This is a genomic window from Flavobacteriales bacterium (assembly GCA_016124845.1).
Taxonomy (GTDB): Bacteria; Bacteroidota; Bacteroidia; order UBA10329; family UBA10329; genus UBA10329.
Window position 1 is genome coordinate 1 of the sequence record WGMW01000004.1, and the last position, 57058, is coordinate 57058.

The window sequence follows — 57058 nt, forward strand, 5'->3', positions numbered from 1 at the left end:
ACACTATGACACCGTTGAGGAACTGAAGGATGAGCTCCTACAATATCTCTTTTACTACAACGAAATGAGGCATCATCAAGGAATAAATGACATACCTCTTAACTTTAGAAAATCATTACCGAATTAGTTGACTTTTACAATGCGAAGGAGGTACGACCGAAGCAATCTCCTCGATGAGATTGCCACGCTTAGCTCGCAATGACGTGGAACTATTTGCCTTGCAACACAATCACAAACTCCCCTTTGATCGGATTGTTCTCGAAATGATTGATCACTTCTGGAATGGTTCCGCGAATGGTCTCTTCGTGGAGTTTGCTTATCTCCCGTGAAACGGAAACCAATCGTTCTTCACCTGCGGCTTCCAACAATTGTCCGAGTGTCTTCAAAAGGCGGTGCGGACTTTCGTACAGAACGCTTGTAACGTCCTTTTCCACCAACTCCGCAATTCGGGTCTGGCGCCCTTTTTTGTGAGGCAGAAATCCTTCGTAATGGAACTTCTCGCAGGGCAAACCGCTGTTGACCAACGCAGGAACGAATGCGGTCGCTCCTGGAAGTGTAATTACCTCAATTCCCTGTTTCACGGCTTCGCGAACGAGCAGAAAACCTGGATCAGAAATAGCAGGCGTTCCAGCATCGCTTATCAGCGCAATGTTCTTTCCTGTCTCCAACTCATTCACCCAACGGGAAACAACTTTGTGCTCATTATTGAGATGAAACGAACTCATCGGTGTTCCGATCTCGAAGTGTTTCATGAGCTTACCCGAAGTGCGTGTGTCCTCCGCCAAAATCTGATCAACCTCCTTCAAAATCTTGATGGCCCGGAAGGTCATGTCCTCCAAATTGCCGATAGGGGTGGGAACGATATAAAGCGTGCCCATCAGAACTTATCTACGAAATCGGTGAGCAAACGGAACACTTCCGGGAACTTGGTCAGCGGCAATGTTTCGGGTACGTCATACACATCATGATACGCCTTGATGCCGCCCATTGTATAAATGTACAGGCAGGGAACTCCCGCCTCCGAAAATGGGTAATGGTCCGAAATGGCGGCCTTGCCCCGCTTCTTGACCAACGGTAGATATTGGTGCTGTTCGTTCAACTCTTTCAGCCAATCGAATTCCTCTTCATGCACCGCACCGTTCACCACCGTAATGCCTTCATCGCCTGTTCCGAGAATATCCAAATTCACCAAAAAGCGGATGCTCGAAAGCGGAAAAACCGGGTGTTCCACGTAGTAGAACGAACCTTCCAACCCGATCTCCTCGCCAGCGAAAGCAATAAATGCCATCGAATAGCGCGGCTGATTCTCAGGCATTGCATAATACTTGGCCAAGTTGAGCAGCATGGTCACGCCACTTGCATTGTCATTCGCTCCGCGGAAAATGGCCTCCTTGCCCATTTTGCCCAAATGGTCGTAATGCGCGGTGAACACCAGAAAACTATCCGGGTATTCGCTGCCTTCCACGTAGGCGATCACATTCTGTGTGCGATGTCGCTTCTCCAAATGCGCCTCAACATGAAATGAGATCTCCTTCGCATCCTTTGGCCACTTGTTCTTTAGCACGGTTATCTGGGCCAGCGGTGCCTGTTGTTTCGCCACGCTCCACGTCAGTTTCTCTTCCGCAATGCGGACAATTCCTTTCGCGCCAGCCTTCTTCATTCCTTTCAGAACTGATGTCCGAATAGGCGGTGGCAAATTGCTCAAAAGACTGTCTGCCAGCACAACCACGCCTTTGTAGCTTGTCAAACTGTCAACCACTCTTCCCGAAGGCGCGATCTCTGGCAACTTCGATACATAGGTCAACTCATACTTTCCTTTGATGGATGGCGCATCCGCCTCCACAATGAATGCCTTGCCGACTTCCAGCGGCTGACCATCCACTTCCACCTCTACTTTTCCGGGAAACGTATTCACCGGAAAACTGAATTCCTGGTAGTAATTGTAATCCCACGCGTAGAGGTTATTGTGCTTGAACTCCTGCTCTATGTAGTACGCAGCCGCATTGTCGCCATCATCCACATAGCCGCGCCCGGCCATGTAATCCGAACACAGCTCGTTCAGCACCTCGTGGGCATACTCCATGTCTTGCGCATGGCCAACCAGGCCGAGCAACAGAAATGCAAAAAGGAATCGGATTTTCATTCGAGGCGCTAATTTACTCGAATTGCAAAGAGACAAACCCCATGCCGTGCTGACCATCATCATTTCACGCGCCAAATACTGATCCGTAACTTCGAGGTCTCAAAACGCAACGCATGCCCATTTATCATACACTTGGGAAAATCCCGCACAAGCGGCACACCGTTTTCCAGAACGAAAAAGGCGAGCATTACTATGAGCAGTTGTTCGGCACCATCGGGTTCGATGGTATGTCGAGTCTGCTCTATCACGTGCATCGGCCAACACAGGTGAAGAGTTTGAAAGAGCCTGTTTCGGTAAAGCCGAAAATTGCGGTTGAGAATAACATGCGTTCGCTGCGGTTGCATGGTTTCAAAACCACACCAGAGGATGATTATCTGAAAAGCCGGAAGACCATTCTGACCAATTCGGATGTAAGTATTGTGCTGGCCGCGCCTCGCAAAAGCATGAGCGATTATTTCTACAAGAATGCCGATGCCGATGAGATGATCTTCATCCACAAAGGCGCAGGCGTTCTACGAACGCTGGTCGGAAATCTGAAATTCGGTTATGGTGATTATCTGCTCGTTCCGCGTGGGATGATCTACCAGATCGAGTTCGACACGGAAGACAACCGCCTCTTTATTGTGGAAAGTCATCATCCGATGTACACGCCCAAGCGTTATCGTAATTGGTTCGGGCAGCTGCTGGAGCATTCCCCATTCTGCGAACGCGACATCCGCAGACCCGAAAACTTGGAGACGCATGACGAGAAAGGTGATTTCGTGATGAAGATCAAGAAGCAGGGAATGCTGCACGAACTGGTTTACGCCACGCATCCGTTCGATGTGGTTGGTTGGGATGGCTACAATTATCCGTACGCTTTCAGCATCCACGATTTTGAACCGATAACTGGCCGCGTACATCAGCCACCGCCCGTTCACCAAACGTTCGAAACAGGTGCTTTTGTGGTCTGCTCCTTTTGCCCGCGTTTGTACGATTATCATCCGCAGGCCATTCCTGCGCCCTACAACCACAGCAACATCGACAGTGATGAAGTGTTGTATTACGTGGATGGCGATTTCATGAGCCGCAATGACATTGGTCCGGGGCACATTTCATTGCATCCCGCAGGAATTCCACACGGACCGCATCCGGGTGCCATGGAACGTTCCATCGGACAAGTAAAAACGGATGAATTGGCCGTGATGGTTGACACCTTCAAGCCGTTGATGGTAACGGAAGAGGCGATGAAGATCGATGATGGGAAATACTGGAACAGTTGGATAGAATGAGATCATTAGCGAATCAGCAAATGGAAATTTATTGGCCACAGAAACACAGAAAGCACAGATTTCCACAGAGAAATTGTTCTGTGTAAATCTGTGTTTCTGTGGCTAAATCATGTCAATGAGATAGTTAGCGAATTAGCAAATGATTGAATGATGGAAAAATTGTGGATACAAGAACGAAACGAGTTGTTGAAACAGTGGTCGGAGCAGATGGTTTCTGAACCTGCTGTACCATACACTCAAAGTCGTCATTACCAAGATAATCCCATCCTCAAAAAATCGTTTGAATTTGCTCTTTCCATCATTGATTTTACCGAAGACCTCTTTGAGAAAAAGAAATTCGTCATTGGTCAGCAATTGCTAAAAAGTGGCACCTCCATCGGAGCCAACATTCGCGAAGCGCAAAATGCTGAAAGCAAAGCCGATTTCATTCACAAGATGAAAATCGCGCTGAAGGAAGCCGATGAGACGGATTATTGGTTATTGCTCTGTCAAGCGTCAAAGCACTATCCCGACACAACCGAATTATTGAATGAACTGAATGTCATCCTGAAAATATTGAATAGTATCGTTGCAACATCGAAACAGAACTTGAATGGCAAATGACCATCTCATTTGCTAATTTGCTAATCATCAAACTCGCTAATTATCATGTCAGAAGTAAAAAGTGTAGAGTACGGGTTAGAGAAAATCTTTGAAGGAGCACAGGATTTCCTTCCGCTTCTCGGTACCGATTACGTTGAATTTTATGTAGGAAACGCCAAGCAGGCCGCCCATTTTTATAAAACGGCTTTCGGGTTTCAGAGCCTTGCTTACGCAGGATTGGAAACGGGCGTGAGAGACCGGGCTTCCTATGTGCTGAAGCAAGACAAGATCAGATTGGTGCTGACCACCGCTTTGAACAGCGAATCTCCCATTGGGGAACACGTGAAAAAGCATGGCGATGGCGTGAAAGTGACGGCTTTATGGGTTGAGGATGCACGGGCTGCATTTAAGGAAACGACCAAGCGCGGTGCCAAGCCATACATGCAACCAACCGTTGAAAAGGATGAACACGGTGAAGTTGTCCGTGCGGGTATTTACACCTATGGAGAAACGGTTCACATGTTCGTGGAGCGCAAGAATTATAATGGCACATTCCTTCCTGGTTACAAAGAGTGGAAATCGGATTACAACCCCGCTCCAACTGGCCTGAAGTACATCGACCATATGGTCGGTAACGTTGGTTGGGGAGAAATGAACACATGGGTGAAATGGTACGAGGACGTGATGGGTTTTGTGAACTTCCTATCCTTCGATGACAAGCAAATTCATACCGAATACTCGGCTCTGATGAGTAAGGTGATGAGCAACGGGAATGGCCGAATCAAATTCCCGATCAACGAGCCCGCTGAAGGCAAGAAAAAATCTCAGATCGAAGAATACTTGGATTTCTACGAAAGCCCAGGCGTGCAGCACTTGGCATTAGCTACGGATGATATTCTTAAGACCGTGGCCGACCTCAGAAGTCGTGGCGTGGAGTTCCTTTCAACACCTCCAGAAGCGTATTATGATGAAATTCCGAAGCGTTTGGGCAAGCACATGGATATGATGAAGGAAGACATCAACGAATTGGCCAAACTCGGCATCATGATCGATGCGGATGAGGAAGGCTACCTGCTTCAGATATTCACCAAACCTGTGGAAGACCGACCAACGCTTTTCTATGAGATCATCCAGCGAATGGGTGCTCGCGGTTTCGGTGCAGGAAACTTTAAAGCATTGTTCGAAAGCATTGAGCGCGAGCAGGAATTGCGGGGAACTTTATAGCGGGTGAAACGCCTTATTGAATTATCTAAATCTTGTACGATTTACTATGCTTCCGTTTCTACGTTTTTATTCTCGATAGTTTGGTGGAAGCACAGCGTTGAAACTGCTATATGGTCCACTGTTGCAATTTGGCAGATACTACTTACCGTAGACTTAATGCCAAGGCTTGTCTTAAAAAAGTTGAAGTTTCAATGGCAATATGTATTGAAGGGTGCAATATGGCTTGGCCTCGCAGTTGTTTTAGTGTGGTTTAGTATAAAAGTGTCGCTGATGGTATTGGGTGTAAGCTCAATAATATCCACTTACGCGGTTTATATTACAAACAAAGCCAGAAATCAATGAATCATGTTGAAGCTAAGCAAAATCGATCTTTGGCGCTGTTTGATTTTGACGGCACCATTTCCAACAAGGACAGCTTTGTGGCTTTCATGAAATTCACGCATGGAAAACCCGTGTTTATGATGCGCATGGCCATGGGTTTTCTCACGTTTGCGGGTTGGAAATTGGGTCTGGTGAAAAGTCATTTTACGAAGGTGAAAGCACTTCGATCCTTCTACAGAGGTTGGACGGAAGAACGGATGGCCGATGCGCGCAAGCGATTTACAGCTGAGGTCATTCCAACCATTTTATTCCCGAAGGCAATCGAGAAGATCAACTGGCATAAGGAAAACGGTCATCGAATTATTGTGGTAACCGCAAGTTGCGATGCTTGGCTGAGCGATTGGGCACACGAAATGGGATTGGAAATCCTATGCACCGAAATGGAACTGGAAAACGGCATTTACACGGGCAATCTCTCTAAACCGAACTGCCGTGGCCGAGAAAAAGTGAACCGCATCAACCAACATCTGAATTTGGAAGATTATTCAGCGATCTACGCTTACGGCAACGATCATGGCGACAATCAGATGCTTTCGATTGCCACGCATCCGCACATGCGAGAGTTTGAGAAATAAGCCTTTACGATTACCTTGCTTTCATGGATCAATTCAAAGAGTTCTTCCGAAAGAATGATGTAAAAATTGGTGAAGGGAAGGATTTTGTCAGGATACCTCCGATTCACTATTCATCACTTCATAATGCTGTTCGTAGCTACTACGAGTCGTTCAGGACAAACCAAAGTATGATGCCATACATTTCAGACATCCACACTTGGTCGAGAGAAGCACACGCATTCAATTTTAAATCAACCGATGAAATCGTTCAGTCTATTTTAGGATTCCATCGATTCATCGAACTGTTATTGAAAGACATTCTTAGGCGGGTCAATCCATTTCTCGTTGTACGACTGGACCAGCATCCAAAGGACGTATTTGCTTTTCTTGACCAAACCGCAGACCCAGACACAATCAGAACTGTTGAATTTCAGGAAACACTAAGAAGGTTCAAACAGGCATTTTTACACTATGACTCAACATCTGAAGTTTACCAGAACGTGTTGAAACGATATAAATTCATCCTGTCAAAGGAGAATCAAGAAACGATTTCTGTCCTAACAGAATGGCGAAACCGAATTATGCACAACGGGAACACACTTCCAAACTTCATTTCATTCGAGTATTTGGTTTCGCAAAGATTGTTCCCAATGCTTCAAAGCCTTCTGAAGGCTGAAAAGGACATGTTGAAGAATTGGCGACCGTTGTACTTCGAAACCCATACCGGTCTTAACCTATTGGAGGAAATTCTTTCCGTAAGGTTTTCTTTTACGGACTTTTCAAATGAAACCAAGACCAAAACAATAATAAAGGCGCTACTAAAACTTGGCCATCTAAAGGAGTTGGGACGTGCCGCTGACAACCATGATTTTGGTAAGCGAAATGGTATTTCATACTATGAACCTCAATCTGGCAACCCGAATATCAGAACTGAACGATTTGTCGAATCAGAAACTCAGTTACCTGATTTCTTTAGTCGCCACAATTGTATTTGCTGTGGAGCGAAAACTTTAATCGTTTATCGGAGCATCGTTGAGCTTCCCGACCCAACAAAAGCCATCCCCATTAGCTGGTTGAAGTGTTATAATTGTGACTATTCGATTTCGCGAGGACATGTCGGAGACCCATTTGACTTTGGACTTTCCGAAAAGAGACTGTTCCCCGATTATTAAAACACCCTCTTCGGCTTCCCAGCCACAAAATCTTTCAGGTAATAGGGTTCAAAGTAGGCGACATCTTCAAACTGTTTGGCTGCAAACTTTCCTTCCGCCAAACCGATCATTCCTCTTGCACTTGGGTTGAAATCATCCAAGAAGATGGCATTCGGGTGGTTGATGAACTCTTTGCATTTGCCCGCGCCATCACCCAAAAACGCCACGTTGCCTTTTTCCAATTCTTCGGCAAAACTGGCTTCATCAATGATCTCTGCGGAAACAGGTTGAAGCTCTTTCAGCGAAGCATCGAACATTTGAGTGTAAACTTCCATCCTGCGCGCATCGATCATCGGACAGAAAAAGGAGATATCGGTCAGTTGTTCTGAAAATTCTGTCATTGCCCAATGAGTCATGGATTCCAACGAACCGACCGAAAGCAACGGAATTCCCAGCCCATAACACAACCCTTTTGCAGCAGAAACACCGATGCGCAAACCTGTGTAGGAACCAGGGCCTTTCGAGACGCAGACCGCATCCAGATCGGAAGGTTTCAAACCTGCCTTTTTGATGGTCTCATCGATAAAAACCACCAGTTTTTCGGAATGGGAATAGGTTTGATCGTGCGTCTCTTTCAGCGCAAGCGTTTCGCCATTGCGCGACACAGCGACCGAACATGTGAGCGTGGCACTTTCAATATGAAGAATGGTTGGCAAACCGCTTGGGTTTAGTCACCGAAGCCGCCTTCGCCTTCGTTGGATTTGTACAGTTCGTCTTTGGAAACGACCTCAACCTCATCGCCTGGCGCAAGTTTTTTGGAGATGGCACGGTAAGGAGCGGTCACCACACGGTCTCCGAGCTCAACACCCGAAACAACCTCAATGTACTCGTTGTCCTGAATGCCCGTTTTCACCTGCTTCACCACTACATCGTTCCCATCCACCACAAATACAAGTTCAATGGCATCTTCTTCCCGTGCAGGTTTATCTATCGCTTCTTCCTCTTCATCATCACCCTCATCCGATGGCGGACCTTTTCTGCGTTCACGTCTTTCTTCACGGTTTTCCACCTGCTTCTCCAGTTCAGACTTGGTGCGTGTGGTGACCGCCTGAATCGGTACACTCAACACATCTTTTACCTGTCGCGTTCTGATGTCGACCGTGGCGCTCATACCAGGGCGGAATGGCGACTGATCGGGCTGCTTCTCATTCACGAGATCCGAATAAGAAGTTCTTAGAATACGGACCTTTACTTCGAAATTGGTGATCTGATCGGTACCCGTTCCATCCGACTTGGCCGAATTGGCAATATTGGTCACAATGCCTTTGAACGTCTTGTCGAGATACGCATCCACCTCAATATCACAGGTGTCGTTGTAACCCACACGGATGATGTCGTTCTCATTTACTTCTACCACCACTTCCATTTCCGCGAGGTCGGCAATGGTCATGATCTCCGAACCTTGCATCTGAGAAGTTCCCACCACGCGCTCGCCCTTCTCGAAATTGAGTTTGGAAATGGTTCCATTTACAGGCGAGTAGATCTCCGTTCGCGTAAGGCTTTTCTGTGCTTCCTGTAGCGATGCTTCGGCACTTTTCACTTGGAAGCGACTGGCCTCCACGCTTTGCTGTGATGCTTCCACATCGCTTTGCGCCACGTTGTATTCGCTTAGCGAAGCATCATACTCCGATTGCGCCACCACCTTATCCTCAAACAACTGTTTTACCCGCTCATAATTGGCTTTGGAATTGGTCAATCGCGCTTCCGATTGCGCCAATCGAGATTGCGCATTTGCCAAGTTGGCACGACTTGTATTCAGAGCAGCTTCCAATCGCTCCACATTCGATTTCTGAATATCTGGATCGATCTTCACCAACAGCTGTCCTTCTTCCACGCGGTCGCCTTCCTTTACGGGAAGTTCCATGATCTCTCCCGAAACATCTGGACTGATCTTCACTTCCGATTCGGACTGGATCTTGCCGCTGGCAGAAACTGTTTCGGTGATGTCGCGCTTGGCAACTTCCTCCACGGCCACTTTTTCGGCAGATGAACTACCGACAAGACCTTTCTTCTTTAAGATGATGGCAACTACCAGCAGTGCCACAACGGCCACCGCCAGAACGATGAGAATTCGATTGTTTTTCATTTGGTCTGGTCAAAAGTAATCGGTTTGCCTTGGTAGAAATCCAACACCTTCATTTTGAAAATGTAGTCGTATTTCGCTCGCAGCAGTTCCGACCTTGTCCGTGTGAGGTTATTGGAAGCCGTATTGAAATCCAGCGCGTTCATCATGCCCACATCATAGCGCTGTTTGGCGTATTCGAATGCCTGTTCGGTGGCCTTCACGCTCTTGTCGCTGGCATCGAACTGACGCTTGGATGAACTGGCATCATTGTACGCCTGTTGTACCGAGGAATAGAGCTTGTTCTTCTCGTCCTGCAAAGAGAGCTCTGCATTGATGCGGCTCAACCGCGCCTTGCCCACCGAAGTGCGGCTGCGCAACCCATTGAAGATCGGAACACTAAGCGAGAATCCGATGTTCTCACCAAGGTTGTTCTGAAGCTGCTTTCCGTACGGATCGGAAACACCCGTAAAAGATTTGGCACTTGAATATCTCGTTCCCAGCGAAGCACTACCGCTTATTGTTGGTGTGTACGAAGCAAAAGCGATCTTCTCCCCTTTCTCGGCACTTCTCAATCTGGCCTCCTTTGCCTTGATCTTCGGCCAATTGTCCAACGCCTGATCGTAAATGATTCCAACCGTAACTGCATTCAGACCTGTTAAGGGCAGGTCCACCTCTGGCCGCTCAATTCGAAATGGCTCCGAAGCAGGCAGGTTCAGCATTTGTTTGAGTGTGAGAATGGACGTGTTGAGCGCATTCTCCGCATTGACCACCTGAAGTTCGTTGCTTGCCAACTGCGCTTCCACATCATAGACATTTCCCAGCGGCACCGAACCAGCATCCGCCATTTTCCTCGTACGCTCCAATTGCTCTTTTGTCACCTCCAACTGCTGGTAGGCCACATCCAAAAGCTCCTCGTTGAACATGATCTGCATGAAAGCCGTGGCAATGTTGAGGCTGATGTCGTTGCCCAGGCCATCCAGATCGTAACCTGCGGCCTGCAGATCCACCTGCGACTGCTTGAACGTGTTCAGCAGACGGAAACCGTTGAAGAGCGTAACGTTACTCTGCGCACCCCAACTGTTGTTGTTGATCTGCTGATTCACATACGTGTTGGTCACGAAGTCGATGTTCCGACCAAAGTTGATGTTGAAACTGGAACTGGCGTTGAGGTTCGGAAACATCATGGCCAACGCCTGCGACTTGTCCAAGCGGGCAGACTCCTGCTGTAATACCGACTGTTTGATCTGAATGTTGTGCTCGAACGCGTAACTGATGCAACGCTCCAATGTCCACTCATCCTGCGCCATGGTGCGGGAAGATGAGAAGAGGAAGAGCACGGTCAGCGTTAGAGCAATGGTTTTGAATGGATTCATACTCCCTGTTTTCACGCGCCAAAAGTAACCAAATGGGCTGGCCTTGGTCTGAACTTGCCAGTTATCGATCACAATTAATGTTAAGGTCAGATTGCTGCGTTTTGTTCAAAATGTGCAGGTTCGAACAGGCCGTTAACTTAACGTAATAGACCGTTTGGCAGCACCCGCGAGGGGTGGATAACAAACGTTTGCAGAATTGAAATTTGCTTATGTTTGCAGCGATTTTAAACCTACCAAAAGCAGATAATCATGTCTGATATTGCATCAAGAGTAAAAGCTATTATCGTAGATAAATTGGGTGTTGATGAGAACGAGGTGACACCAGAGGCAAGTTTCACAAACGACCTTGGGGCCGATTCGTTGGATACGGTTGAGCTGATCATGGAGTTTGAGAAGGAATTCAATATTGCCATTCCTGACGATCAGGCCGAGAACATCGGTACAGTCGGTGAGGCGATCAAATACATAGAGGAGAACGCCAAGTAGATCTCCCTTATTGGGATAAAGAACTTACCCGCTTCCCATCCGCCCGAGGCGGATTCGGGTAGCGGGTATTTAAGTTAATAGATGGAGCTTAAACGAGCGGTAATAACAGGTATGGGTGCGCTTACACCCGTTGGCAATACGCTGGATGCGTATTGGCAGAACCTGATCGCTGGGAAAAGTGGTGCCGCTCCCATCACGCATTTCGATGCCTCCAAGTTCAAAACGCAGTTTGCCTGCGAGGTGAAGAACTTCGATCCCGAAGAACACTTCGACCGTAAGGAAGCCCGCAAACTGGACCCGTTCGCGCAGTATGCGCTGGTAAGCGCCACAGAGGCGTGGGCAGATTCTGGGTTGGATGAGAACACGATCAACCACGACCGCGCGGGCGTTATCTGGGGTTCGGGCATCGGAGGCTTGAAGACCTTTTATGATGAATGCACCGAGTTTGCCGCAGGCGATGGTACGCCACGGTTCAACCCGTTCTTCATCCCGAAGATGATCGCGGACATTGCCGCAGGTCACATCTCCATGAAATGGAACTTGCGCGGTCCGAATTTCACCACGGTTTCGGCCTGCGCATCCTCCACCAATTCGCTGATCGATTCGTTCAATTACATCCGCTTGGGCAAAGCAGACATCTTCGTTACTGGAGGTTCGGAAGCGGCCGTAACACAAGCTGGTGTTGGCGGATTCAACGCCATGAAAGCGCTCTCGCAACGGAATGATTCGCCTGAAACAGCTTCGCGTCCGTTTGACCTTGACCGCGATGGTTTTGTTCTGGGAGAAGGTGCTGGCTCGCTCATCGTAGAAGAATTGGAGCATGCGCTTGCACGAGGTGCCAAGATCTATGCTGAGATTGTTGGTGGCGGCATGAGTGCCGATGCGCACCACATCACCGCTCCGCACCCAGAAGGTTTGGGCGCGATGAACGTGATGCGGGCTGCTTTGGAAGATGCGGGCATGAACGCAAGTGAGATTGATTACATCAACGTGCACGGAACAAGCACGCCATTGGGCGATATTGCTGAATCAAAAGCCATCATGGAAGTATTCGGTGAGCAGGCTTTCAACATGAACATCAGTTCCACCAAATCGATGACAGGGCACTTGCTTGGTGCAGCTGGTGCAATCGAGGCCATTGCTTCGGTGATGGCTGTGAAGAACGATATCGTTCCACCGACCATCAACCATTTTACAGATGACCCCGAGTTCAACCCGAAGTTGAATTTCACATTCAATAAGGCGCAAAAGCGAACCGTGAATGCTGCCCTCAGCAACACGTTCGGGTTTGGAGGCCACAACGCCTCGGTCATCGTCAAGAAGTTCGTTCAGTAATCATTCTCCGTTGATCAATTCTCTTCGCAGCTTTTTCGGTCGAGACAAGGAACTGACGAAATCGCTGCGCAATCTGCTTGGATTCACCCCAAGAAACGTATCCGTCTATCGCTTGGCGCTGATACATAAATCTGCTGGAGAACGATTATCTGATGGCACGCTTGTGAGCAACGAACGCTTGGAGTTTTTGGGCGATGCTGTGCTGAGCGCGGTGGTGGCCAAGTACCTTTTTCAGCGTTATCCGTTCGAAAACGAAGGCTTCCTGACGGAAACCCGATCGAAAGTGGTGAGCCGAAAGAACCTGAACGGTTTGGCCCGCAAACTTGGCCTGCCAGAAATGGTGGAAAAAAGCAATGAAAACCACCGTATTAGTTCTTCCCTTGGCGGAGACGCATTGGAAGCATTGGTCGGGGCCATCTTCCTCGATCGTGGCTTTCAAGCAGCCGAGAAGTTCATCCTGGACCGAATGATCGATCACTACGTGGACCTCGATAAACTTTTGGTGGAAGACGCCAATTTCAAAAGCCGCCTGATAGAATGGTGCCAGAAAGAGAAGCACAAATTCGAATTCGAACTCCTGGAGGGAACTGTTGACGGCCACCGGCCATCATTCACCATTCAAGTGAAGGTGGATGGCAAGCCACAGGGAAAAGGAACCGACCGCACCAAGAAGCGCGCTGAACAGGCCGCAGCCAAAGTAGCCTGCGAAAACCTCAAACTTGGGGTTTAGATTTAAGACCTTCAAGGTTTTAGAAATAGGGGGCCGAAATGCCACTTTTAAGGATGGATTCATCCTCCTTTTCAGTTTCGCTCTTATGGAGCTCATGACCGTCAGTAGGCGCATTTCTACCATAGTGCCGTTCCTACGGAACTGCGCAAGTCCCAGCGGGACGGAATTATGGTAGCAATAGGTTCCATCTGTACATCAAAGTCCCGTAGGGACGACACCTTTTCAGAACAGATTTCTCTTTTCGGACACCCCTGTTTTAGTAACCTTGAAGGTCTCATCCGTCATTTAACCCAAATGCAATGTGCCGACCAACGAACAATCCGTTCTAATTATACCTTTGGTGGCACACCATGAAACTGCAACTCTCCGATTGGCTGCCTCAGGAACCCGACTTTGAACTTATTCATATTTATTGTCACCAGAAGGATTACAGATTGTGTTTTTCCCTGAACGAGCAGTTCAAATGTGAGTTTGCACGCATCCGCGATTTTGCGGAGGAGGAAGACAAACCGCATCTTCCGACCTATTCGCGGTTCATGTACGAAGATGAGGTGACGCACAAGGAATACTTCGTCATTTCCAATCAACCTTTGGTGCGCGAACTTGTTACGAAAGAAGGCGACCTCTTCCCAACGGAGCAGCCAGCGTTACTGATCCCCGAATTGCCGCGTGTGGATTACTTCTTCCTTCTTTACGGTCAGTTTGAGGAGGATGAATTGGAAGAGATCGAAGACCAACTGAACCTGATTCCAGCGATCAATGCGGCCAAACGCGTAGATCCGCGATCGCTGAAAGCATACATAAACCTGATGCATTGATATGAGTTTCAACAAGACAAAGATCGTAGCCACCATCGGCCCAGCATCCTCTTCAAAAGCAATGCTGAAGACGATGATCGAAAGCGGAATGAACATCGCTCGATTGAACTTTTCGCATGGGAAATATGAAGACCACTCGAAAGTGATCAAGAACATTCGTGAACTGAACGAAGAACTCGGAACACACGTGGGCATGCTGGCCGACCTGCAAGGTCCGAAGATCCGTTTGGGAGAAGTGAAAGATGGCGGAGTGGAAATACGAAGCGGCCATCAGATCACGATCACCACCAAAAAATGCGAGGGTAACGCCAAGAAGGTTTATCTCACCTATCCCGAATTTCCGAAAGACGTGGCGGAAGGCGATACGATTCTCATCAACGATGGAAAACTGGTGCTTCAGGTGACGGGAACGAACCGAAAGGACGAAGTGACCGCATCGGTAGAGCATGGCGGCATGATGGAATCGCGTAAAGGCGTGAACCTTCCAAACACGAAAATCTCCATGCCTTGCCTTACAGAAAAAGATCTGGCGGATCTTGACTTTGTACTTGAGCACAAATTGGAATGGGTCGGGCTTTCCTTTGTGCGGAGTGCGGAGGACATTCTGGAACTGAAAAGCATCATCAAAAAGCAAGGTTCAAAGACGCGAGTTGTAGCCAAGATCGAAAAGCCCGAAGCGGTGAAAGACCTGAACAACATCATCCGCGAAACCGATGCCGTAATGGTAGCGCGTGGCGACCTCGGTGTAGAAATTCCGATGCAAGAAGTTCCTGTGGTGCAAAAGAAAATCGTGAAGAAATGCCTGAACGAGGCGAAACCTGTGATCATTGCCACGCAGATGATGGAAAGCATGATCACCAACCCCGCACCGACACGCGCGGAAGTGAATGATGTGGCCAATTCGGTTCTTGATGGCGCTGATGCGCTGATGCTGAGTGGCGAAACCAGCGTTGGAGACCATCCGGCCATGGTCATCAAAGCCATGTACAGCATCATCCGTCACCTCGAAACCAAAGGCGACATCTACTACCGCAAACTCAACCCGATCTCGAGCATCGATCGTACTATCACCGATTCCATCTGTCAGGCATCGGTGGAATTGGCCGCGCAATCTGATGCGAAGGGCATCATCACGATGACCAATTCGGGTTACACAGCATTTAAGATCGCGAGCTATCGGCCAAAGGCCAACATTTTCGTATTCACGGACAACCGCGCCATTCTGGATATGCTCAGTCTGGTGTGGGGCGTGCGCGGCTTCTTCTATGACAAATACGTGAGCACCGACCACACCATCGCTGACCTGAAACTTCGGCTCAAACGCGAAGGGTTGGTGAAAGAGGGCGACCTCGTGATCAACATCGCCAGTATTCCGATCTCGGAACGCGGCCAATCGAACATGATGAAGTTGAGCATGGTGAATTGATATTGGCATTAGGTTAGATACGCGATGCATCGCGTCACTACGAGCAATAATCCTTTTCATAGTTTTGGCGATTCAAAACTGAAATCATGGCTATAAACGTTCAATTGCTGGCTGAAATATGTGAAGTTGCTGGCGCACCAGGTTACGAAAAACGCATCCGAGATATTGTACTTCGTGAAGTAACACCTTTGGTTGATGAGGTGAAAGTTGACAACATGGGCAACGTCACCGCCATCAAAAAAGGCAAGAAGGACAAGAAAGTGATGATCGGTGCGCACATGGACGAGATCAGTTTCATTGTGACACATATCGAAGAAGGAGGTTTCCTGCGTTTCCACACGCTCGGTGGTTTCGATCCGAAAACGCTTACGGCTCAGCGCGTAATTGTTCACGGAAAGAAAGACCTAATCGGTGTGATGGGCTCCAAACCCATTCATGTAATGACTGCTGAGGAACGCACCAAGCTGCCGAAGACCACCGATTACTTCATCGATATGGGAATGTCGAAAGAGGAAGTGGAGAAATACGTTTCCGTTGGCGATGTCGTCACACGCGAGCGCAAACTCATTGAAATGGGCAATTGCGTGAACTGCAAAAGCATCGACAACCGTGTTTCCGTATTCATTCTAATTGAAGCGCTGAGAACGTTGGGAGATGTGCCGTATGATGTTTACGGAGTCTTTACCGTGCAAGAAGAGATCGGCATCCGAGGTGCGCAGGTTTCATCCTTGCAACATCAGCCCGATTTCGGTTTCGGGTTGGACACGACCATTGCCTATGATGTTCCTGGAGCACAGGCTCATGAGAAGATCACGGAGCTTGGTAAAGGCACGGGCATCAAGATCATGGATGCTTCTACCGTTTGCGATTACCGCATGGTGGAATACATGAAAAAAACTGCCGACAAGCACAAGATCCAATGGCAGCCTGAGGTGCTTACCGCTGGCGGAACCGATACCGCAGCCATTCAGCGTTACAGCGCGGGTGGTGCCATTTCAGGTGCTATTTCCATCCCCACGCGCCACATTCATCAGGTTATTGAAATGGCCGACAAAGGCGACATCGAAAAGAGCATTCTTCTTCTTCAGCGTTGTCTGGAAGAGCTGCATACGTTTGATTGGGAGCATCGGTGAGTCCAATTCGAATCATCGGACTGATGCTACTTTGCGGAGCGACTGCTGCGATGGCTCGGTTCGCTGTACCATCACAAGAAACCAAAATTGTAAGCCACGAAGTGGATCCGAAAAAAGGTTCACTATCGTTGGTTTGGAAAGATGGAAACAATCATGTTTACGGAAATTTCGGAACGCTGATAACGGAACTTGAACACAATGGTCAGGATTTGGTGTTCGCAATGAATGGAGGCATGTATATGGCAGACCAAACACCACTTGGTCTCTATATTGAAAATGGGAACACGCTCAGAAATGTGAACAAGGTTCAAGAAGCACACGGCAATTTTTATCTTCAACCGAACGGCATCTTTTACATCACCAAGGACAATAAGGCTGTTGTTTGCACCACACCAAAATTTGACGTTTCAAACGTGAAATATGCCACCCAGTCTGGTCCAATGTTGGTGATCGATGGGAAAATCCATCCAAAGTTCACGGAAGTTTCTTCCAATGTGCATATCCGAAACGGTGTTGGTATTCTTCCCAATGGGAACGTTCTTTTTGCCATTTCCACGGAAAAGGTCAACCTGTTTGATTTCGCTACTTTCTTCCAATCCAAAGGCTGCAAAAACGCGCTCTACTTGGACGGGTTTGTATCACGGATGTACCTCCCAGAAAAAGGATGGAATGGACTTGATGGCAATTTCGGTGTCATCATTTCCGAAATAAAAGGTAAATAATTGTTTACTTTTGTTTGGTGAAATGTTCACAGCTTTTACGGATTCTTCAAAAAGACGGCTGGTATGCTGTTTCTCAGAAAGGTTCCCACGTGAAACTGCAACATGACACGAAAAGCGGCACTATCATCTTTCCGAACCACGGTAGTCAGGAAATGGGAAAAGGTTTGGAAAAGAAGATACTGAAGGATGCTGGAATAAAGTTGTAAGACCATGGCAAAGAAGAAGATCACATTCGTAGTTGAAAAGACTGATACGGGGTTTTCCGCTTACGCTGATGCTCAATCAGTGTTCACCACAGGGCGCACCATACCTGAACTGATGAATAACGCCTTGGAGGCGGTGCAACTTTACTTCGAAGACGAAATTGTGGTGATCAAACACGAAGACCTTCGGTTCGAATTCGACTTCCAACAGTTCTTTCAATACTATAAGGTCCTGAACGCTAAATTCCTTGCAGAGAAGATCGGTATGAATCCCACGTTGCTTTCTCAGTATGTGCAGGGACACAAAAAGCCTTCGCGCAAGCAGACAGAGAAAATCCTGAACGGAATTCATCAAATAGGCCAGGAGCTTGCAGACCTCAATCTTTTCTCCAAAGCCTCTTAAAAACCTACCTCCCCCCGATCGTCAAATAAGCGATGTACGCCATGTAGGCCAGCAGCATCAAACCGCCTTGCCATTTCTGCAAGACCTGTTTCTTGCCGATGAAGAGCAGGATGAACAGCAGCGCACTACAAGCAATGTTGACGATGATGCTGAAGTTGTCCTCTGGGTTGAAATCCATGGGGCTGATGGTGGCAGAAAGACCCAGCACCCAAAAAGTGTTGAAGATGTTGGAACCGATCACATTGCCGATGGCCAGATCGGTGTTGCCTTTTCTTACTGCCACCACGCCAGTTGCCAGTTCAGGAAGCGAGGTTCCAACAGCTACAATGGTGAATCCGATGAACGATTCGGAATACCCGAAGAGTCGCGCCAACGCCACGGCACCATCCACGATCCATTGTCCGCCAATGACCAGTCCCGTCAATCCTACGAGCAGCATGCCGATGGATTTCCACATGGGGCGTGCATCATGCGTTTCTGGAAGTTCTTCGGTAAGATTGTTCTTCCCCAAACGGAACGTGTAGAACATGAACAACAGAAACAGCGCGATGAGTACCAGCCCATCTGCGCGGCTTACCATATCACTCGCATAATTGCCAGATATCTGGTCGTTGACCATGTAACCTAAAATCAGCGCAGCAAAGAGGCTGAATGGAATCTCGCGCCAGACCGTATTCCGTTGCACGGAAAGGTCACGGATCATGGCGCTTACGCCCAGAATAAGCAGGATATTGGCAATGTTGCTTCCAACGATATTGCCAATGGCCAACCCGTTGTTTCCACTCACCGATGCAATAACGTTGACCGCCAGTTCGGGTGCAGATGTGCCGAACGCCACCACCGTCAGCCCGATAACGATCTCAGGAATTCGGAATTTCCGTGCGATGTCGGCCGCACCTTCAATGAGCCAATCAGCGCCCTTTATCAGCAGCACAAACCCAACGGCAAACAGGAAGTAGACGAGCATGCGGCAAAGATAGATTTAGGATTGATGCAGCGTGAGATGTCATTCCGACCGAAGCGGAGGAATCTATTTCTTCCAGCCAAAGATTTCTCCGCTCACTTCGGTCGGTCGAAATGACACGGAAATCACCGCGCGTGCTTCCAACGATTATGCGTCCAAAGCCAATTCTCAGGCTGCCGCGAGATGCTTTCTTCTAAAAAACGAACGTACGCTTCGGTTATCTCGCCTTCGCTGGTTTTGCTGCCATCCTCAAACGCCAGTTTCGAAACGCTTTTGTAGTGTCCGCGCTTTATGCGCACCATCTCATCAAACACCACGGCATGGCCTTTCCGTCTGGCAAGGATCTCCAGCCCTTTGTGAAAAGGCACTTCGCGGCCGAAGAAATCCGTCCAATATGCACGTCTTCTATCTGATGGATTCTGATCGGCCAGAAAAACGGTCATCGAAGGCTTTTCGGGGTCGGTCATCATGGCTTTGAGGTCGTTTGCAGGAATGAGTTCCGTACCGTATTTCAAGCGGTAATCGTTTACCAATCGCTCCATCGCCTTGTTGTTCACCATCATGTAAATGATACGGATGTGGAACTGCGTGTGGTGGTTCAGGATCCAATTTCCCCACTCCCAATTGAACTGATGCGAAGTGGCCTGAAGCACATGTCTTCCATCTGCATAAAGCTTATCGTACACGGATGTATCAACCTCAAACCGCTCCGAAATCTCTTCAGGCGAAGCCTTGAGCAACTTGATGGTTTCCAGCACCTGATCACAGAAATTCCTGTAAAACTGGATACTGATGTCGTAAAGTTCTTCCGTTTTCTTCTCAGGAAAAGCGGCCGTGAGATTGCGCATCACCAACTTTCTACGATACCAGATGACGTGATAAAGCACGAAAAAGAACAGGTCCGAGACCACATACAGCGCCCACCACGGCAAGCGGGCAATGCCACCCAAAAAGAATTTGAGAAAACCGTACATGCTGCAAAGATGCTCACTCCCAAGAAAAGACCATATAACACCGCAATGTTCGTATATTGAACCATGCTTCGCGGAATCGGAATGTCTGTCCTGCTCTCGTGGATCTGTTTGAATTCGTACGCTCAATTGCCGCATCCCAACGACACGTTGGAGAATGGCAAAAAAGTGCCGTTCAATCAGTTCATGGGAAGGTTTTCCGTGTTCAATGATCTTGGAGGAGCTGCTTACTACTATTCGCTAAATGTTGGCTATAGCGTGTTCAAGTCCGATCTGGCGTCAATTGACATAACCTTAGGAGCAAATAGGGTTCAATACGGTCAGTACGGTTGGAAAGAAGGGGTGGTAAATGGTTTTTTCATTCCGGTTGGAATCAGCTCCTACATTGGGAGACGTAAAAGTCGATTCAACTTACGAGCAGGTTATTCCCCACAGGTTTTTTCCCAACTATTAAGCACTAAAAAATTAGATGATTGCAGCGGTTGTTCTCTCGTAGAGCAACGGTTCTTTTTCTCCGTTGGATATACCTACCAAAACCCTTATGGCTTCTTTTTGGGTGTCAATGCCAACTTGCTACTTCAGATATGGTCACAGGCTGAGCGAGATTTCTTTCCGGGCAAAGTCGGTTATCAACCATGGCCCGGATTGGTTCTTGGCTATCGGCTTCCTTCCAAACAGCGACATAATGAATGGCGAGAACGGGGATTTAAGAAGCGGGTTCTTCGACTCGAAGACAAGAAAGAAAAACAGCAAGAAGCGTATAATGATATCGATCGGGTTTTCTATAAAGATGAACCTCTTGAGGTTGACTCTGCCGACATGAAGGAAATTGAGGCCAAACTTGCCAAACTGAAACGCCAACACGAACGCTACCTGAAAGAAGAACAGCGACTGAACGGAAGAAGTCTTGTGTATGCGGAGTTTTTCGGTGCCACAGGAATTGCTTCTGTCAATTACACCTACACGCATCCCATTGCAAGGTCGAAAATCTTTATGATGGAATATCGCGGAGGTTTCGGGGCAGACCGCCACAATTTGCAGTTGCCCGTACATGTTGGTTTCAAAGCCATGAAGAACTATCGAGGCACAGGGGTTTTTCTGGGCGTGGTTCCACAATACAACCCGAGAACAGGCTCGTTCGGGGCTGTGTATTTTCTCGAACACAATGTCGAATTCCACTTCGCGTACGGAATAACAGGTGGCGTGGCCTTCTACCTTTTCTATGACCCTTCTTACTACAAGAACCAATGGAACTTTTCTCCGTACGGTGGCTTCTTCCTCGGTTATCGTCTGCCGCAGATGAAGCGGGACAAAACAAAAGAAGCACCCTGAAAAAGGATGCTTCTTTCCGGAAATCAAACCGAATCAGTCGGTGGTCTGACAGACCTCTTGTGGAACCGATGACGTAATGGAAATGGTGGCCTGAATTCTGAGTTCAGCCCGATCTTTCTCTGCCTTTTCGGTCACCTGATGCATGAATCTGCACGATTCCTTCAGTTCAGCGATGCGGTGGGTTGACGCGGAGGTATCTGTCCCTCGCTCAAATCCGCTGATCACTTTGATGTTGTGAAAACGGATCTTGTCTTCCAGTACCGTCAGAACAATCTCTTTGGCATCCTGCGGAGAAAACGTGCCGTTTATCAATTCTATCTGTTGTGTCTGCATGTCAGTCGTTTTTTATTGTCCCTGTCCGAGTGAAAAGGCCGGTTTACCATCGAATTTGTAAAGATTCTCGGTCTTGATCGTGTCGATGTCATTTACCACAGCGTTACCCAAGATATCCACGATATGTTTCCGTTCTATCGGATGACCATTGGCAGGCGTAAAGCGGCAGCGCCAGTGATCGGTGCAGAAGGTTTCTTCAAACCCATCTGGCCACACCTTGATGCCCCGGTTGGTGATCATGGAAAGCATCAGGTCGTTGTTGTTCATGCCGTTGCTCAGCTTCTCGGCCAGTTCATTCGGGTTTCTGCCCGACCAGTGTACGAACACATCAACTCCCACCAGGTCTTTCTTGGCTGCGGGTTTTAATGTTGCCTTCGGTGGGCTGAACGGTTTTCCTTCTTGGTAAGAAACCGCATCCAGTTTTTGAGGAAGTTGACCCAAGTTGGCGATGACCGCATCTGCAAATTCCTTGGTGCCCACACGCTTTTGGCTTACGCCCGCTTCATAAACGTCCTTGGTGTGAATTCCCTGTTCAACCGTGGTCAGCCAAGCGTTGTGCACCTTTTCGGCCACTGCGTTCTGTCCTATGTGGTTCAGCATCATAATGGCCCCGTGGATCAATCCCGAAGGATTGGCCGCATCCTGCCCTGCCAAGCGCGGTGCCGAACCGTGAATGGCCTCGAACATGGCGCAGGTTTCGCCAATGTTGGATGAGCCTGCCAACCCGACCGAACCAGCTATCTGCGCGGCCACATCCGAAAGCACATCTCCGTAAAGATTGGGCATGACGATGACATCGAAATTCTCTGGCGTGTCTGAGAGTTTGGCCGCACCGATGTCCACGATCCAGTGCTCGTTCTCTATTTCCGGATACTCTGGAGCGATCTCATCGAACACCTTATGGAAGAGGCCGTCCGTCTGCTTCATGATGTTGTCCTTGGTGAAGCACGTCACCTTCTTTCTGCCGTACTGTTTGGCATATTCAAATGCGTAGCGGATGATCTTTTCGCAACCGGGTCGGCTGATGAGTTTAAGGCACTGCACCACTTCATCGGTCTGTTGGTGTTCGATGCCCGCGTAGAGGTCCTCCTCGTTTTCGCGGATGATGACCACATCCATTTTCGGATGTTTGGTGCGCACAAACGGATGCAAACTCCTGCATGGACGAACGTTGGCGTAGAGCCCCAGCATTTTCCGTGTGGTCACATTCAGGCTCTTGTACCCACCACCCTGTGGCGTAGTGATCGGTGCCTTCAGAAAAACCTTGTTTCTGCGGATACTTTCCCAGGCTTCCTTGCTAATTCCTGAGGTGTTCCCGGCCAGGTAGACTTGCTCACCCACTTCAATAAAATCGATGTCAAGTTCTGCTCCGGCAGCTTCCAGAATTCGGAGCGTGGCATCCATGATCTCTGGACCGATGCCGTCTCCTTTTGCAACTGTAATTCGTGTCATGGCTTTTGTTTTTTGAGTTTGACACTGCAAATTTGAGTCGTCTAAAACATAATTGAAAGTTTATTGTTTTTATCAAAATCATAAGCAATAATTATGAACTTCACTTTACATCAGTTACGTGTCTTTCAGAAGATCTGTGAAACCGGTAGCATCACCAAAGCTGCCAAGGAACTCTATCTCACGCAGCCTGCGGTCTCCATTCAACTGAAGAATCTGCAGGATCAATTCGATATTCCCCTGACCGAGCTGATCGGCCGGAAAATTCACGTCACCGATTTCGGACGGCAAATAGCCGAAGCGGCATCCAACATTCTCAAAGAGGTGGAAACGATCAATTATCAGACAATGATCCACAAGGGGCTGCTGGCCGGGAAACTCCGCATATCGGTGGTTTCTACTGGAAAATATGTGATGCCTTATTTCCTGACCGAATTTCTGCAACAGCATGATGGTGTGGAACTGGCCATGGATGTGACCAATAAATCGCAGGTGGTGGAAAGTTTGGAGAACAACGAGGTCGATTTTGCACTGGTGTCCATTTTGCCCGAGCATCTGGAACTGGATTCGGTTTCGCTGATGCCGAACATGCTTTACCTGGTCGGCAGCCAAGTTCCGCCCAACGCAAAAGCGGACGGTCCGAACAATTTTCAGCTGTTGAACGACATCCAACTCATTTACCGAGAGAACGGCTCTGGTACCCGATTTACCATGGAGAATTTTCTGAAAGCGAACGGGCTTTCGACCAAAAAGCAACTTGAGCTCACATCAAACGAAGCGGTAAAACAGGCCGTTCTGGCTGGTCTTGGTTATTCCATTATGCCACTCATCGGAATCAGGAATGAACTGAAAAACGGCACGTTGAAGATCATTCCGGTCAAAGGCCTGCCGCTACAGACCAACTGGCATTTGACCTGGCTCAAGCAGAAACGATTGTCACCGGTGGCCACCGCTTTTGTCAATTATCTGGAAACGAACAAAGACGAGATCATCCGATCGAAGTTTGAAGCATTGGCCGTGTAACATTTTTCGTTTTCCTTTAGCATCATGGGAATCCGCTCCATATTGGCCAAACCTTTAGCGTGGTGGACGCACCGCCAAACGGTTGCGTGGAGCAGCAAGCCCGTTGCAACACAACAGAAGGTTTTCGCAGAACTCATCTCAAAGGCCAAGGAAACTTCCTTCGGGAAAGACCACGATTTTCTGCGGATCCGGAACCATGAAGATTTTGTAAAACGCGTTCCTATTCGGGATTATGAGGAATTGAAACCCTATTTCGAACGAACGGCAAGCGGAGAAGAAAATGTGCTGTGGCCAGGAAAACCGCTCTATTTGGCCAAAACCAGCGGAACCACTTCGGGCGCTAAGTACATTCCGATAACTCGCGATAGCATTCCGAACCATTTGAACGGAGCCAAGAATGCATTGCTTAGTTACATCCACGAAACAGGAAATTCGCAGTTTTTGGATGGTAAACTGATATTTCTTTCGGGTTCGCCCGAACTGGAAAAGAAGAACGGCATTCATGTAGGGCGACTTTCTGGCATCAGCAACCATTTCGTTCCTGATTATCTGCGCACCAATCAAATGCCGAGTTACGAGACCAACTGTATCGAAGATTGGGAAACCAAGGTCGATGCCGTTGTGGAAGAAACATTGAAAGAACGCATGACGCTCATTTCGGGCATTCCAAGTTGGGTTCAGATGTATTTCGATAAGATTCAAGAACGCACAGGAAAGCAAGTGAAAGATGTGTTTCCTGATTTCTCCCTGTTCGTTTACGGAGGCGTGAACTTTGAACCTTATCGCGCCAAAATGGAAGCCAGCATCGGCAAGAAGATCGACAGCATTGAGCTGTTTCCGGCATCGGAAGGTTTCTTCGCGTATCAGGACAAACAGCATGAAAAAGGCATGCTGCTCATTCTCAATGCGGGCATTTTCTACGAGTTCGTTCCTGCGGATGAAGTTCACAACGAAAACCCAACACGCCTGACCATTGGCGAAGTGGAACTGGGCAAGAATTACGCGCTTATTGTGAGTAATAACGCTGGTCTGTGGGGCTACAATATTGGCGATATGGTTCAGTTCGTAAGCAAAGACCCTTACCGCGTGATCGTTTCAGGCCGCGTAAAGCATTTTACCTCCGCCTTTGGTGAGCACGTGATTGCCAAGGAAGTGGAAGCTGCGCTGAACAAGGCTTTGACGGAAAACGGTGGCGAGGTGATCGACTTTCATGTGGCACCACAGGTCAACCCCGCCTCAGGCGGGTTGCCATACCATGAGTGGTTCATCAGCTTCGCGAAGCGCCCTGAAAACATGGAGCAATTCGCTTCAACTATCGATAAGGAATTACAGGAACAGAACATCTACTACAAAGATCTGATTTCGGGGAATATTCTCCGACCAGCGGTAATTACCGAAGTCGCTGAAGATGCGTTCATCAACTACGCACGTTCGCAAGGAAAATTGGGCGGGCAGTTCAAATTGCCACGCTTGGCGAATGATAGAAACGTGGCGGATCAGCTTACTTGATCATTCCTATTTTCGGAGTATGAAAACAACCGTCCGAATCCTCGCCTTCCTCGTCCTTCTTTACCTCATCCCGACCGCTTACCTCAATTTCAAAGAACCCGTGGAGCATTGGGATTGGGACAAGATTGACCTGAGCGACATTTCGTTCCCTGATAATTTCATTTGGGGCGTTTCGTCAGCAGCGCATCAGGTGGAAGGAAACCACACCACCAACAATTGGGCGGACTGGGAAAAGCAAGTGGACGAAGATGGAAATCCACGCATAGCGCGAGGTGAAAAATGTGGCCTCGCATGCGACCACTGGAACCGCTATCCCGAAGACATCAAACTGATGCAGGAACTGGGCGTTTCAAGCTATCGTTTCTCTGTTTCGTGGAGCAAGATCATGCCTGAAGAAGGCAAGGTTGATACAGCCGCACTTCAACATTATTCTGATATGGTCGATAGCCTTTTGGCAGCTGGAATTGAGCCGATGATCACGCTGCATCACTTCTGTCACCCAATGTGGTTCGAGGAAAAAGGAGCGTTCGAAAAGGAGGAGAACATTCAGGATTTCGTGGATTTCTCGGCCATCGTTTTCAAGGCACTTCACGAACGGGTGAAGTATTGGTGTACGCTCAATGAGCCAGCTGTTTTCGTCATCGCGGCCTACTTCGATGGCAATTTCCCGCCAGGAAAACAAGACCCGAAATTGGCCGCAGAGGTGTTGAAGAACATGTACCTCGCTCACGTTAAGGTTTATGAGAAATTGAAGAGTATCCCTCGCGGAGAACGCGCCATGATCGGCATTGTGAAGAACATGCACCAGATTGACCCGATGAACGATTGGAATCTCTTTGACAGGTTGCTTTCACGAACCGTGAACCAAGGTTTCAACGGCTCGTTCATCGGCACATTCACCAAAGGTGTTTACCGTTTCAGTTTCCCAACATTGGTTGATCTGAAAGCAGACATTCCGAACGCGCCTTACACGCTCGATTTCGTTGGATTGAATTACTACAGTCACAACGCCATGGATTTCTCACTGAACTTGGATGAAGCGCTGAAAACCCGCATGTACCCCAACGAAACCCCGACCGACATGGATTACACCATGTACCCCGAAGGTTTTTACCGAGCCATCAAGGAGATTTCGGCTCTCAATCGTCCAATAATTATCACAGAAAATGGCGTGGCCGATGCGGATGATGACATCCGTGGCGAGTTCATCAGAAAGTATCTCTATGCTGTTTCGAAGGCGATAAAAGATGGGTATAATGTGCGCGGCTATTACTACTGGTCGCTGATGGACAACTTTGAGTGGGACCTCGGTTATGATGAACGTTTCGGGTTGTACGAAGTGAATTTCGACACGCAGGAACGCACGCTTCGCGAAGGTTCAAAAGAATATCAGCGGATTGTGAAAGCGAATTAACCTCGTCATGCTGAACTTGTTTCAGCATCTACTGGAGACCCTGAAACAAGTTCAGGGTGACGGACGAGAGACGTTGACTCGTAAATTCGACCATGCGAAACCCATTTTTCGTTTTTCCTTTTCTCTTTTTTCTGACCATCGGCAACGCATTTGGTCAATCCCAGCATTGCCTTGCCGACCGCTACGCGCAAGATGCGCTTTTCGATAGTTCAGAAATTCAGATCACGCCAGATGTGCATTTCGCCACTTCCATGCGTTGGCCAAGTGCAACCATGGACAGTTTGCGGATGGATATTTACATGCCCGACCCGAACATCGATCCAGTTCAATCGCGACCACTGATCGTGATGACGCATGGCGGTGCGTTTTTAGCTGGCGACCGAACCGACATGGCCCCTTACGCCATGGAGATGGCAAGGCGCGGTTTCGTTACGGCCACCATCTCGTACCGTTTGGGCTGGAACTGTTCGGCAACCGATGTTTTCGGTCCGTGCATCAGTTGCCAGTCGGAAGCGTGGCGGTTGAAAGCCGCTGCTTATCGTGCGGTGCAGGACAACCGCGCGGCCATCCGCCATTTGGTGCATAATGCCGCAGACCTCGGCATCGATACTTCGTACATTTTCCTGCAAGGCGAAAGTGCGGGCTCCATCACTTCGTTGAAATCCGCGTTTTGGGATCAATCCGAAGGTGAAGCGTTCTGCACCACCTGTTTGGATGACCTCGGCATGTTGGACACGGCAGGAAACGACCTGACGGAAACATTCACCATCAAAGGCGTGATCAACAACTGTGGCGGCATTGCCAACGTGAACCAAGGCGTGATGGACGGACAGGATATTCCCGTGATCGGATTTCATACCGAATGGGATTGCGTGGTGCCATATCAGAGCGGTTCCGTGCTGAACTGCGCCCCAGCCAATTGCGGTGCGTTTTTCTGGGTCACGGGCTCCGATTACATCCGCGCGCGGCTCAATCAGAATGGCATTTGCTACAACATGAACCGCTACTTGGCCAACATCAACCATTGCGATTATCCGTTCGGTGCCATCGTGGGAAAATCGAGCTGTTTCCTGAAAAGTATTCTGTGCGAAAACTGCACGTCATCGGTCACCGATCAGATATGGGATATTCCCGATTGCTCTGCTGGCGGTTTTGTTTCCATTCAAGAAAAGGAAGCCACAAAATGGGTTCAGTTGAACGGAAACAGATTGATCTTCGAACCTGAAGCCACGATTACTTCCATTCAGGTTTTTGACGTTTCCATGCGATTGTTGATGAGCATTTCTGCAAACAGCTCCATCGTAGAACTTCCGTCAACGCTGCGCGGATGCATGTTCGTAAGGATCGATGCGGAAAACCGCACCACGGAGATGTTGAAGTGGTGTAATTTCTAACTCTTGCCCATCCTACCAATTGAGGTACTTTTGCGGCTTCGCGAATGAGTGACAACAAGACAGATAAACGGCACATCGCCATCCTTGGCTCCACCGGTTCTATTGGAACACAGGCGCTGGAGGTTTTGGAGGCAAATCCTGAGGTTTTTGAGTTAGAGGTGCTAACTGCGCATAGCAGTGCTGAACTTCTGATAGAGCAAGCGCTCAAATTCAAACCTAATTGCGTGGTCATTGGCGATGAAAGCCAATTCAAGAAGGTGCAGGACGCACTTTTCGATGAGGGCATCAAGGTGTATGCTGGCGCGGACAGTCTGGCGCAGGTGGTGCAGATGGAAGACATCGATATTGTGCTTACTGCGTTGGTCGGTTATGCAGGATTGCGCCCTACATTGGCGGCAATTGACGCAGGAAAACACATCGCGTTAGCCAACAAGGAAACGCTTGTTGTGGCTGGCGAAATCGTAACCGACCTCGCTCGGAAAAAGGGCGTAAACATCTATCCTGTCGATAGTGAGCATTCGGCCATTTTCCAATGTTTGGTAGGTGAGTTTCACAATCCGATCGAAAAGATCTATCTGACGGCTTCTGGTGGTCCGTTCCGTGGACAGAAACGTGAACAATTGGCGGCTGTGACCAAAGCTCAGGCCCTCAAACACCCGAATTGGGACATGGGTGCCAAGATCACCATCGACAGTGCTTCGATGATGAACAAAGGCTTGGAAGTGATCGAAGCAAAATGGCTGTTCGGGCTGAAGAATGAGCAGATCGATGTGATTGTGCATCCGCAAAGCATCATCCACAGCATTGTTCAGTTTGAGGACGGTAGCATGAAAGCGCAGATGGGTTTGCCGGACATGAAGCTTCCGATCCAGTTTGCGCTCGGCTATCCGAACCGATTGAAGTCGGATTTTCCTCGTTTCAACTTCTTGAATTACCCGCAACTCACGTTTGAGAAGGCGGACACGGAAACCTTCCGCAACTTGGCATTGGCGTTTGAGGCGCTGAACCAAGGTGGAAATCAACCCTGCATTCTCAACGCGGCCAATGAAATTGCTGTTGATGCGTTCCTGAAAGACCGCATCGGCTTCCTCGAAATGTCAGACATCATCGAACAATCGATGCAACGCGTGTCTTTCATAAAAAAACCTAACTATGACGACTATGTGGCAACAGATGCGGAAACTCGCGTGTTGGCACTCGAAATGATCAACTAAATGGATATACTCATCAAGGCGGGACAGCTCCTGCTCAGTCTCACCATCCTTGTCACACTTCACGAGCTCGGGCACTTCATCCCAGCACGGCTTTTCGGCACACGTGTCAAGAAATTCTACCTGTTCTTCGACTTCCTTTTTCCGCTTCCGAACGTGCTCAACTTCTCGCTTTTCAAGATAAAGCGTGGCGAAACTGAGTACGGAATCGGTTGGTTCCCAATGGGCGGCTACGTGCAAATTGACGGCATGGTGGACGAAAGCATGGACACAGAAGCGTTGAAGGAAGAACCAAAGCCATGGGAGTTCCGCAGCAAACCAGCTTGGCAACGATTGATCATCATGCTTGGTGGAGTGACGGTAAATCTGATCCTCGGATTCCTCATTTACAGCATGGTGCTGTTCACTTGGGGTAAGGAGAAATTGCCGCTTGCCAACATGGATTATGGCGTTTACGCAGACTCTACACTCCACAAATACGGCATTGCGGATGGTGATAAGATCCTTGGTCTCAATGATACGAGCGTGCATTACTTCGAACAGCTTGGGAAGGCGGTTCTGATCCATGGCGCACGGACCATTGAGATTGAGCATAATGGTAAGAAAGAGATGGTCGCACTTCCGGCAGACATCGAGAAAGAACTGCTTGGAAATGGAACCAAAAGTCTGTTCATGCCACGCTATCCGTTCGAGGTGGACAGCGTCCTACCCGGTGATCTGGCCATGCAGGCAGGGTTCAAAAAAGGCGACCGCATTATTCGTGTTGATACCACTTCAACGCCTGGTTTCTTTGAGGGATTGAAAGCCATTAAGGCAAATACCGGGAAAGAAATCAACGTAGTTGTACTGCGTGACGGAGAGGAAAAAACACTCACAACCAAAGTGAGTGATGAAGGCCGCATCGGTATTCAGCTTTGCATGGTGAACGACTTCCTGAAAACGGAAACCTACCGTTACACGTTCTTCGAATCAATTCCTGCCGGGTTTGTGGAGACGGGAAATGTGCTGAACGGATATGTTTCAAGCCTTAAGCTGCTTTTCTCAAAAGAAGGTGCTTCGCAGATCGGTGGTTTCGGCTCCATTGGAAGCATGTTCCCTTCCACTTGGGATTGGCATTCGTTCTGGTCGATGACCGCATTTCTCTCGCTGGTGCTGGCCATCATGAACGTACTTCCGATACCTGCTTTGGATGGTGGCCACGTGGTATTCCTGCTCTACGAGATGGTGGTGGGCAAAAAGCCGAGCGACAAGTTCATGGAGTACACCCAAACCGTTGGAATGATCCTGTTGCTTACCTTGCTGTTGCTCGCCAACGGCAACGACATCTACAAGTTCTTCCTCAAATAGACCGAATGCGTTTTCTGGTTCTTGCTTTCCTTCTCTTTCCGCTGTTCGGGATTTCCCAAACAGACATGTTCGGAGATGAAAAAGTGACAAAAACGGACCAAGACGTTTACGCAGAAGGAACGAAGGAAGAAGCCAAGATCCTGATCATTCCGTTTGAGGAAAAGCTGTTCTACTGCGACATTATGCGTGACCTGACCGAGGTGAACCAAATGACGCAGCTGGAAATTTTCAATCGCTTGCGAAATGAGATCCAATTGAGTTTGCAGGCTGCGCTGAAAGACAGCATGGAAACGGCCACGTTCCTGAATACCGACAGCATTACGGATGAAGACCTCATTGACATTTACGAGGTTCTTGGCTACAAGTATGTTCCCGTTCCGGTTGAAGAGAAAGATGAGAAATCAGGGAAAACAAAAAAGAAAACGGTTCAGCCGCCAGCACCCCAAAAGGAAGTGGGCATCCGTAACGGACATGTAGTTGCTGAGCGCGATGCAACCGAGCGTTATATGAACGCCCAGCTGAAAAACTACGCTGTTCTCAATCGGTTTTACTCCAATTATGGACTGAACCGCTTTCTGTTCATCAACCAGATGGATGTGAAAATGGACCTCTCCGATCCCGAAACCGCTTTTATTGATCCGAAACGCATGGTAGCCATCCACTACACTATTATGGACAAAGATGGGAAACAGATTAGCGGTGGATTGGCCTCGGAGCATTTCCCAGGAACGGAAAGCCGCCTCAACTACATCATCGGCAGCACATTCTACAAGCTGTCTACAGAGGTTTTAAAATCGCTGGTCAAAGCGGAGAAGAAGGAAGAAGAAGCGGAGGAAAATCGCCAATCGAAAACGAAGGACTGATTTGTCATGCCGAGCAAAGCTTGCGTAGCCGAGACATCTAACTCTATGGGCTAAGATTTCTCCGCTCCCTTCGGTCGATCGAAATGACAGAAGCCTTATGGAATCAACACCGTTCCCGTCAGGATCAACACTCCAAGCACAAAACCAACATACACCTGAAGAGGTGTGTGGGCATTCAGTTTCAAACGTGCAAAACCGACCAATCCGCTCAGAACGGTAAGCGCCATCACCAGCGGCACCACATCCACTTGGTAACGCAGCGCCAAACCGATGATCGTTCCCACAATGCCGCCCATGCCGAGCATGTGGATGCTCACTTTCCATTTCAGGTTGATGACAAATGCGATTGCTACCGAAAGCGCGGCACCAAGGATCAAATCCAAAAACAGGCTCGGAACAGGAACGCGGGAGAAAATGTAGAACGTGCTGAGATGAAAGACGATGATGCTCAGGAATGGCAACGACCGCTCTTTGGCCGTGTGCATGTGCAACGATTCGATCAACCCGCTGCGCAGAAAGTAATAGAACACGCTCATCGGAAAGATCACCGTGTTCAGTAGCGTGATGATGAAAATGGATTTCCACACATCCAGCGGAACCGCGTATGTGATGTAGGTGTTGGCGTGATAGAGAATGACCAACGAGTAGATCGGAACGAAAATGGGTTGGAAAATGATGGACAGCGCCATCGCGAAGTTTCTTTCCATCACAGTTTCAGTTCAAATTCATCAGCATCATCCAACGGGCGGAACTTAGCGCGAAAATCGTCCAGGTCCGTTTTGGAAAGTGCAATCGTTTCGATGGCCGCTTCTCCCACTTCAAATGAGCAAAGAATCTCGCCTTTCGGGCTTACCACCAACGAACTTCCATCGTATTCAATTCCTTTTCCGTCCGTACCAACGCGGTTCACACCAACTACATAACATTGGTTTTCGTGCGCCCGCGCCACCAGCAAACTTCTCCATGCTGAAGAACGCACAGCAGGCCAATTGGCCACGTAGATCAACACGTCATACATGTCCGATTTCAAGTTTCTGCTGAAAACAGGAAAACGCAGATCGTAGCACACCTGTGGCATCACTCGCCAACCGTTCGGGCCATCTATCAGAACGCGCTGTTTCCCTGCGGTGAAGAACTTGTCTTCATCTGCAAAACTGAACCGATGCCGCTTGTCATACCATGTAAAACTACGGTCGGGATTTGCCCATAGCATGCGGTTGTAAAACTTCCCACCAGAACCGCCTGTAGTGCATTCTTCACGAATGATGACGCTGCCAGTGATTGTTGCATCCAATTCGGTGGAAAGGTCACGGACCCAAGCTACAGTTCTGCCATCCATCGGTTCGGCCAATTGACGGACATTCATGGTAAAACCTGTGGTGAACATTTCGGGCAGCACGATCAGATCGGTCTGGCGTTTGAGCGGACGAAGTTTCTCCTCCCAGAATTTTAGGTTGGCCGCTTTGTCTTCCCAAACCAGCGGTTGCTGGCAAACGGTTACGCGTAGATCATTCATTTGAGGAAAGATTTGATTGAAAAAGACCTCCCCCAACCCCTCCTATCAAGGAGGGGAGCCATGATTCTTCGCAGAGCTCAGATGTACCCACCAATTCTCCCCCATGAAAGGGGGAGTGTCCGCCCGAGGCGGACGAGGGGGTCGTTTCAAACCATCGCTGGCTCATAATTTAACCAGTTTTTCTGCCGCTTTCTCCAAGGTTTCGTCCTCTTTCGCAAAGCAGAAACGGAGAAAATGGTCGTCATTTTTCTCGTGATAGAACACAGAAACGGGAATGGATGCCACCCCGAACTCCTTGGTCATTCGCACCGCGTATTCGGTGTCTTTTTCGTCTGATATTTTGGAATAGTCCAACAACTGAAAGTAGGTTCCTTCACTTGGCCTGATCTTGAAACGCGAACCTGAAAGCAGCTGCACAAAACGGTCGCGTTTTTCCTGATAGAAACTACCGAGTTCCAGATAATGTTCGCGGTCGTTGAGGAACTCGGCCAGCGCGTGTTGCGCAGGCGTGTTCACCGAAAACACATTGAACTGATGCACCTTCCTGAACTCTGTCATCAGCTCCTTCGGTGCCAACACATGGCCGATCTTCCAACCCGTGTTATGATACGTTTTCCCGAAAGATGAAACGATGATGGAACGCTCCGCCAGCTTCGGATAGCGCGCCACGCTCTGATGTTCCAACCCATCGAAAATGATGTGCTCATACACCTCATCGCTCAAGATGATGATGTCGGTGTTGTCCGTAAGCTTTTGCAGCTTGAGCATGTCGGCCGCACTCATCACGCGCCCCGAAGGGTTGTGAGGCGTGTTGATGATGATCATCCGCGTACGCTGATTGATAAGGCGTTTTACTTTTTCCCAATCGATCAGTTCGCCCGAAAGGTTCATCTGAATGTACATGGCCTTGCCGCCATGGATCTCGATGGCTGGCACATAGCAATCGTATGCTGGCTCAAAAATGATGACCTCATCGCCTTCGTTGATGAAGGCCGAGATGGCCGTGTAAATGGCCTGCGTGGCACCAGCCGTAATGTTGATCTCCGTTTCGGGATCGTACTTGGCCGAATAGAGCTCTTCCACTTTCTCCGCCAACTTTTCGCGGAGCGAAATCACGCCCTGCATGGGCGAATACTGATTGAACCCTTTCAGCATGTACTGATGCGTGAGCTCGACCAATCGTTTCGGGATGCTGAAATCAGGAAATCCTTGCGAGAGATTGATGGCACCTGTTTCGCGCGCCAGACCGCTCATCACCGTAAAAATGGTAGTGCCTTGCTGCGGCAATTTCGAACGGACAACGCCAGGGAATTTCATAGGGGCGAAGTTAACGATGTATGATATTCACAATCGAGATTAACTTAGAGGAACCATAATCTCGAAATGAAAAAACACGGTTATATACTCCTTTTGGTTCCGCTCTACTTTGGATGCAACGAGGACAACCCGCTTCCAGATGTCATCTCTTTGGATTCCTTAAAGCAAACTGAGTTTGTGCTTACGATCGAACAACCTGTTGACCTTCAAAAAACGCAGATCTATTGTTCCACTGGGGAATATGCTTGGAACCAAGTAAAACAGATAATAAATCGACCATTGACAATACCTGAAGCTCATAGTCAGTTGATGTGGTTGAACGAGGCCACCTCTTTTGAGAATTCAATCTCAGATAATGAAATTGACGTTGCAGCCACGGTTGATGAAACCTTAATTTCTGTAACAGCGGTATTCAAGAAGTCACTACCGTTTGCCAAGAAGTTCAAGCGCAACCATTCAGAGCTTGTATTCAAAAACACGGTTGTTGAATCGTTGGGGGCTATGGTTATGATGAGGAATTAATAGATCAAGTCCAGATTCTTTATTACCTAAATGATAATGACTTTGCGGTAAGGTTAAAGCCGAAATCTTCCGCCCATGAGATACTACTTTTTACCTCCACCGCACCTGAAGTGAAATCAATTCGAGATTTGTATTCCTTTTATCAAGCTAAGATTTCAGATAAAGAATCCACACATAAAATGGAACCTTGGAAATTGCTTTTCCTTGAATCAGACCTGCTTAATATTCCGGTTGTCGAATTCAATTTGGATAAAAACTTCGACAACCTAATCGGAAATCGATTTAGTGCGGACACCGATACATTTCAAATTGACAAGGCGTATCAAAGAATTGGATTGCGATTGGATGAAGAAGGTGCTGAAGTTGAAAGCGTGGTTGAATATGGAGTTGCCACCGAAGAAGCTCCTGCTCAAATAGAAAAGCCAACCCCAAAGCATTTAATCTTCGACTCACCATTCTTGCTTGTTATGAAAAGGGTTGATAGCGCAAACCCTTATCTTGTAGTGTGGATTGAGAACACTGAACTCTTAAAACCCACAGTTAATGGTGGGAAAGTTGGGTGATTTGCATTTGAACACTGCAGGCCGATGGCGTTTCTGCTAATCCTACGTTTTTGATCACGCGAATCGCGTAGTTAATGCTGTGGCTTATACCTTTGCACCACATTTCAACCATGCGAATAATCATTGCAGGGGCAGGAGATGTGGGTTTTCACCTCGCAAAGCTGCTCACACAGGAGAATCAGGACATTGCCCTGATCGATACAGATGCCGATAAACTGAAATATGCGGCCGACCACTTGGATATTTCCACCATCCGTGGGAACTCCATCTCTTACACCATTTTGGAGGAGGCGAACGTTTTCAAGGCCGATCTGGTGATCGCGGCCACCAACTCGGAAGAGGCCAACATCAGCACGTGCATCATTGCCAAACATCTGGGTGCCAAACGGACCATTGCCCGCGTTCGGAACACGGAGTTTCTACTGAAAAAGGAGAAACTCGACCTGGAAGAACTTGGCATTGACGAGATCATCAGCACCGAAACGCTGGCAGCACGCGAGATAAAACGACTGTTGAAAGAAGTAGCGTTCACCGACTCGTATGAGTTCGACCGCGGATTGCTGAACCTGGCAGGAATCTCCATTGAAGAGACCAGTCCGCTGGCTGGAAAAACGGTTTCGGAAGCCGCTTATCTGAACCCTGAAAATAATTTTTTGACCGTTGCCATTCTACGTAAGAATGAGACCATCATTCCGCGTGGCGATGTGAGTTTCCACGTGGGCGATCACGTGTATTTCATTGCGCAGCAAGATGCCATGGAGCATATTCTCTCGCTATCGGGCAAGGAGCGCAGACGCATTAAGAACGTGATGGTGATAGGTGGCAACGAGGTGGGAATGCACACGGCCAAGAAACTCAGTCTGAAGTTCAATGTGAAGTTGATAGAAGCGGACAAGGACCGCTGTTTTGAACTGGCCGATCAGCTGCAAGGCACGCTGGTGATCAACGGAGATGGAAGCGATGTGGAACTGCTTCAAGAGGAAGGTATCGATCAGATGGATGCGTTCATTGCCGTGACCGATAACTCTGAGACCAACATCATCTCGTGCCTCGTGGCCAAGAACCACGGTGTACGTAAGACCATTGCGCTGGTGGAGAACATGGATTACATCCACCTTTCGCAGAACATCGGTGTCGACACCATGATCAACAAAAAACTGATTGCGGCCAATTTCATTTTCCGCCACATTCGTAAGGGCGAAGTGCTTTCGCTCACCAGTCTGCATGGCGTGGATGCGGAAGTTGTGGAGTTCGAGGTCAGCGAAAAATCGCAGTTGGTTGGCAAAGTGCTCAAGGGCATCAACTTCCCAAAGTCGGCCATTGTGGGCGGTGTCATCCGCCACGGAAAAAGCTTTACTCCGAACGGAGATTTCGTCTTCGAGCCATTGGATCACGTGGTGGTGGTTTCACGCCCAACCTGCATCCACAAGGTCGAAAGCTATTTTTGATCTGATAATTCGCCTGTATTCACAAACAACATGAATAAGCCACAGATGCACAGATTTTCACAGAACAAACGCAGATGATCTGTGAAAAAATCAGTGTTCATCCGTGGCTCAAAAAATATCTATTCCACTATTTACAGTCGTAATTTTTAAAGCTGAAAATTGAAACATGAAGTATAAAATGACCATTTGGTCGGTCCGTTTTTCCTTTTTCCAGTTTCTAATTTCCTCTTTGAGATGAACAACAACTACCGTGTAGTTCTTCATGTACTGGGTCTGCTGCTGGTCTTCAACGGACTGTTCATGGTCCTTTGTCTTCCTGCTTCGCTCTATTACAATGCGCACGATCTTGTTCCCATCGGTTTTTCGGCCTGCGCAACGCTTGGTACTGGACTGCTGACGTGGGCCTTGACCCGCTCTCAGGAGAAACCGAACATCCGCAAGCGCGAAGGTTTCCTTATTGTATCATTCGGTTGGTTGGTAATGTCGCTTTCGGGTACGCTTCCTTATGTGATGAGCGGCAGCGTGCCACACTTTACCGATGCGTTCTTCGAAACCATGTCGGGTTACACCACAACGGGCGCGTCCATCATCAACGACCTTGATATCATTCCGCGCGACATTCTGCTTTGGCGAAGCATGACGCAGTGGATCGGTGGAATGGGAATTATTGTGCTGGCCGTGGCCATTCTTCCCGTGTTGGGAATTGGTGGCATGCAGCTTTTTGTGGCCGAATCACCTGGCCTGAAGCCTGATAAATTGGCACCGAAGATCCGCGATACTGCCAAGAGACTGTGGTTGGTCTATTTGGGATTGACGGTTGCTGAATTCATTGCGCTGAAAGTTGCAGGCATGGGTTGGTTTGATTCGCTGAACCACGCACTGACAACCATGGCCACAGGTGGATTTTCGACTTACAACAGCAGTGCTGCCGAATTTTCGCCAGCCATTCAATATGTCATCATCGTATTCATGTTCTTGGCAGGAACAAGCTTTACGTTGACCTATTTCGGAATAACAGGTCAGATAAAGAAGGTCATTGAAAATGAAGAATTCAGGTACTATGCGGGCATTACCGCTCTCGTATCGATTGCGGCTACCGTTGTGGTGGCCAACGTGATCGATGAAGGCGTTGAAAAGGCGTTCCGCGATTCGCTGTTTCAGGTCGTTTCTCTTATCACAACCACAGGTTTCGTATCGGCCGATTACACCAGTTGGACTCCATTTCTGACCATCGTATTCTTCATGCTGCTGTTCATTGGTGGTTCGGCAGGTTCCACAGCAGGTGGTGTAAAAGTGGTGCGCCACATCATTCTTTTCAAGAACAGTTTCTTGGAACTGAAGCGTCAATTGCACCCTTCTGCCATCATTCCTGTGCGGTTGAACAAACGGGCGGTGGAACAGTCCATAACCTACAACGTGGTGGCATTCATCATGATGTACATTCTCATTTTCGCCATTGGCTCCATTATCATCACAACACTTGGAGTTGACCTCGACACCGCCATGGGAGCTGTGGCCACATCGCTCGGTAACGTGGGTCCTGGCATCGGCCATGTTGGCCCTACAGATAATTTTTCGTGGCTTTCTTCGGGTGCCAAGTGGTTATTGTCCATTCTCATGCTCATCGGTCGTTTGGAACTGTTCACCGTACTTATTCTCTTCACTCCTTATTTTTGGAGGAAGCACGGATGAGATTCACAACACAACTTGCCAAAGACGACAATTCGGACCTGTACCATTGGTTCTTTTCGGTGCCGAACGAGATTGCCGTGCAGTTGATCGAAGGCAACGACCGAAGGGTTGTTACCACGGTGAACGGAGCGGTCAAATATCATTGCGCCATTTATGGCGATGGCATGGGCGGGCATCGCATTCTGCTGAACAGCGAACGCGTGAAAAAACTCGGTCTGGTGCGTGGCGAAACGATTTCCGTTGAACTGGAAAAAGACCGTTCGGAATACGGTGTGCCGATGAGTGAGGAGCTTCGCGAAGTGCTGGATCAGAACCCAGAAGCGGACGAGCTTTTCCACAAACTGACCAAAGGCACGCAGCGCACCTTGATCTACTGGAGCGACAATGTGAAGAGTTCGGAGATCAAGATCAGACGCGCCATCGTCATGACCGACCATTTGGTGACGCAAAACGGCAAACCCGATTTCAAACTGCTGAACGTGGCGATCAAAGAGGCCAATCAGGCGGCCAAACGTGGTTGACCGATTAATGTAGTTGTACTGATAATCAGTAACTTGGTTCATCTAATTCGATTCCCATGAAACAACTCGGCTCCATTTTCATTTGCTTGTGCTTCGCACAACTTGGTTTTTCTGAACCGCAGGACACATGTAAAATGCTTTCGGAAGACCACATTAAATTGTGGTACAACAAATCGAACAATGAACTCAAGGAAAACCCACCATTTCAGATTCTGATCCGTGATACCATTGTTGTCGGCATCAGAAATTCAGACATCTCCAAACTGCGCATGTTGGAGTCTTGGGCCCGATCAGAAAAATGTGTCAGCGAGATCAGAACCGATGTAGAGATCGATAATGAAACCACCAACTACATCCATTTGGAATCGCGATTGCAGGAAGATCGGTTTGAGTTGGTCATGCTGTTCCTGAATCGCGTTCGGAAAAAATGTGAGCAGCTGGGAATTGACCCCTGTCATGCCCTCATCGGTTTTAAGACCAACCACAGAGACCTATAAACATGAAACGACTTATTTCCATCTTATTTCTGGTGTCCTTTTCATTTATCGTGAATGGACAATCGTCCAAGAGCACTTGTAGAGCAGATTGGGAAGAGCAGCTGAGAAAATCGTACGACAATGGCAGCGAAAACCCTTCTGTCCTTGAATCCCTTGAAATTGGAATCTATGGGAAGGATCTTTCCAAATTAGAAGCACTTGAAAAGTGGGCAAACACCCATAAACTTGAATCAACGCTGCTTACGAATGTTGAGCCTTGGGAGGACAATGCCAGTAATAAACTCGAAATTCAGACACACATCGATGAAGATTCATTCGAAAATGTCTTGGCCTTCCTCAACCCGATAGCTGATCTGTGCGAAGAACAGAACATCAATCTTTGCAAGATGGTCGTGATAGAGATGAAATTTGATGTGGACAACGACTAATTCTTCTTCAGCACCTGTTTGATGACGACTTTCCCGCCTGCGGAAAGATGAAAATAGTACCGCCCTGCGGGAAGGTCGCTGCCCAGATACTTCAGCGTATGCGGTCCTTCGGTCATGTATTCGTTGGCCACGGTCTCCACTTCCTGACCGAGAATATCGAACACTTTCAGCGAAACCTTTCCGCTCTCAGGCAAGGTGAGATTGACCGTGATCTCTCCCGCAAACGGGTTGGGTGCAAACCCCAATTCCAAACTTGGACGCGATGATCGGTCCATAGTGGTGGAAGGTTCTCCCCACATCGATTCTTCCTCCGAAACAGCTACCATATTCGTTTGCTGCCCGAACAATTGCGACACCAAAAACGTAAGCAGCATGGACAGTTGTATACTTTTTCCCATGACATTGACTTTTCCCATCCTAAAGTTAGCATTGAAGTCAATTAATTGATAGTCACTAACTTGCCTTGCTTTTCGGTTTTGTTGCGAATCCTTGTAATCATAACGTTTCTGTGCTCGTTGGCAGCAGATGTGGCCTTCGGCCAGATCGCGTGTCCTGCCATGGGATTTACGCAGGTAAACGTGAACAAAAAGGACCGTTTGGCAGGTTTCAGTTCGGCCGTGCGCCACAACCGAAAGAAGACACGGATGGGCGATTTCTTTGTGGCCAAGAAACGTTCGGGTTCAGGGTTCTCCAACAAGGATCCTTTCAGCGTGAAGACAAGCCGCAAGAAGCTTTTCCGCGACTATGACGAGTTTGCAAGCAAAGGCCGAGGCAAAGGAAATTATTACGACAAGGATGAATTCGCTACGCGGAACAAACGAAAAGGTCGGTTCCGAAGTTTTGATGAGTTTGCCACACGTGAAAGGCGCAGCAAGCAGTTCCATGATTTTGATGAGTTCGCCTACCGCAGAAAGACCAAACGCGTGAACATCGATTCGCAGTTTGCGGTGCGTTCCACGGAGAAACGCTTCAACAGCAGCAAGAAGCAGAAAAGCGAATTCCGATCCAAGAAGAAACGCGCCAAACAGGCACGAAGCGAATACACTCCTTTTGCCAGCACGCGTTCGCCATTTGTGGGCGAAAAGCAGCACCGCGACCCACAGATCGGCCTTTGGGGCGGCTCGGTGGGCAACCGCAGCGGCAAAGACAAACGCCCGATGACCCCGCTACCCGATCCAGAGAAGAAAAAAGACGATTAAGGTTTTGCCTTGCCCTTCTTAGCCGTTTTCCCCGCCACCTGCTTCAACATGGTCACTTCATTGTCCCGTAAGAAACGCCATTTCCCGCGCGGAATGTCCTTTTTGGTGAGGTTGGCAAAGAGTGAGCGGTCGAGCCGAATGACCTTGTAACCGAAATGCTCGAAAAGCCTTCGCACAATACGGTTTCGGCCTGAATGGAGTTGAATTCCCAGTTCGGTTCCGTTCGGTTGTTCCTGCACATAATTCACAATATCGGGCTGCATGAAGCCGTCTTCCAACTCCACGCCTTCATTCATGGCGTCCAAGTGTTCCTCGGTCATCGGTTTGTCGAGATACACGTGGTAGATCTTCTTTACGAGGCTTGAAGGATGCGTGAGCTTTTTGGCCAGATCGCCATCGTTGGTAAAAAGCAACAATCCTGTTGTATCCTTATCCAATCTTCCAACTGGATAGATGCGCTCCGAACAGGCATTCTTCACCAGATCCATCACCGTTTTGCGGCCTTTTTCGTCAGATGTGGTGGTAATGAAATTCTTGGGTTTGTTAAGCAGCAGATAACGCAGCTCTTCGCCTCGCAGCAACTTCCCTTCGTACTTCACTTTATCATCGCGCTGCACGCGATAACCCATTTCTCGAACCACTTTCCCGTTCACCTCGATCTTCCCTGTGGCAATGAGCTCATCGGCCTCGCGTCTCGAACAAACACCCGCCTTGGCGATGTATTGATTGAGGCGCGGTAGCGGATTGGCACCTTCCACCTCTACGGGACGTTTCTTGCCTTTTCCTCCCAAGCGCGGTTTTCCCGCTGGCTTGGAATCGGAGAAACGCTTTTTCGGTCTTTCTCCACCTTCTCCGAACTTCTTGCGGTCGCCCGATGCGAATGGTTTTCTGTCGCGGCCTTCTTCGTTGGGCCGACCCTGACCGCGTTTGCCGAACGGCTTTTTTCCTTGTTCTCTCATTGCGTGCGCAAAGATAGTTTAGGCCAGAGGATAGAATGCGTCTTCCATGTGGTCGATGCTGGTTTCTTTGGCGGTGGCCACAATGGAAATGACATCGAATCGGGCTTCCAGTTCCAGTTCGTGTTGCTGCAAATAATCGTTTGCCGCCTGAATGATGCGTTTCTGCTTAGCCATCGAAACGGCCTCGCTCGGATCACCGAAAAAGTCTGTGGAGCGCGTTTTCACTTCCACAAAAACAATGGTGTTGCCAATTCGAGCCACAATATCGAGTTCGTTTCGGCCGCTGCGCCAGTTCTCATCCAGAATGGAATAGCCTTTTTTCAGAAGTTCCTTCACCGCAAGGTTCTCCCCTTTCTCTCCAAGTTTGTTGTGGTCGGCCATTTGATTTCAATGAATCTTGAAGGTAAAGGAAACCTTTGAGACATCAATCACGTAAAGCCGCCCGACCATAAACTGAAAACGCACAAAAACTCTGCTCATGCGAATCGGGAATCTGCTGGCCGCAGGCCTTCTAACAATCGTCTCACTTGGCGCGTTTGCCCAAGGATTTGAGGGATCGATATACTTCACAAAGTCAAACATGATGGATGTGACGCAGTATGCGTACCACGTGAAGGGAAACATGGTTCGGATAGATGAGATCGTAGAGGGAAGCGATAAGTTGGTGGCCACGTTATTGGTAAACTTGGAAACGGGCGATATGACCGCTTTGAGCCACGAGCGTAATCTGTATATGAACCGCCCAGGCAGCTTAGACAAAGCAAGTGCTTCGGGCTCTGAAGTGATCGAAGGACAACTGAAGCGTTCCATACATGGCATGAACTGTTCGCAGTACCGTGTAAAGAACAAGGATGCGGATCGCGAGATCATGTATTGGGTAACGGAAGGCGATTATGCATTCTTCCCAAAGCTGTTGAAGATCCTGAACCGAAAAGACAATTTCTCCACCTACTACATGGAGATTCCGAACTTGGACAATAAGCTACCGCTGTTGGCTCAAGAAAACACGCTTTTGCGCGATAAGAAAGGTTTCCTTCAGGTAGATAAGATCGAGAACAAGAAGTTGGACGATGCGCTTTTCAAAATTCCAGAAGGGTTTGAGAAGGTAGAGCGCTAATTACGATACATATTGGAACTGCGAGCCGCTGTCTGTAATTCGGACAGCGGCTTTTTTGCCTAAAACAAGTGCGCGGTTGTCGTCAATATGCCCTGCGGGGAAATTGAAACAAATGGGATAATCGTATTCTTCCACCGCTGCGCGAATGATCTCTTCAGCCGTTTTACCGAACGGAATCGCATTGTCGTTCATGTCGCTCATGCCGCCAATGATCAAACCTTTCAAGTTGTCCAATTTCCCGTTGCGTTTGAGGTTCATCATCATGCGATCAATGTGATAGAGATACTCATCCAGATCTTCCAAAAACAGAATTTTTCCATCTGTTTTGATGCCTGATTTTGAACCAAGAATGGAATACAGAACCGACAGATTTCCACCAACAATCTCGCCTTCCATTACACCATTTCGGTTGAGCGGATGCGATGCAAATTCGTAGCTCGGTAAATCACCTTTCAACGAGTTGATGAGTGTGGTGATCTGCACATGGTCTTCGGGCAGATCTTTCATGCTCAAAGGCATGGAACTGTGCAACGTTGCAACCCCGTAATTCTGGTTGATGTGCGCATGCAGAACAGTGATATCGCTGAATCCGCACAGCCATTTCGGGTGCTTCACAAACTCCGAGAAATCAAGTTTGTCAATGATTCGTACCGTTCCATAACCACCGCGTGCACAAAGAATGGCGTTGATGTCGGGGTCATCCAACATGCGCTGCATGTCGGCAGCCCGATCTTCATCACTTCCCGAAAACTGATTCTGCGCCCCGAACATGCGTTGTCCCGTTCGAACCGTGAAACCTGCATCAGCCAAAACACCAATGGTCGGTTCTACTTCTTCCCAGGTCAGTTTACGTGCTGTTGCAACGATACCGATTGTGCTTCCAGGTTTAAGAAATGGTGGAATTTTCATGCGACTGCGAACTTAGAAATGTCTTGGCAGATCACGGCTTCCATGCAGCACGCGAACAATTCTGACGTGGTCTGCGAGGATGCGATAGAACACGACATGCGAGCCCGAAGGAAAACTCCGCAGACCTTTCTTTATCTCATTCCTTTCCCTGCCGAGTTCGGGATTGCCCACCAATTGATAGAAGACGGTATCAAGTTCCGTCAGATACTCAACGGCCTGATCCGTTCCGAATTCCTCTTCCGTATAGATGAATATTTCTTCCAGGTCTTCATCCGCTGGAAGAGAAATTTCAAAATGTCCTTTTTTGCTGAACATGCTACGAACCTGACTAACGGGTTCGGGTCTTGATAATATCCTTGACACTGCGCTTGCTTGCTGGCCCAGACCATCCTTTCTCGATTTCCTTTCTCAGATCCTCGATCATACGGTTTCTCAGGGCCTCATGCAGTCTGAGCGCATCGCGCACTACCTCGCTGGCATTCTGAAAATCGCCCGATTTGATCTGCTCAGCGATGTACTTTTCCTGCTTTTCCGTGAAACTGACGTTCATAGTTTCCTTCTTTTGAAATACCTCTCAAAGATAAGCTCGATGTCCGTATTTGACAAATATGGACAGGTGCGCTGTCCACAGAACGAATGAAAGCTCAGCATTAGGACGGGCTCTTCATTCATGCGTACTCGTATTGCTATCTTCGCAGGCCAAATTAACAAGCTTTGACCGCATACAAACGACATCTGATCACAGCCGCACTGCCATACGCCAACGGCCCCATCCATTTGGGTCACTTGGCAGGCGCTTACCTGCCATCCGACATTTACGTTCGGTATATGCGTTTGAAGGGTGAAGATGTGCTTTTCGTGTGTGGTTCGGATGAGCACGGAGCGGCCATTACCATCAAGGCCAAAAAAGAAGGAATTACGCCACAGGAAGTAGTTGACCGCTACGATGCGATCATCCGAAAATCCTTTGCCGATTTTGGAATTGATTTCGACATCTATCATCGAACGTCCTCGAAGTTGCATCACGAAACGGCTTCCAACTACTTTTTGGAACTGCTGGAAAAAGATGCGTTCACCGTTCAGGAAAGCGAGCAGTATTTTGATGAGGAGGCGCAGCAGTTCCTGGCCGACCGATACATCACAGGAACGTGTCCGAAATGTGGCCACGATTCCGCATTTGGTGATCAATGCGAGAATTGCGGAAGTGCGTTGAGCCCAACAGAGCTCATCGACCCGAAATCAACACTTAGTGGCAGTAAACCCGTTTTGAAAACCACCAAGCACTGGTACTTGCCCATGCAGGACCACGAACAATGGTTGAAGGAATGGATCAACCAGGGAACGCTCGAAGGCAAGCAGCATCACAACCCCAAAGAGTGGAAAAACCACGTGGTCGGACAGTGCAATTCATGGATCGATGGTGGATTGCAACCGCGCGCCATGACACGCGACCTCGATTGGGGTGTCCGCGTTCCAGTTGAAGGTGCTGAAGGGAAAGTGCTTTACGTTTGGTTGGATGCACCCATAGGTTACATCAGTGCCACCAAGCAGTGGGCGCTCGACAATGGCAAGAACTGGGAAACGTACTGGAAAGACGAGGAAACGCGTTTGGTGCATTTCATCGGCAAGGACAATATTGTTTTCCATTGCATCATCTTCCCCATTTTGCTGAAAGCACATGGCGAGTTCGTTCTGCCAAATAATGTTCCCGCCAACGAGTTCTTGAATCTGGAAGGACAGAAGCTTTCCACTTCGCGCAACTGGGCAGTTTGGTTGCATGAGTACTTGGAGGAATATCCAGACAGGATTGACGCGTTGCGTTATTGTATCACTTCTATTCTTCCAGAAAACAAGGACAGCGAGTTCACGTGGGCTGATTATCAGGCACGGAACAATAACGAGTTGGTGGCCATTCTGGGCAACTTCGTGAACCGTGCCGTGGTGCTTACGCACAAGTACTTTGAAGGAAAAGTTCCCACTTCTGACTTCGACCAAGATGTGTTGGATGAAGTGAAAACCCACTACGGTAAGGTTTCGGAGAATTTAGACAAGTTCAATTTTCGTCAGGCATTGAGCGAAGCCATGAACGTGTCTCGTATCGGCAATAAATATCTGGCCGATAACGAACCTTGGAAGACAATCAAAATAGACGAAGCTGCGGCTAAAAAGGTCATTGCAACCTCACTGGCGATTGCCGAGCATTTAAAGAATTTGATTGCTCCATTCTTGCCAAACACTTCCGAAAAACTTGCTCAAATCCTTAATGTTTCAGCACCGAATTGGAATGCGGAAAGCACCATCACCGAAGATCATCAATTGAACAAGGCCGAACTGCTTTTCACCAAGTTTGAGGATGAAGAGGTTGAGAAGCAAGTGAATAAGCTGAAGGAAGCTTCGGCAGCGGCCAAACCAATTGAGCTGGAGCCTGCCAAACCGGAAACCACCTTCGATGTTTTCCAAAAACTCGACATCCGCATAGCGACCATACTTGAAGCTGAAAAAGTGGCGAAAACCAAAAAGCTGCTCAAACTGAAAGTGGATACGGGTTCTGATCAACGTACCGTTGTTTCCGGAATTGCAGAATTCTACTCGCCCGAAGAAATTATCGGAAAACAGGTCTGTCTGTTGGCCAACCTCGCCCCACGCGACATCAAAGGCATTACCAGCCAAGGCATGATCCTGATGGCAGAAAGTCCTGATGGAAAACTGTCTTTTTTGCTTCCGAGCCAAGCGGTAGCCAATGGCTCATCCATAAGTTAGAAGGGGTTATTTTTGCCCCGCCTTTCGGCAATGGCCTCGTAGTTCAATGGATAGAATAGAAGTTTCCTAAACTTGGTCAATATAACACATTGATTTTCAAATAAGTAAGCAAGTTTTTATCGAGCTTATTGTCAAACATTTAAGGTACCGCTCTTTTATGTTTACGCAGCTAGAAAATAATTGAAATCGGATCACGCATAGCGTGATCCGATTCATCACATTTACTCTTCAATGACAATGACATCATTGAATGTTGTACTGAATTGCTCAACCTGATGGGTTGGAACTATGACCACGATTCTTTCAGCGCCTAGCGCATGAGCAACACTCAATCGATGTTTGCCGTCATGAACCCAAATCTTGTTAGGCATTGGATGGGCTTGGAAATGCTTGTCTCTAAACAGCACCATAGGTGGTGTTAGTGGAACAGCCTCTTCCCATTCCAAAAGAATCTCGCATAGGGTTTCTCGGATTTGGTCACGTCTAAAAAGATGTGGTTCCCTCACGATTGGGGCGTACAATTCATCAAAGTGCTGTACCAAGTCGTCCATTGGAACTTCAATTATTGATAGCCCTTCTGGAATGATTCGTTGTACAGGTGCGTTGATGTGTTCATCGATGTCATCAATGTCATTGAACGACCTGTGAAAAATTGGTTCAACCTGAGCAAAATGCCCATGGTTAAATAGTCTAATTACTTCTTCCATTGCTTTGAAGATTTCGTTTATAAAGTATCTCGGAACCAGTGTCCCTTGATACTATTAGAAGGAAATGTCAAAATGTTTCACCTATGCTGAAGAAATTCAAGAAGCCCCATTCCGCTTGACAGGAACTCCCAAGCGCAAAAAACCAATACAATCGCTAAAACCACCAAGCTGTAAACGAGAATTGCCTTACCTAGTTCGTCCTGTTGACCGTCATTCATTGGGTTAAACCGTATCAAACGTGCTGGTGTATCAAAAAATCCTTGAGACAGGAAAGATACAGCGAGCTAGAGCGTATCTCGTTTATTCTTTTGAAACTCCTGATACACCTTTTAACCTTACTCTATACCTTTTCGAAATCTTGCTAACGCGTACCCGATTATACTTCCAAATAATGTTCCTAGCGTACAGTCGGTAATGTTCTCGGTATATCCAAGAATGCATATTGGTATTACCACAGCCAGAATAGTTGCTAAATCGAACGCGTACTTCCACCACTTGGGATTAAACAGGTCGGCAAGGGATTTGCCTATTTGTCCGAATACAGGTGTGACCTTTTCTATTATCTCGGCAAGCTGTAGTTGTTTGGCTTGTTCCTCAAGTACTGAGGTCATTTGAGTAACCTGCTGCTTCAGTCCTTGATTCTCTTTGGTTAACTGTTCAATGATGTCTTCTGGTCGTGCTTCTGGTTGATGTTCCTGTTCTTCTTTGCTCATGGTGGGGAGAATTATTTAGAAGTCCGTGATTGCAACCATCGTGCCACTAAGAAGCCAAGAATACAATAGTTTTTGAATTTGTAATAAAATTAGTTACATTAGTACCATGAAAGAAAAAGCAATAATCATATCAAGGTGTTCTACTAATGAGAACCGTCAGGATGTAACCCGTCAGTCAGAGGAACTACGGTCTAAGTATGGGCAATCGTATACTCTGGTCAAAGAATTCAGCTACTACCAATCAGGTACTAAGAATGACCAGGTGAATGATGAGATATTGGAATACGCCATTGCCAATGATGTTAAGCATATCATCGCACTCGAAATTTCACGGATTTCTCGTAAGATTTCATCGTTTGCCCTCTTCCTAGAAAATTGCAATTCTCGCCACATCAACATAATCATAGATAACTTCGGTATGCACACCTTGCTTCCAGATGGAACGCAGAACGCCTTAATTCAGAGTACGCTTAGTATCGCGAGTGCCTTTAGTTCAATGGAGCTATCGTTGATAAAATCGAGATTGGACAGTGGACGGGAAAAATATATCCGTGATGGTGGTAAACTGGGGCGTAAGGTAGGTTCGACCGAAAGCGATGCCACAACCCTCCAAAAACATTCGGACGTGGTAAAATACTTGAGACAACGGCAATCGGTTCGCATCACTATGAAACTCACAGGAAAAAGTAGTGGTACGGTTCAGAAGGTAAAACGAATTCTTTCAAGCACGAAGAAAGCCGCGTAATTCACGCGGCTTTCTTATAAGCCAAATGCTTCTGTTCACTTGGAACGCCTAGATTCCACTCCCTCCTTAAATCCCTTGCAATAGCAGGGCGTTGGATTTATAAGTGAGTTGGCTGATTGATTGTGTCTCTGAACATAACTATGACAGCAACTGCTACAGTCACTACCCATATCAGAAACCATCTGACCAGCCGCAAAGCCTCGGTCATAGTCTGCTGGTCTACTACTACAATCTATGGCTTTTGGGGAATCACCACCAGTCAATTCAGCAAACCCAATCACCACCACAAGTGTTAAACACAACGTTATATACATGGAAGCCAGTAGTATCGACATCCTTCCCTTAGTAAATGCCTCCCATACACCTACTTTCGCTATGTGCCCTTGATTCTCTCTATAGAACTTCTGAAGCAAATAAATGCTGTAAAGCAGCAGCAGAAGAAAGATTCCATTTATCACCCAAACCATCATTAAATCTAAGGATTACAATTGGAGGGAAAGCCGCGTGATCACGCGGCTTTCTCCATTAATATTTGTTCAATCACATGAACAGGTGGTTTGTGCATCACCAAGTTCGTTTTCCACCCAGTCTGTCCATTCTTCGGCATCATCAAACAGTGGGTTATTATCGGAAATGTCTTCCCAGCAAACGCCTTGTTCATAATTGGCGTAAATCGGAGTGTTCACATCTGAACATTGACAACATGGGTTTGAATTCTGACTGCATGATACAAGCAGAAGTGAGACAACCAGTAGAGGTAATGCATTGATTCTTTTCATGTGTTGTGATTTGGATTAATAGTTCCCCGTAAACATATAAAAATAGGTTCACATGTGAACCTATTGGGTCGAGGTCTCATTTGCACCTTTCCAGTTCATGGAATCTGAACGGGAAGTAACATTTCGAACGGCATTTGGGGAGCGTGTGAGACGTTTACGAATTGAAAAGGGGCTAAGCCAATACCAACTGGCGGACATTAGCAATCTGGACAGGTCAACCATCAAAAGAGTGGAAGCTGGCACAATAAACACCACTTTGGAAACCGCAAAGGCTATTGCCGAGGCTCTCGGAATGACACTAAGCGAGTTGGTTGACCTTGGTTAATTGCATGGTATAAATCATTATCGGTATGAAGGAAAGAGCCGCGTGATCACGCGGCTCTTTCCTCTTATTAAATCTCTAGTTGTTGCTGAATCTGTCCTATTTCTTTCCGCAGCTTTAGAATCATCAACTGTTTGCGGTATCGTTCTTTCTTAGCTAAATCGGTTTCCACCTCCACTTTTTTCTCGGCAACCGCTATTCTGCTGTCTATGTCATCTGTCATATCACTTCCTCTTCAATTGTCCTCCACGATGCGGAGGTTATTCGTCAAATTCATCATAGCGAACACGTGTTCATATCTCCCCTTTTTGGTACAGATTTTCCAAAAAATTTGCGAGGCACATGACCCGTGTTTTGTACATGATTTACATTCATCACCGATGAGTTAGGTTACGTAGTCCCCGGTCCCCTCCCCGTCAATCGTAGGCAGGGGGGTGTAGTGTAAACTCAATTTGTTGGTAAAGCTCACGTAAAACTTTCTTCCGTTTCTCTGGTATCTGTTTCAACCATGCGTATGACCCTGTGGCAGTTTTTGCCTCTTCCAAGTCCCTGAACAACCTTGGATAACCATATTGTAAGACGGCTTGGTCAAATATGTCTAATTCGTAATTCTCACTCATAATCTTTCGTTTTAATAGTGGTTATGGAGACCCCCGTTTTGGTGATGTATTCTATCCATCGTTCCAAGTCGTGAACCTCTTGCTGGTAATAGTTCATTTCTGAAAATGCCGTTTTCAATAGTTGTACAAACTGATTTCGGTCTTCTGCTTTGTAGTAGGCATGAATGTGATTATGCTTGTTTACCAAGCCCTGCTCGATGGTGTAGTGGATTTCCACGTCCTTGTATCCCATTCCTCTTACTGCGTACCCGATAAGCTCGTGTATGTCACTTTCGCTAATCGGTGTGTTTGGGTCTATCGTTAACGAATAATACCCTGATGACCTTGGCAACTTACGTTTTCGCTTTCGTTGCCTCTTGAATACAGGTATTAGCATGTCGTGTATTCTCCATCCGTTCATGCCATCCTTGTATAGTACAGTTTCTGGTTTGGTCTCAGATAATTGTGCTGCAATCTTCCTTACTTGTCTCACACTGAGGTCTGTTTTCTCTGCTACCTCTTGAGTTGTGTATTCTTCCTTTCTAATCATTCTTTAATCTTTAATTAAGTCCATGTCACACCCTAGTCGGAGTATCATTTGACCTCTAGCGTGACTTGGTTATTTATATATAAATAGGACGGTCTTAGTCAAAAGACCGATGTCGGACTGAAAAAGTCTGCCGAGACTTAATTAACCGAATATTTCAAGTACAAACCGTAACATTTGGTCAGTCTTGTGGTGACGTTTTGGACGCCTGAAAATGTGGTTTTAGAGCGTAACCATAATTTTAGATGGATAACCATCAACGCTTCTGATGAATCGGCAACTGGCTTAGGTTACGACTACCAGTTATTCAGGAGAAACAACAAACCGTTCGGTTCTAAAGCAAACATATCACGGATTTTTGACACTTTCCACAATTTGGATGAATTCGGGTGAAATTTGTTATGGATTGTACCGCATTTCTATTCACAAATCGAATTGGTCTCCCAGTGCTTTCAATACACTATCCGTTCGACCATCGTTAAACCCTGTCTTAAGATATGCATCTGTGACACCCAATGAAGAATGTGCCATTGCTTTAGAAACATCCATGGTTGAAGCACCAGAATTCATCATAATGTTTGCAAAAGAAGTCCTTGGTAAATGAGTGCTGAACGTCCTATCGATTCCAATGTGCTTCTGTAACTGCTTCAGGTGGCGATTGTAAACAATACCAGCTTTGGTGACTTTTAGGTACTGCTGTTCGTCTATGATGGAGAAATCGTTCTGCTTACCAACGTTGGCAAAGTCCGAATCTTTAAGCATTCCAAAAACGAATCTAGTGGAGGTTCGTTCGTTTGTTGCGAACTCATTAATAACGCCAACGCTATTATCAAAATGAATCCTGTTGAGTTCGGCTATTCGGGTTTTTATTTGCGTGACGAGGCTCTTGTAGAATAGCTCATAGTTCGCATAGAGAGAGCTAAAGTCAAACTTGTATAAAGAATACGTGATACGTCCTTCTGATTCAACAAACTTACAAAGACAGCCCAGTTCTGTCTTTAGTTCTTCCAATGTCATAGACATGATGACCTTTGCTGAATGCAACCAATACGACTTGTCAATAGCTACGCTAAGTGGCACATTTCCAATCAATTCATCTGGAAACCCATACGGTGGTGTCGGTAACATGCCATATTGCATTTGTTGTAAAAGCCGTAGCCGTTCTTGTTGGAGTGCACTAACATCAGCCTGAGCCTCTATCGGAGCATTTACATCCACTTCAAGCCCCAGCAGCCGCTTTAATAAATCCAAAATGATGTCCGTAATAGCAATATCGACAATCGCATTGGTTTTGAACATATTATAGACGATTCTACCATTATGAAGATTTCCATACCTCAGAGTAACGAGGTCTGACACCCTCATTCCACCTGTGAAGAACTGAAATAGAAATAGGTCGCGAGCCTTAGATAAGCGAGGAATATCAATTTTAGAATCTATAAGTTTAGTTATGTCATCTCGGTACAAACTTTCCTTCCTTTTCGGTTGTTTACGCCCATAATCATATGAATAGAAAGGGTTGTTCCCAACAATCACGCTTTTGTCCTTTTTCGCGTGACCATAGATAACCTGTAATATTTTGAGATAATGAGTGGCAGTATTGGATTCCATGCCCCCCTTCTTCATATAGAACCGAAATTGGTCTAAGAAATCTTGGGTCAACTCGGAGAACAACAAATCCGTCTTGCTCTCCGATGCCAAGAACTTCTTTAGTTTTTTGTACACGGTCTGAAGTTTTATTCGCGTACCCGTTTTATCCTTCAGCTTCGCACTGTTCAAATACCCTTGGTAAAACGCTAGAAATGATGCCTTACTGTTGGCACCATCGTATGTGTCGAACGACCTACCATCAGCCAACACCACCGAAAGGTGCTGCTCAATAGTGTCGTTGTATCCCTGGTAATCAATTTTAACCGACTTCTTGACCCTTTGTTTGACCTTATCCCAGTACTTAATGTCTAATGGAGGCAGTTTTAATGACCTTACACTGCTTTTGCGGTTTTCAACTCGCTGAAGGAACAAGTAGCCAAGAGTGTCATCTTTACTAATTTTGCGAAATATGACCTTGATACTTGAACTCATCAGTTTTGTCGAACAATTGTCAAACAAAGCTAGTATGTTCTACAAAAAATGAAGAATGTTTGATAATCAATAATCATATAAACTACTGATATTCAGTAGGTATAATGGCTTCGTAGTTCAATGGATAGAATAGAAGTTTCCTAAACTTTTGATACAGGTTCGATTCCTGTCGAGGCTACCAACCAATCTACATTTTCTCCGCCCACTCCAAACCATCAGGCAATTCGGAGGACGAAAACTCCAAGTGCAGCACCCTTCTCGGTTTCTGTTTCGCTGAGCGATTGGAAGAGTGAAGCAACAACGGCTTCATCAGCAACACGCCTCCTGCCGAAATTTCGCAATCGTACGGAATGCTGTTTTCTGTGATGGTTTTTATCTCATCCGTTGATAGAATTTTATTGTGACTTCCCGGCATTACGCGCAAACATCCATTCTCCCGGTCCGCATCATCTAAATGAACTCGAATGGTGAAGACGTTGCGATTGATCTCGACCGGTGGCAGCACGCTGATGACATCATCGCGCTCGGCCCAGCCAGTGAATCCTTCAACCTCCGCTTTTTGCTTCACATGAATGGTTCTATCCTGATGCCAACCTACCGACCAATTGGCACTCGGTTGCTTGTTCATGTAAATGGCTTTTACCAAAAACGCCTTCGGGTCGACAGACGATACCACGCGCTGCAAATTCTTGTTGAACAACATCGGCTTGAGCTCAGGAATGGCCTCGAGCAAGCCCCGCTTCACATAATTCTGATTGCTCTCCGCGTCAAACGCCTTTTCCAACAATCGGTTCATCTGCTTGATGGCGCGCTGGGAATACACATGATTCAGAATTCCGAAACCCTTGTGTTTCATCTTTCGCGAAGCACTGATCAACCCCTTTTCATTCAGATCGGTATTATAGAGGTCAATAGCCCCTTCCAATCTATCGCGTATGCTTCTTTTGAGTCGCTCCGGTTTAATGACCATCAAGCCATCTCCAAAGGCCAAAAGTTCTTTCTCCAACTCAAAATTGTGCTGAACATGAATTCTGAATGTCATGCCGTAATGGTCTCTCTCCAGCAGCTGTTGTGACCAGTGCAACGGTTTCGTCATCACGTATGGCGCATGCGTGTGATTCACGAAAAAATCAACCTCCATCGGCTTTAAAGATGGACTGACCGAAACCCCGATCGCATCTCTGAAATAATCTTCGGCATTGAAATCAGGCCTATCCCAATAGACAGCATCTGAATACTCGATCTGAATTATTCTGTCCAAGGCTGGAGTCATAAGTTGCGCCTGTCTGCCCTTGGCTCCGATGAGAAACCAACGGTTTCGGAACTCCTTCAACAGATACGGATGAAACTCGAATGTCTGCGGATGACGTGCCTTGAATGATTGGTACGTAAGCCGAATGACGTGCTTTTTGATGATGGCCTGATACAGCGGCTCCAAGAAATCCAACCCTTTCAGGTTCTCATTCTTTTCCATATCGATCACCGGTTTCTGATGCGTTTTCTGCGCGTAAACGTGGTCTTCGAGCTTCTGCACCATCGCATCCAATTCCTTGAAGTGCGAAAACCCTTTGAACTCCTTCAGAAACTCCACGGTCTCCATCAAACGACCAAGGTCTTGGTCAGTAATTGGAATGTTGGTGATACTGTAATCGCGGTCTTCGTAGGTGTAATACTTCTTATCGGTGACAACAATGGGCGCATTGTACCCCAACTTATCGCTGCGCATCATCTGAATATCACCCTGCACCGTTCTCCGGCTCACGCCTTTGTCAATGCCTTCATATTCATACAACGCATCCGAAACGGCATCAATCAGATCTTCCAATGTCCATTGGCGATAATGGTTCTGCAAACACTTATCAATGGTCTTGTAGCGAATAAGCGCGTTCCGATTTACAGGCATTTTGAACTTAATTTTTGAAAAAGTAGAAATTATTTTCTACTGCGCAAAAAGACTGCGCAGTGGGTCAGAAATCTTTGTCCAGTTCATTGAAATAAGGCCCTGGCGCAGAAGAGTGAAGAGGTTGCGTCAGGGCCACATTAAGGAGCAGTGGCAGAGATGGTCAATGCGTCCCGCTGAAAACGGGAAGATAGAGGTTCAATTCCTTTCTACTCCACCAAATTGGGAATGCGCCAGCGTTGGAGAGCTGGGCCGGACTGTAAATCCGGTGTGCAAACTGAATAGGTTCGAATCCTTTCATTCCCACGGTTCTTTGAAAATATTGTGCTTAGCACGCAAGGCCTTTCCCCGAAAGGGAAAGACGGAAAGCAACAGAAGTGACGGCCCGGGCACGGGTTTCTGTATGGCTCTGCAGTCTGATTCCAGTTGGAAGTTCAGATACTGCCCGATCCAATGTCCGTTTTCCGCCACGTTGTTGATGGGGGTTCGAATCCCTCATTCCGAAATACGGAATTAGTTCAATGGTAGAATGGCAACTCCAAAAGCGCAGGTTCGAATCCTGCCACCGAGAGATCGGTGTAGCTCAGCTGGCCAGAGCACTGGACGTTTAATCCAGGTTGAGATAGACTCATAATCTATCATCGAGAAGCGGTCACTTCTAAAAATGACCACCCGAGAAGATCGTGCTGAGTTGGTCGGTTCCGAAACTGCTTGCAGTTGACGAACAGTCTGAAAAAGGCTCTGAAGCTTCAGGATACCGCTTGAGGAATTCAGGCCACTTTCTGTTGAGGGAGATGAATGGAGAATGCGAAATGTCGCGTTCAAAAATCCATCCGAATCTGTAGAAACTGGTCCGAATGCAACATGCTCAATGCAGCTTCCGCCTTTGCCAGATGATCGGCTCAGCAAGGTCTTCTCTTTTAAGAGAAATATGAATGATGAATAAATAATAGAAACGATGAAACGAGTAAGAATTAACATCGGAAAAGTTGGTTTGGTATTCAGGTATGGCGATTTCACACGCGTTATTACCGAAGGTGTACATTGGATCGGTCTGTTTGACGAGGTCAAACTTTACGACCAGACCCAGCCTTTCTACTCCACCATCAACCTGAACATTCTTTTGCGAAACACCGAACTGGTCAGCATGCTTGAAGTGGTGGAAGTGAAAGAATCGCAGATAGCACTTCAGTTTGAGAAGGACGTTTTCAAAGGTGTGCTTACCGCAGGTTCGTACGCTTTCTGGAAAGGCGTGATCGATCATCGTTTTCAGTTGATCGACCTCTCGAACTACGAAATCGCAGCGGATGTTGAGAAAGACATCTTGACCAAACCTGAAGTATTGC

The 57058-nt window shown here is 47.5% G+C and carries 60 protein-coding genes and 4 tRNA genes (1 of these 64 cut by a window edge); 40 read left to right on the forward strand and 24 right to left on the reverse strand.

What is annotated here, in order from left to right; all coding sequences use genetic code 11:
* Positions 1–127, forward strand: a 127-nt coding sequence (locus tag GC178_01215; GenBank protein MBI1286176.1) for an IS3 family transposase, incomplete at its 5' end; no start/stop codon positions are given.
* 82 nt (positions 128–209) lie between these two features.
* Here GC178_01215 and rsmI read toward each other — a convergent pair.
* Positions 210–878 (reverse strand): 16S rRNA (cytidine(1402)-2'-O)-methyltransferase, encoded by a 669-nt coding sequence (gene rsmI, locus GC178_01220; GenBank protein MBI1286177.1) that lies wholly within the window; start codon positions 876–878, stop codon positions 210–212.
* The gene (locus GC178_01225; GenBank protein MBI1286178.1) at positions 878–2218 is read right to left on the reverse strand and encodes a M28 family peptidase; all 1341 of its coding nucleotides are present in this window, start codon (positions 2216–2218) and stop codon (positions 878–880) included. The genes rsmI and GC178_01225 overlap by 1 nt, the downstream gene beginning before the upstream one ends.
* Before the next feature lie 38 nt (positions 2219–2256).
* On the opposite strand from GC178_01225, the gene GC178_01230 reads away from it, so the two are divergent.
* The 5 genes from GC178_01230 to GC178_01250 all read left to right on the forward strand — a co-directional run bounded on the left by GC178_01230 (position 2257) and on the right by GC178_01250 (position 7327).
* A complete protein-coding gene (locus GC178_01230; protein MBI1286179.1) occupies positions 2257–3414 on the forward strand; it encodes a homogentisate 1,2-dioxygenase in 1158 nt (385 codons plus the stop codon).
* Between the two features lie 207 nt (positions 3415–3621).
* On the forward strand, positions 3622–4017 hold the full coding sequence (locus GC178_01235) for a four helix bundle protein (protein ID MBI1286180.1): 396 nt from the start codon (positions 3622–3624) through the stop codon (positions 4015–4017).
* A 42-nt stretch (positions 4018–4059) separates the two neighbouring features.
* The gene (gene hppD, locus GC178_01240; GenBank protein ID MBI1286181.1) at positions 4060–5220 is read left to right on the forward strand and encodes a 4-hydroxyphenylpyruvate dioxygenase; all 1161 of its coding nucleotides are present in this window, start codon (positions 4060–4062) and stop codon (positions 5218–5220) included.
* A 338-nt stretch (positions 5221–5558) separates the two neighbouring features.
* Positions 5559–6176: an HAD-IB family hydrolase gene (locus GC178_01245; GenBank protein ID MBI1286182.1), complete on the forward strand. Its 618-nt coding sequence runs from the start codon at positions 5559–5561 to the stop codon at positions 6174–6176.
* Between the two features lie 23 nt (positions 6177–6199).
* A complete protein-coding gene (locus GC178_01250; protein ID MBI1286183.1) occupies positions 6200–7327 on the forward strand; it encodes a hypothetical protein in 1128 nt (375 codons plus the stop codon).
* Here GC178_01250 and tsaB read toward each other — a convergent pair.
* Genes tsaB through GC178_01265 form a run of 3 tightly spaced genes read right to left on the reverse strand, consistent with a single transcriptional unit; the run spans position 7324 to position 10804 of the window.
* Positions 7324–8022 (reverse strand): tRNA (adenosine(37)-N6)-threonylcarbamoyltransferase complex dimerization subunit type 1 TsaB, encoded by a 699-nt coding sequence (gene tsaB, locus GC178_01255; protein MBI1286184.1) that lies wholly within the window; start codon positions 8020–8022, stop codon positions 7324–7326. The two genes, GC178_01250 and tsaB, sit on opposite strands and share 4 nt — an antisense overlap.
* A gap of 11 nt (positions 8023–8033) precedes the next feature.
* On the reverse strand, positions 8034–9452 hold the full coding sequence (locus tag GC178_01260; protein ID MBI1286185.1) for an HlyD family efflux transporter periplasmic adaptor subunit: 1419 nt from the start codon (positions 9450–9452) through the stop codon (positions 8034–8036).
* Positions 9449–10804: a hypothetical protein gene (locus GC178_01265; protein MBI1286186.1), complete on the reverse strand. Its 1356-nt coding sequence runs from the start codon at positions 10802–10804 to the stop codon at positions 9449–9451. Before GC178_01265 ends, GC178_01260 begins: the two co-directional genes overlap by 4 nt.
* Before the next feature lie 249 nt (positions 10805–11053).
* Here GC178_01265 and GC178_01270 point away from each other — a divergent pair, with 249 nt between their 5' ends.
* The 9 genes from GC178_01270 (at position 11054) to GC178_01310 (ending at position 18060) form a co-directional block, all read left to right on the forward strand.
* The gene (locus GC178_01270) at positions 11054–11290 is read left to right on the forward strand and encodes an acyl carrier protein (protein ID MBI1286187.1); all 237 of its coding nucleotides are present in this window, start codon (positions 11054–11056) and stop codon (positions 11288–11290) included.
* Positions 11291–11371: 81 nt separating this feature from the next.
* A complete protein-coding gene (fabF, locus tag GC178_01275; protein MBI1286188.1) occupies positions 11372–12625 on the forward strand; it encodes a beta-ketoacyl-ACP synthase II in 1254 nt (417 codons plus the stop codon).
* Entirely contained in the window at positions 12552–13355 is an 804-nt protein-coding gene (gene rnc / locus GC178_01280; protein MBI1286189.1) for a ribonuclease III, read from the forward strand. Before fabF ends, rnc begins: the two co-directional genes overlap by 74 nt.
* A gap of 350 nt (positions 13356–13705) precedes the next feature.
* Positions 13706–14173 (forward strand): IPExxxVDY family protein, encoded by a 468-nt coding sequence (locus GC178_01285; GenBank protein ID MBI1286190.1) that lies wholly within the window; start codon positions 13706–13708, stop codon positions 14171–14173.
* 1 nt (position 14174) lies between these two features.
* The gene (pyk, locus tag GC178_01290) at positions 14175–15599 is read left to right on the forward strand and encodes a pyruvate kinase (GenBank protein MBI1286191.1); all 1425 of its coding nucleotides are present in this window, start codon (positions 14175–14177) and stop codon (positions 15597–15599) included.
* Between the two features lie 86 nt (positions 15600–15685).
* On the forward strand, positions 15686–16732 hold the full coding sequence (locus GC178_01295) for a M20/M25/M40 family metallo-hydrolase (GenBank protein MBI1286192.1): 1047 nt from the start codon (positions 15686–15688) through the stop codon (positions 16730–16732).
* 23 nt (positions 16733–16755) lie between these two features.
* Entirely contained in the window at positions 16756–17454 is a 699-nt protein-coding gene (locus tag GC178_01300) for a hypothetical protein (GenBank protein ID MBI1286193.1), read from the forward strand.
* Between the two features lie 17 nt (positions 17455–17471).
* Positions 17472–17660 carry an addiction module toxin, HicA family gene (locus GC178_01305; GenBank protein MBI1286194.1) on the forward strand — a complete coding sequence of 63 codons (189 nt, stop codon included), beginning with the start codon at positions 17472–17474 and terminating at the stop codon, positions 17658–17660.
* Between the two features lie 4 nt (positions 17661–17664).
* Complete coding sequence (locus GC178_01310; GenBank protein MBI1286195.1) at positions 17665–18060, forward strand: XRE family transcriptional regulator; 396 nt, start codon at positions 17665–17667, stop codon at positions 18058–18060.
* A gap of 4 nt (positions 18061–18064) precedes the next feature.
* Here GC178_01310 and GC178_01315 read toward each other — a convergent pair whose 3' ends face one another.
* Entirely contained in the window at positions 18065–19027 is a 963-nt protein-coding gene (locus GC178_01315) for a calcium/sodium antiporter (GenBank protein MBI1286196.1), read from the reverse strand.
* A gap of 122 nt (positions 19028–19149) precedes the next feature.
* On the reverse strand, positions 19150–20133 hold the full coding sequence (locus GC178_01320) for a lipid A biosynthesis acyltransferase (protein MBI1286197.1): 984 nt from the start codon (positions 20131–20133) through the stop codon (positions 19150–19152).
* On the opposite strand from GC178_01320, the gene GC178_01325 reads away from it, so the two are divergent.
* On the forward strand, positions 20080–21327 hold the full coding sequence (locus tag GC178_01325; GenBank protein ID MBI1286198.1) for a hypothetical protein: 1248 nt from the start codon (positions 20080–20082) through the stop codon (positions 21325–21327). The genes GC178_01320 and GC178_01325 overlap by 54 nt on opposite strands.
* A 33-nt stretch (positions 21328–21360) precedes the next feature.
* Here GC178_01325 and GC178_01330 read toward each other — a convergent pair whose 3' ends face one another.
* Both GC178_01330 and GC178_01335 read right to left on the reverse strand, forming a co-directional pair.
* Complete coding sequence (locus tag GC178_01330; GenBank protein MBI1286199.1) at positions 21361–21660, reverse strand: hypothetical protein; 300 nt, start codon at positions 21658–21660, stop codon at positions 21361–21363.
* A gap of 12 nt (positions 21661–21672) precedes the next feature.
* The gene (locus tag GC178_01335; GenBank protein ID MBI1286200.1) at positions 21673–23112 is read right to left on the reverse strand and encodes an NADP-dependent isocitrate dehydrogenase; all 1440 of its coding nucleotides are present in this window, start codon (positions 23110–23112) and stop codon (positions 21673–21675) included.
* Positions 23113–23205: 93 nt separating this feature from the next.
* On the opposite strand from GC178_01335, the gene GC178_01340 reads away from it, so the two are divergent.
* The 7 genes from GC178_01340 to GC178_01370 all read left to right on the forward strand — a co-directional run bounded on the left by GC178_01340 (position 23206) and on the right by GC178_01370 (position 31870).
* Positions 23206–24132 carry a LysR family transcriptional regulator gene (locus tag GC178_01340; GenBank protein MBI1286201.1) on the forward strand — a complete coding sequence of 309 codons (927 nt, stop codon included), beginning with the start codon at positions 23206–23208 and terminating at the stop codon, positions 24130–24132.
* 24 nt (positions 24133–24156) lie between these two features.
* Positions 24157–25641: a hypothetical protein gene (locus tag GC178_01345; GenBank protein MBI1286202.1), complete on the forward strand. Its 1485-nt coding sequence runs from the start codon at positions 24157–24159 to the stop codon at positions 25639–25641.
* Complete coding sequence (locus GC178_01350) at positions 25541–27055, forward strand: family 1 glycosylhydrolase (protein MBI1286203.1); 1515 nt, start codon at positions 25541–25543, stop codon at positions 27053–27055. Before GC178_01345 ends, GC178_01350 begins: the two co-directional genes overlap by 101 nt.
* Positions 27056–27147: 92 nt before the next feature.
* Positions 27148–28449 (forward strand): carboxylesterase family protein, encoded by a 1302-nt coding sequence (locus GC178_01355; GenBank protein ID MBI1286204.1) that lies wholly within the window; start codon positions 27148–27150, stop codon positions 28447–28449.
* A 44-nt stretch (positions 28450–28493) separates the two neighbouring features.
* A complete protein-coding gene (locus GC178_01360) occupies positions 28494–29663 on the forward strand; it encodes a 1-deoxy-D-xylulose-5-phosphate reductoisomerase (GenBank protein ID MBI1286205.1) in 1170 nt (389 codons plus the stop codon).
* Positions 29664–31007: an RIP metalloprotease RseP gene (gene rseP / locus GC178_01365; protein MBI1286206.1), complete on the forward strand. Its 1344-nt coding sequence runs from the start codon at positions 29664–29666 to the stop codon at positions 31005–31007.
* A 5-nt stretch (positions 31008–31012) separates the two neighbouring features.
* Positions 31013–31870 carry a hypothetical protein gene (locus GC178_01370; GenBank protein ID MBI1286207.1) on the forward strand — a complete coding sequence of 286 codons (858 nt, stop codon included), beginning with the start codon at positions 31013–31015 and terminating at the stop codon, positions 31868–31870.
* A gap of 95 nt (positions 31871–31965) precedes the next feature.
* Here the strand turns inward: GC178_01370 and GC178_01375 are convergent, their stop codons facing one another.
* The 3 genes from GC178_01375 to GC178_01385 all read right to left on the reverse strand — a co-directional run bounded on the left by GC178_01375 (position 31966) and on the right by GC178_01385 (position 34703).
* The gene (locus GC178_01375; GenBank protein MBI1286208.1) at positions 31966–32577 is read right to left on the reverse strand and encodes a hypothetical protein; all 612 of its coding nucleotides are present in this window, start codon (positions 32575–32577) and stop codon (positions 31966–31968) included.
* On the reverse strand, positions 32577–33386 hold the full coding sequence (locus tag GC178_01380; protein MBI1286209.1) for an amidohydrolase: 810 nt from the start codon (positions 33384–33386) through the stop codon (positions 32577–32579). Before GC178_01380 ends, GC178_01375 begins: the two co-directional genes overlap by 1 nt.
* Positions 33387–33548: 162 nt before the next feature.
* The gene (locus GC178_01385) at positions 33549–34703 is read right to left on the reverse strand and encodes an aminotransferase class I/II-fold pyridoxal phosphate-dependent enzyme (protein ID MBI1286210.1); all 1155 of its coding nucleotides are present in this window, start codon (positions 34701–34703) and stop codon (positions 33549–33551) included.
* A 66-nt stretch (positions 34704–34769) separates the two neighbouring features.
* On the opposite strand from GC178_01385, the gene GC178_01390 reads away from it, so the two are divergent.
* From GC178_01390 to GC178_01420, 7 genes are all read left to right on the forward strand, one after another.
* Positions 34770–35225, forward strand: a complete 456-nt coding sequence (locus GC178_01390; GenBank protein MBI1286211.1) for a hypothetical protein — start codon at positions 34770–34772, stop codon at positions 35223–35225.
* Positions 35226–35335: 110 nt separating this feature from the next.
* Positions 35336–35788 carry a hypothetical protein gene (locus GC178_01395; GenBank protein MBI1286212.1) on the forward strand — a complete coding sequence of 151 codons (453 nt, stop codon included), beginning with the start codon at positions 35336–35338 and terminating at the stop codon, positions 35786–35788.
* Between the two features lie 110 nt (positions 35789–35898).
* Positions 35899–37236 (forward strand): Trk system potassium transporter TrkA, encoded by a 1338-nt coding sequence (gene trkA, locus GC178_01400; protein MBI1286213.1) that lies wholly within the window; start codon positions 35899–35901, stop codon positions 37234–37236.
* 234 nt (positions 37237–37470) lie between these two features.
* Positions 37471–38928: a TrkH family potassium uptake protein gene (locus GC178_01405; GenBank protein ID MBI1286214.1), complete on the forward strand. Its 1458-nt coding sequence runs from the start codon at positions 37471–37473 to the stop codon at positions 38926–38928.
* Positions 38925–39449: a DUF1905 domain-containing protein gene (locus GC178_01410; GenBank protein ID MBI1286215.1), complete on the forward strand. Its 525-nt coding sequence runs from the start codon at positions 38925–38927 to the stop codon at positions 39447–39449. The genes GC178_01405 and GC178_01410 overlap by 4 nt, the downstream gene beginning before the upstream one ends.
* 56 nt (positions 39450–39505) lie before the next feature.
* The gene (locus GC178_01415; GenBank protein MBI1286216.1) at positions 39506–39946 is read left to right on the forward strand and encodes a hypothetical protein; all 441 of its coding nucleotides are present in this window, start codon (positions 39506–39508) and stop codon (positions 39944–39946) included.
* Between the two features lie 2 nt (positions 39947–39948).
* Entirely contained in the window at positions 39949–40374 is a 426-nt protein-coding gene (locus GC178_01420; protein ID MBI1286217.1) for a hypothetical protein, read from the forward strand.
* Here GC178_01420 and GC178_01425 read toward each other — a convergent pair.
* Positions 40371–40790, reverse strand: coding sequence for a T9SS type A sorting domain-containing protein (locus tag GC178_01425; GenBank protein ID MBI1286218.1), 420 nt, complete (start codon positions 40788–40790; stop codon positions 40371–40373). The genes GC178_01420 and GC178_01425 overlap by 4 nt on opposite strands.
* Positions 40791–40853: 63 nt before the next feature.
* On the opposite strand from GC178_01425, the gene GC178_01430 reads away from it, so the two are divergent.
* Entirely contained in the window at positions 40854–41573 is a 720-nt protein-coding gene (locus tag GC178_01430) for a hypothetical protein (GenBank protein MBI1286219.1), read from the forward strand.
* Here GC178_01430 and GC178_01435 read toward each other — a convergent pair.
* Together GC178_01435 and GC178_01440 are read right to left on the reverse strand one after the other, a co-directional pair.
* A complete protein-coding gene (locus tag GC178_01435) occupies positions 41570–42532 on the reverse strand; it encodes a pseudouridine synthase (GenBank protein ID MBI1286220.1) in 963 nt (320 codons plus the stop codon). The genes GC178_01430 and GC178_01435 overlap by 4 nt on opposite strands.
* 18 nt (positions 42533–42550) lie before the next feature.
* Positions 42551–42913, reverse strand: coding sequence for a YraN family protein (locus GC178_01440; protein ID MBI1286221.1), 363 nt, complete (start codon positions 42911–42913; stop codon positions 42551–42553).
* A 97-nt stretch (positions 42914–43010) separates the two neighbouring features.
* On the opposite strand from GC178_01440, the gene GC178_01445 reads away from it, so the two are divergent.
* Positions 43011–43649, forward strand: coding sequence for a DUF4412 domain-containing protein (locus GC178_01445; protein MBI1286222.1), 639 nt, complete (start codon positions 43011–43013; stop codon positions 43647–43649).
* Here GC178_01445 and GC178_01450 read toward each other — a convergent pair whose 3' ends face one another.
* The 3 genes from GC178_01450 to GC178_01460 are packed head-to-tail and all read right to left on the reverse strand — an operon-like array spanning position 43650 to position 45108.
* Complete coding sequence (locus GC178_01450; protein ID MBI1286223.1) at positions 43650–44558, reverse strand: LD-carboxypeptidase; 909 nt, start codon at positions 44556–44558, stop codon at positions 43650–43652. It abuts the gene before it with no gap.
* Between the two features lie 12 nt (positions 44559–44570).
* On the reverse strand, positions 44571–44873 hold the full coding sequence (locus tag GC178_01455; GenBank protein MBI1286224.1) for a type II toxin-antitoxin system RelE/ParE family toxin: 303 nt from the start codon (positions 44871–44873) through the stop codon (positions 44571–44573).
* Positions 44874–44886: 13 nt separating this feature from the next.
* Positions 44887–45108 (reverse strand): type II toxin-antitoxin system ParD family antitoxin, encoded by a 222-nt coding sequence (locus GC178_01460; GenBank protein MBI1286225.1) that lies wholly within the window; start codon positions 45106–45108, stop codon positions 44887–44889.
* Positions 45109–45272: 164 nt separating this feature from the next.
* On the opposite strand from GC178_01460, the gene metG reads away from it, so the two are divergent.
* The gene (gene metG, locus GC178_01465) at positions 45273–47318 is read left to right on the forward strand and encodes a methionine--tRNA ligase (protein ID MBI1286226.1); all 2046 of its coding nucleotides are present in this window, start codon (positions 45273–45275) and stop codon (positions 47316–47318) included.
* Positions 47319–47539: 221 nt separating this feature from the next.
* Here metG and GC178_01470 read toward each other — a convergent pair whose 3' ends face one another.
* Both GC178_01470 and GC178_01475 read right to left on the reverse strand, forming a co-directional pair.
* Positions 47540–48025: a hypothetical protein gene (locus tag GC178_01470; protein ID MBI1286227.1), complete on the reverse strand. Its 486-nt coding sequence runs from the start codon at positions 48023–48025 to the stop codon at positions 47540–47542.
* A gap of 335 nt (positions 48026–48360) precedes the next feature.
* Positions 48361–48738, reverse strand: a complete 378-nt coding sequence (locus GC178_01475) for a hypothetical protein (GenBank protein MBI1286228.1) — start codon at positions 48736–48738, stop codon at positions 48361–48363.
* A gap of 106 nt (positions 48739–48844) precedes the next feature.
* Here GC178_01475 and GC178_01480 point away from each other — a divergent pair, with 106 nt between their 5' ends.
* Positions 48845–49483, forward strand: a complete 639-nt coding sequence (locus tag GC178_01480) for a hypothetical protein (protein ID MBI1286229.1) — start codon at positions 48845–48847, stop codon at positions 49481–49483.
* Positions 49484–50019: 536 nt separating this feature from the next.
* Here the strand turns inward: GC178_01480 and GC178_01485 are convergent.
* Positions 50020–50262, reverse strand: coding sequence for a hypothetical protein (locus GC178_01485; protein MBI1286230.1), 243 nt, complete (start codon positions 50260–50262; stop codon positions 50020–50022).
* Between the two features lie 97 nt (positions 50263–50359).
* Between GC178_01485 and GC178_01490 the strand changes: the two genes are divergently transcribed.
* Complete coding sequence (locus tag GC178_01490) at positions 50360–50587, forward strand: helix-turn-helix domain-containing protein (GenBank protein ID MBI1286231.1); 228 nt, start codon at positions 50360–50362, stop codon at positions 50585–50587.
* A 609-nt stretch (positions 50588–51196) separates the two neighbouring features.
* Here GC178_01490 and GC178_01495 read toward each other — a convergent pair.
* Together GC178_01495 and GC178_01500 are read right to left on the reverse strand one after the other, a co-directional pair.
* Positions 51197–51733 (reverse strand): hypothetical protein, encoded by a 537-nt coding sequence (locus tag GC178_01495; protein MBI1286232.1) that lies wholly within the window; start codon positions 51731–51733, stop codon positions 51197–51199.
* A 420-nt stretch (positions 51734–52153) separates the two neighbouring features.
* Complete coding sequence (locus GC178_01500) at positions 52154–53812, reverse strand: tyrosine-type recombinase/integrase (protein ID MBI1286233.1); 1659 nt, start codon at positions 53810–53812, stop codon at positions 52154–52156.
* Between the two features lie 106 nt (positions 53813–53918).
* Between GC178_01500 and GC178_01505 the strand changes: the two genes are divergently transcribed.
* Positions 53919–53993 (forward strand) — tRNA-Arg (locus GC178_01505).
* Positions 53994–53999: 6 nt separating this feature from the next.
* On the opposite strand, the gene GC178_01510 is transcribed toward GC178_01505, so the two are convergent.
* The gene (locus GC178_01510; protein ID MBI1286234.1) at positions 54000–55715 is read right to left on the reverse strand and encodes a WYL domain-containing protein; all 1716 of its coding nucleotides are present in this window, start codon (positions 55713–55715) and stop codon (positions 54000–54002) included.
* A gap of 141 nt (positions 55716–55856) precedes the next feature.
* Here GC178_01510 and GC178_01515 point away from each other — a divergent pair.
* From GC178_01515 to GC178_01530, 4 genes are all read left to right on the forward strand, one after another.
* A tRNA-Phe gene (locus GC178_01515) sits at positions 55857–55932 on the forward strand.
* A 4-nt stretch (positions 55933–55936) separates the two neighbouring features.
* Positions 55937–56018 (forward strand) — tRNA-Tyr (locus GC178_01520).
* A 209-nt stretch (positions 56019–56227) separates the two neighbouring features.
* Positions 56228–56276 (forward strand) — tRNA-OTHER (locus GC178_01525).
* Between the two features lie 394 nt (positions 56277–56670).
* A protein-coding gene (locus GC178_01530; protein ID MBI1286235.1) for a slipin family protein crosses the window boundary here: on the forward strand, positions 56671–57058 show its beginning. 704 nt of this gene lie beyond the right edge of the window; only the first 388 of its 1092 coding nucleotides appear in the window; its start codon is at positions 56671–56673; its stop codon lies beyond the right edge, outside the window.

What these genes read in the sequence shown, in the direction of transcription:
- GC178_01330 (MBI1286199.1), bottom strand. Translation starts at nt 21,660, where the DNA reads ATGCAGACACAACAGATAGAATTGATAAACGGCACGTTTTCTCCGCAG.
- GC178_01300 (MBI1286193.1), top strand. Translation starts at nt 16,756, where the DNA reads ATGCTACTTTGCGGAGCGACTGCTGCGATGGCTCGGTTCGCTGTACCA.
- GC178_01385 (MBI1286210.1), bottom strand. Translation starts at nt 34,703, where the DNA reads ATGAAATTCCCTGGCGTTGTCCGTTCGAAATTGCCGCAGCAAGGCACT.
- GC178_01340 (MBI1286201.1), top strand. Translation starts at nt 23,206, where the DNA reads ATGAACTTCACTTTACATCAGTTACGTGTCTTTCAGAAGATCTGTGAA.
- GC178_01425 (MBI1286218.1), bottom strand. Translation starts at nt 40,790, where the DNA reads ATGGGAAAAGTCAATGTCATGGGAAAAAGTATACAACTGTCCATGCTG.
- GC178_01375 (MBI1286208.1), bottom strand. Translation starts at nt 32,577, where the DNA reads ATGGAAAGAAACTTCGCGATGGCGCTGTCCATCATTTTCCAACCCATT.
- GC178_01445 (MBI1286222.1), top strand. Translation starts at nt 43,011, where the DNA reads ATGCGAATCGGGAATCTGCTGGCCGCAGGCCTTCTAACAATCGTCTCA.
- GC178_01345 (MBI1286202.1), top strand. Translation starts at nt 24,157, where the DNA reads ATGGGAATCCGCTCCATATTGGCCAAACCTTTAGCGTGGTGGACGCAC.
- GC178_01475 (MBI1286228.1), bottom strand. Translation starts at nt 48,738, where the DNA reads ATGAGCAAAGAAGAACAGGAACATCAACCAGAAGCACGACCAGAAGAC.
- GC178_01335 (MBI1286200.1), bottom strand. Translation starts at nt 23,112, where the DNA reads ATGACACGAATTACAGTTGCAAAAGGAGACGGCATCGGTCCAGAGATC.
- GC178_01455 (MBI1286224.1), bottom strand. Translation starts at nt 44,873, where the DNA reads ATGTTCAGCAAAAAAGGACATTTTGAAATTTCTCTTCCAGCGGATGAA.
- rnc (MBI1286189.1), top strand. Translation starts at nt 12,552, where the DNA reads ATGCTGCCCTCAGCAACACGTTCGGGTTTGGAGGCCACAACGCCTCGG.
- GC178_01360 (MBI1286205.1), top strand. Translation starts at nt 28,494, where the DNA reads ATGAGTGACAACAAGACAGATAAACGGCACATCGCCATCCTTGGCTCC.
- GC178_01380 (MBI1286209.1), bottom strand. Translation starts at nt 33,386, where the DNA reads ATGAATGATCTACGCGTAACCGTTTGCCAGCAACCGCTGGTTTGGGAA.
- fabF (MBI1286188.1), top strand. Translation starts at nt 11,372, where the DNA reads ATGGAGCTTAAACGAGCGGTAATAACAGGTATGGGTGCGCTTACACCC.
- GC178_01415 (MBI1286216.1), top strand. Translation starts at nt 39,506, where the DNA reads ATGAAACAACTCGGCTCCATTTTCATTTGCTTGTGCTTCGCACAACTT.
- GC178_01435 (MBI1286220.1), bottom strand. Translation starts at nt 42,532, where the DNA reads ATGAGAGAACAAGGAAAAAAGCCGTTCGGCAAACGCGGTCAGGGTCGG.
- GC178_01460 (MBI1286225.1), bottom strand. Translation starts at nt 45,108, where the DNA reads ATGAACGTCAGTTTCACGGAAAAGCAGGAAAAGTACATCGCTGAGCAG.
- GC178_01370 (MBI1286207.1), top strand. Translation starts at nt 31,013, where the DNA reads ATGCGTTTTCTGGTTCTTGCTTTCCTTCTCTTTCCGCTGTTCGGGATT.
- GC178_01310 (MBI1286195.1), top strand. Translation starts at nt 17,665, where the DNA reads ATGGCAAAGAAGAAGATCACATTCGTAGTTGAAAAGACTGATACGGGG.
- GC178_01230 (MBI1286179.1), top strand. Translation starts at nt 2,257, where the DNA reads ATGCCCATTTATCATACACTTGGGAAAATCCCGCACAAGCGGCACACC.
- GC178_01480 (MBI1286229.1), top strand. Translation starts at nt 48,845, where the DNA reads ATGAAAGAAAAAGCAATAATCATATCAAGGTGTTCTACTAATGAGAAC.
- GC178_01320 (MBI1286197.1), bottom strand. Translation starts at nt 20,133, where the DNA reads ATGCGGCAATTGAGCGTACGAATTCAAACAGATCCACGAGAGCAGGAC.
- GC178_01245 (MBI1286182.1), top strand. Translation starts at nt 5,559, where the DNA reads ATGAATCATGTTGAAGCTAAGCAAAATCGATCTTTGGCGCTGTTTGAT.
- GC178_01500 (MBI1286233.1), bottom strand. Translation starts at nt 53,812, where the DNA reads ATGAGTTCAAGTATCAAGGTCATATTTCGCAAAATTAGTAAAGATGAC.
- GC178_01325 (MBI1286198.1), top strand. Translation starts at nt 20,080, where the DNA reads ATGTCTGTCCTGCTCTCGTGGATCTGTTTGAATTCGTACGCTCAATTG.
- GC178_01235 (MBI1286180.1), top strand. Translation starts at nt 3,622, where the DNA reads ATGGTTTCTGAACCTGCTGTACCATACACTCAAAGTCGTCATTACCAA.
- GC178_01510 (MBI1286234.1), bottom strand. Translation starts at nt 55,715, where the DNA reads ATGCCTGTAAATCGGAACGCGCTTATTCGCTACAAGACCATTGATAAG.
- GC178_01250 (MBI1286183.1), top strand. Translation starts at nt 6,200, where the DNA reads ATGGATCAATTCAAAGAGTTCTTCCGAAAGAATGATGTAAAAATTGGT.
- GC178_01390 (MBI1286211.1), top strand. Translation starts at nt 34,770, where the DNA reads ATGAAAAAACACGGTTATATACTCCTTTTGGTTCCGCTCTACTTTGGA.
- GC178_01450 (MBI1286223.1), bottom strand. Translation starts at nt 44,558, where the DNA reads ATGAAAATTCCACCATTTCTTAAACCTGGAAGCACAATCGGTATCGTT.
- GC178_01490 (MBI1286231.1), top strand. Translation starts at nt 50,360, where the DNA reads ATGGAATCTGAACGGGAAGTAACATTTCGAACGGCATTTGGGGAGCGT.
- GC178_01405 (MBI1286214.1), top strand. Translation starts at nt 37,471, where the DNA reads ATGAACAACAACTACCGTGTAGTTCTTCATGTACTGGGTCTGCTGCTG.
- rseP (MBI1286206.1), top strand. Translation starts at nt 29,664, where the DNA reads ATGGATATACTCATCAAGGCGGGACAGCTCCTGCTCAGTCTCACCATC.
- GC178_01260 (MBI1286185.1), bottom strand. Translation starts at nt 9,452, where the DNA reads ATGAAAAACAATCGAATTCTCATCGTTCTGGCGGTGGCCGTTGTGGCA.
- GC178_01420 (MBI1286217.1), top strand. Translation starts at nt 39,949, where the DNA reads ATGAAACGACTTATTTCCATCTTATTTCTGGTGTCCTTTTCATTTATC.
- pyk (MBI1286191.1), top strand. Translation starts at nt 14,175, where the DNA reads ATGAGTTTCAACAAGACAAAGATCGTAGCCACCATCGGCCCAGCATCC.
- GC178_01355 (MBI1286204.1), top strand. Translation starts at nt 27,148, where the DNA reads ATGCGAAACCCATTTTTCGTTTTTCCTTTTCTCTTTTTTCTGACCATC.
- GC178_01440 (MBI1286221.1), bottom strand. Translation starts at nt 42,913, where the DNA reads ATGGCCGACCACAACAAACTTGGAGAGAAAGGGGAGAACCTTGCGGTG.
- GC178_01485 (MBI1286230.1), bottom strand. Translation starts at nt 50,262, where the DNA reads ATGAAAAGAATCAATGCATTACCTCTACTGGTTGTCTCACTTCTGCTT.
- GC178_01470 (MBI1286227.1), bottom strand. Translation starts at nt 48,025, where the DNA reads ATGGAAGAAGTAATTAGACTATTTAACCATGGGCATTTTGCTCAGGTT.
- GC178_01495 (MBI1286232.1), bottom strand. Translation starts at nt 51,733, where the DNA reads ATGATTAGAAAGGAAGAATACACAACTCAAGAGGTAGCAGAGAAAACA.
- GC178_01410 (MBI1286215.1), top strand. Translation starts at nt 38,925, where the DNA reads ATGAGATTCACAACACAACTTGCCAAAGACGACAATTCGGACCTGTAC.
- GC178_01285 (MBI1286190.1), top strand. Translation starts at nt 13,706, where the DNA reads ATGAAACTGCAACTCTCCGATTGGCTGCCTCAGGAACCCGACTTTGAA.
- rsmI (MBI1286177.1), bottom strand. Translation starts at nt 878, where the DNA reads ATGGGCACGCTTTATATCGTTCCCACCCCTATCGGCAATTTGGAGGAC.
- GC178_01265 (MBI1286186.1), bottom strand. Translation starts at nt 10,804, where the DNA reads ATGAATCCATTCAAAACCATTGCTCTAACGCTGACCGTGCTCTTCCTC.
- GC178_01315 (MBI1286196.1), bottom strand. Translation starts at nt 19,027, where the DNA reads ATGCTCGTCTACTTCCTGTTTGCCGTTGGGTTTGTGCTGCTGATAAAG.
- GC178_01295 (MBI1286192.1), top strand. Translation starts at nt 15,686, where the DNA reads ATGGCTATAAACGTTCAATTGCTGGCTGAAATATGTGAAGTTGCTGGC.
- trkA (MBI1286213.1), top strand. Translation starts at nt 35,899, where the DNA reads ATGCGAATAATCATTGCAGGGGCAGGAGATGTGGGTTTTCACCTCGCA.
- GC178_01350 (MBI1286203.1), top strand. Translation starts at nt 25,541, where the DNA reads ATGCGTTCATCAACTACGCACGTTCGCAAGGAAAATTGGGCGGGCAGT.
- GC178_01270 (MBI1286187.1), top strand. Translation starts at nt 11,054, where the DNA reads ATGTCTGATATTGCATCAAGAGTAAAAGCTATTATCGTAGATAAATTG.